The sequence below is a fragment of the Streptomyces sp. L-9-10 genome (genome assembly GCF_004151105.1).
Classification (GTDB): Bacteria; Actinomycetota; Actinomycetes; order Streptomycetales; family Streptomycetaceae; genus Streptomyces.
The window spans coordinates 115,343-173,013 of record NZ_PHRF01000026.1; the positions used below are offsets into that span (position 1 = coordinate 115,343).

General features: G+C 69.4%; 43 protein-coding genes, 3 tRNA genes and 5 pseudogenes (2 of these 51 running past the window's edge). 30 read left to right on the forward strand and 21 right to left on the reverse strand.

What is annotated here, in order from left to right:
- A protein-coding gene (locus tag CU044_RS05780; RefSeq protein WP_129767354.1) for an ATP-binding protein crosses the window boundary here: on the forward strand, positions 1-9 show its 3' portion. 447 nt of this gene lie to the left of the window's left edge; only the last 9 of its 456 coding nucleotides appear in the window; the start codon falls outside the window, past its left edge; it ends in the stop codon at positions 7-9.
- A 139-nt stretch (positions 10-148) separates the two neighbouring features.
- On the opposite strand, the gene CU044_RS05785 is transcribed toward CU044_RS05780, so the two are convergent.
- Both CU044_RS05785 and CU044_RS05790 read right to left on the reverse strand, forming a co-directional pair.
- A complete protein-coding gene (locus tag CU044_RS05785; protein ID WP_129767355.1) occupies positions 149-1,639 on the reverse strand; it encodes an aminopeptidase P family protein in 1,491 nt (496 codons plus the stop codon).
- 146 nt (positions 1,640-1,785) lie between these two features.
- Positions 1,786-3,327, reverse strand: a complete 1,542-nt coding sequence (locus CU044_RS05790; RefSeq protein WP_129767356.1) for a PP2C family protein-serine/threonine phosphatase — start codon at positions 3,325-3,327, stop codon at positions 1,786-1,788.
- Between the two features lie 627 nt (positions 3,328-3,954).
- Here CU044_RS05790 and CU044_RS05795 point away from each other — a divergent pair.
- Entirely contained in the window at positions 3,955-4,638 is a 684-nt protein-coding gene (locus CU044_RS05795) for a bifunctional DNA primase/polymerase (protein WP_129767357.1), read from the forward strand.
- 523 nt (positions 4,639-5,161) lie between these two features.
- Positions 5,162-5,698 carry a hypothetical protein gene (locus CU044_RS40155; protein ID WP_345790119.1) on the forward strand — a complete coding sequence of 179 codons (537 nt, stop codon included), beginning with the start codon at positions 5,162-5,164 and terminating at the stop codon, positions 5,696-5,698.
- A 204-nt stretch (positions 5,699-5,902) separates the two neighbouring features.
- Here CU044_RS40155 and CU044_RS05805 read toward each other — a convergent pair whose 3' ends face one another.
- The 3 genes from CU044_RS05805 to CU044_RS05815 all read right to left on the reverse strand — a co-directional run bounded on the left by CU044_RS05805 (position 5,903) and on the right by CU044_RS05815 (position 8,816).
- The gene (locus CU044_RS05805) at positions 5,903-6,868 is read right to left on the reverse strand and encodes a DUF5926 family protein (RefSeq protein ID WP_129767358.1); all 966 of its coding nucleotides are present in this window, start codon (positions 6,866-6,868) and stop codon (positions 5,903-5,905) included.
- Between the two features lie 242 nt (positions 6,869-7,110).
- The gene (locus CU044_RS05810) at positions 7,111-7,746 is read right to left on the reverse strand and encodes an ATP-binding protein (protein WP_345790120.1); all 636 of its coding nucleotides are present in this window, start codon (positions 7,744-7,746) and stop codon (positions 7,111-7,113) included.
- 161 nt (positions 7,747-7,907) lie between these two features.
- A complete protein-coding gene (locus CU044_RS05815) occupies positions 7,908-8,816 on the reverse strand; it encodes a glycerophosphodiester phosphodiesterase (protein WP_129767360.1) in 909 nt (302 codons plus the stop codon).
- A 216-nt stretch (positions 8,817-9,032) separates the two neighbouring features.
- On the opposite strand from CU044_RS05815, the gene CU044_RS05820 reads away from it, so the two are divergent.
- Positions 9,033-10,580 (forward strand): trypsin-like peptidase domain-containing protein, encoded by a 1,548-nt coding sequence (locus CU044_RS05820; protein WP_129767361.1) that lies wholly within the window; start codon positions 9,033-9,035, stop codon positions 10,578-10,580.
- Positions 10,581-10,663: 83 nt separating this feature from the next.
- Here the strand turns inward: CU044_RS05820 and CU044_RS05825 are convergent, their stop codons facing one another.
- Complete coding sequence (locus CU044_RS05825) at positions 10,664-12,025, reverse strand: cation:dicarboxylase symporter family transporter (protein WP_240045391.1); 1,362 nt, start codon at positions 12,023-12,025, stop codon at positions 10,664-10,666.
- A 479-nt stretch (positions 12,026-12,504) separates the two neighbouring features.
- Here CU044_RS05825 and CU044_RS05830 point away from each other — a divergent pair.
- A pseudogene (locus CU044_RS05830) lies at positions 12,505-12,789 on the forward strand (ATP-binding cassette domain-containing protein); the annotation flags it as partial.
- 111 nt (positions 12,790-12,900) lie between these two features.
- Positions 12,901-13,087, forward strand: a pseudogene (locus CU044_RS39350) (glycosyltransferase family 2 protein); the annotation flags it as partial.
- A 50-nt stretch (positions 13,088-13,137) separates the two neighbouring features.
- On the opposite strand, the gene CU044_RS05840 reads toward CU044_RS39350, so the two are convergent.
- Positions 13,138-13,731 (reverse strand): GNAT family protein, encoded by a 594-nt coding sequence (locus CU044_RS05840; protein ID WP_129767363.1) that lies wholly within the window; start codon positions 13,729-13,731, stop codon positions 13,138-13,140.
- A gap of 295 nt (positions 13,732-14,026) precedes the next feature.
- Here CU044_RS05840 and CU044_RS05845 point away from each other — a divergent pair, with 295 nt between their 5' ends.
- Complete coding sequence (locus CU044_RS05845) at positions 14,027-14,734, forward strand: hypothetical protein (protein ID WP_129767364.1); 708 nt, start codon at positions 14,027-14,029, stop codon at positions 14,732-14,734.
- A 141-nt stretch (positions 14,735-14,875) separates the two neighbouring features.
- Here CU044_RS05845 and CU044_RS05850 read toward each other — a convergent pair whose 3' ends face one another.
- Both CU044_RS05850 and CU044_RS05855 read right to left on the reverse strand, forming a co-directional pair.
- The gene (locus CU044_RS05850) at positions 14,876-15,337 is read right to left on the reverse strand and encodes a hypothetical protein (protein ID WP_240045371.1); all 462 of its coding nucleotides are present in this window, start codon (positions 15,335-15,337) and stop codon (positions 14,876-14,878) included.
- A gap of 273 nt (positions 15,338-15,610) precedes the next feature.
- Positions 15,611-15,916, reverse strand: a pseudogene (locus tag CU044_RS05855) (GNAT family N-acetyltransferase); the annotation flags it as partial.
- 139 nt (positions 15,917-16,055) lie between these two features.
- Here CU044_RS05855 and CU044_RS38390 point away from each other — a divergent pair.
- Positions 16,056-16,208: a hypothetical protein gene (locus CU044_RS38390; RefSeq protein ID WP_165371793.1), complete on the forward strand. Its 153-nt coding sequence runs from the start codon at positions 16,056-16,058 to the stop codon at positions 16,206-16,208.
- Between the two features lie 860 nt (positions 16,209-17,068).
- On the opposite strand, the gene CU044_RS05860 is transcribed toward CU044_RS38390, so the two are convergent.
- Both CU044_RS05860 and CU044_RS05865 read right to left on the reverse strand, forming a co-directional pair.
- Positions 17,069-18,592 (reverse strand): FAD-binding oxidoreductase, encoded by a 1,524-nt coding sequence (locus CU044_RS05860; protein WP_129767365.1) that lies wholly within the window; start codon positions 18,590-18,592, stop codon positions 17,069-17,071.
- A gap of 1,052 nt (positions 18,593-19,644) precedes the next feature.
- Entirely contained in the window at positions 19,645-20,196 is a 552-nt protein-coding gene (locus tag CU044_RS05865) for a hypothetical protein (RefSeq protein WP_275670176.1), read from the reverse strand.
- A 36-nt stretch (positions 20,197-20,232) separates the two neighbouring features.
- Between CU044_RS05865 and CU044_RS38395 the strand changes: the two genes are divergently transcribed.
- The 6 genes from CU044_RS38395 to CU044_RS05890 all read left to right on the forward strand — a co-directional run bounded on the left by CU044_RS38395 (position 20,233) and on the right by CU044_RS05890 (position 23,856).
- A complete protein-coding gene (locus CU044_RS38395; RefSeq protein WP_165371788.1) occupies positions 20,233-20,613 on the forward strand; it encodes a hypothetical protein in 381 nt (126 codons plus the stop codon).
- A gap of 135 nt (positions 20,614-20,748) precedes the next feature.
- Positions 20,749-20,835: transfer RNA gene (locus CU044_RS05870), tRNA-Ser, on the forward strand.
- 208 nt (positions 20,836-21,043) lie between these two features.
- On the forward strand, positions 21,044-21,346 hold the full coding sequence (locus CU044_RS05875; protein WP_129767366.1) for a metalloregulator ArsR/SmtB family transcription factor: 303 nt from the start codon (positions 21,044-21,046) through the stop codon (positions 21,344-21,346).
- A complete protein-coding gene (locus CU044_RS05880; RefSeq protein WP_165371794.1) occupies positions 21,343-21,735 on the forward strand; it encodes a VOC family protein in 393 nt (130 codons plus the stop codon). The genes CU044_RS05875 and CU044_RS05880 overlap by 4 nt, the downstream gene beginning before the upstream one ends.
- A 247-nt stretch (positions 21,736-21,982) precedes the next feature.
- On the forward strand, positions 21,983-22,435 hold the full coding sequence (locus tag CU044_RS05885; RefSeq protein ID WP_345790121.1) for a histone deacetylase: 453 nt from the start codon (positions 21,983-21,985) through the stop codon (positions 22,433-22,435).
- 305 nt (positions 22,436-22,740) lie between these two features.
- On the forward strand, positions 22,741-23,856 hold the full coding sequence (locus CU044_RS05890) for an asparaginase (RefSeq protein WP_240045372.1): 1,116 nt from the start codon (positions 22,741-22,743) through the stop codon (positions 23,854-23,856).
- Positions 23,857-24,006: 150 nt separating this feature from the next.
- Here the strand turns inward: CU044_RS05890 and CU044_RS05895 are convergent, their stop codons facing one another.
- On the reverse strand, positions 24,007-25,044 hold the full coding sequence (locus CU044_RS05895; RefSeq protein WP_129767369.1) for a bifunctional DNA primase/polymerase: 1,038 nt from the start codon (positions 25,042-25,044) through the stop codon (positions 24,007-24,009).
- A 328-nt stretch (positions 25,045-25,372) separates the two neighbouring features.
- Between CU044_RS05895 and CU044_RS05900 the strand changes: the two genes are divergently transcribed.
- The 3 genes from CU044_RS05900 to CU044_RS05910 all read left to right on the forward strand — a co-directional run bounded on the left by CU044_RS05900 (position 25,373) and on the right by CU044_RS05910 (position 28,644).
- Positions 25,373-25,687 (forward strand): hypothetical protein, encoded by a 315-nt coding sequence (locus CU044_RS05900; protein WP_129767370.1) that lies wholly within the window; start codon positions 25,373-25,375, stop codon positions 25,685-25,687.
- A 455-nt stretch (positions 25,688-26,142) separates the two neighbouring features.
- Positions 26,143-26,766: a SigE family RNA polymerase sigma factor gene (locus CU044_RS05905; RefSeq protein ID WP_129767371.1), complete on the forward strand. Its 624-nt coding sequence runs from the start codon at positions 26,143-26,145 to the stop codon at positions 26,764-26,766.
- Positions 26,767-26,997: 231 nt separating this feature from the next.
- On the forward strand, positions 26,998-28,644 hold the full coding sequence (locus tag CU044_RS05910; protein WP_129767372.1) for a long-chain fatty acid--CoA ligase: 1,647 nt from the start codon (positions 26,998-27,000) through the stop codon (positions 28,642-28,644).
- Between the two features lie 191 nt (positions 28,645-28,835).
- Here the strand turns inward: CU044_RS05910 and CU044_RS05915 are convergent, their stop codons facing one another.
- Together CU044_RS05915 and CU044_RS05920 are read right to left on the reverse strand one after the other, a co-directional pair.
- Positions 28,836-33,365, reverse strand: a complete 4,530-nt coding sequence (locus CU044_RS05915; RefSeq protein ID WP_129767373.1) for a PAS domain-containing protein — start codon at positions 33,363-33,365, stop codon at positions 28,836-28,838.
- A gap of 403 nt (positions 33,366-33,768) precedes the next feature.
- A complete protein-coding gene (locus CU044_RS05920) occupies positions 33,769-34,296 on the reverse strand; it encodes an SSI family serine proteinase inhibitor (protein ID WP_129767374.1) in 528 nt (175 codons plus the stop codon).
- 193 nt (positions 34,297-34,489) lie between these two features.
- On the opposite strand from CU044_RS05920, the gene CU044_RS05925 reads away from it, so the two are divergent.
- Together CU044_RS05925 and CU044_RS05930 are read left to right on the forward strand one after the other, a co-directional pair.
- A tRNA-Ser gene (locus tag CU044_RS05925) sits at positions 34,490-34,580 on the forward strand.
- A gap of 244 nt (positions 34,581-34,824) precedes the next feature.
- Positions 34,825-34,897 (forward strand) — tRNA-Arg (locus tag CU044_RS05930).
- A gap of 90 nt (positions 34,898-34,987) precedes the next feature.
- On the opposite strand, the gene CU044_RS39355 is transcribed toward CU044_RS05930, so the two are convergent.
- From CU044_RS39355 to CU044_RS05940, 4 genes and pseudogenes are all read right to left on the reverse strand, one after another.
- Positions 34,988-35,161 (reverse strand): hypothetical protein, encoded by a 174-nt coding sequence (locus CU044_RS39355; protein ID WP_240045373.1) that lies wholly within the window; start codon positions 35,159-35,161, stop codon positions 34,988-34,990.
- Positions 35,162-35,320 (reverse strand): annotated as a pseudogene (locus tag CU044_RS39360) (tyrosine-type recombinase/integrase); the annotation flags it as partial.
- A gap of 424 nt (positions 35,321-35,744) precedes the next feature.
- Positions 35,745-36,699: pseudogene (locus CU044_RS05935) on the reverse strand (helix-turn-helix transcriptional regulator); the annotation flags it as partial.
- 150 nt (positions 36,700-36,849) lie between these two features.
- The gene (locus CU044_RS05940) at positions 36,850-37,788 is read right to left on the reverse strand and encodes a DUF3800 domain-containing protein (RefSeq protein ID WP_129767375.1); all 939 of its coding nucleotides are present in this window, start codon (positions 37,786-37,788) and stop codon (positions 36,850-36,852) included.
- Positions 37,789-38,125: 337 nt separating this feature from the next.
- On the opposite strand from CU044_RS05940, the gene CU044_RS05945 reads away from it, so the two are divergent.
- From CU044_RS05945 to CU044_RS05955, 3 genes are all read left to right on the forward strand, one after another.
- On the forward strand, positions 38,126-39,646 hold the full coding sequence (locus CU044_RS05945; protein WP_129767376.1) for a class I SAM-dependent DNA methyltransferase: 1,521 nt from the start codon (positions 38,126-38,128) through the stop codon (positions 39,644-39,646).
- Positions 39,643-40,854 carry a restriction endonuclease subunit S gene (locus CU044_RS05950; protein ID WP_129767377.1) on the forward strand — a complete coding sequence of 404 codons (1,212 nt, stop codon included), beginning with the start codon at positions 39,643-39,645 and terminating at the stop codon, positions 40,852-40,854. The genes CU044_RS05945 and CU044_RS05950 overlap by 4 nt, the downstream gene beginning before the upstream one ends.
- A 202-nt stretch (positions 40,855-41,056) precedes the next feature.
- A complete protein-coding gene (locus CU044_RS05955; protein ID WP_129767378.1) occupies positions 41,057-44,653 on the forward strand; it encodes a DEAD/DEAH box helicase family protein in 3,597 nt (1,198 codons plus the stop codon).
- Between the two features lie 323 nt (positions 44,654-44,976).
- Here the strand turns inward: CU044_RS05955 and CU044_RS05960 are convergent, their stop codons facing one another.
- The gene (locus CU044_RS05960; protein ID WP_165371804.1) at positions 44,977-45,372 is read right to left on the reverse strand and encodes a hypothetical protein; all 396 of its coding nucleotides are present in this window, start codon (positions 45,370-45,372) and stop codon (positions 44,977-44,979) included.
- Positions 45,373-45,447: 75 nt separating this feature from the next.
- On the opposite strand from CU044_RS05960, the gene CU044_RS05965 reads away from it, so the two are divergent.
- The 8 genes from CU044_RS05965 to CU044_RS06000 all read left to right on the forward strand — a co-directional run bounded on the left by CU044_RS05965 (position 45,448) and on the right by CU044_RS06000 (position 56,630).
- Positions 45,448-46,347, forward strand: a complete 900-nt coding sequence (locus CU044_RS05965) for a DUF2797 domain-containing protein (RefSeq protein ID WP_129767379.1) — start codon at positions 45,448-45,450, stop codon at positions 46,345-46,347.
- A 56-nt stretch (positions 46,348-46,403) separates the two neighbouring features.
- Positions 46,404-47,321 carry an amidohydrolase family protein gene (locus CU044_RS05970; RefSeq protein ID WP_193563892.1) on the forward strand — a complete coding sequence of 306 codons (918 nt, stop codon included), beginning with the start codon at positions 46,404-46,406 and terminating at the stop codon, positions 47,319-47,321.
- Between the two features lie 183 nt (positions 47,322-47,504).
- Positions 47,505-48,260 carry a response regulator transcription factor gene (locus tag CU044_RS05975; RefSeq protein ID WP_165371795.1) on the forward strand — a complete coding sequence of 252 codons (756 nt, stop codon included), beginning with the start codon at positions 47,505-47,507 and terminating at the stop codon, positions 48,258-48,260.
- Positions 48,261-48,277: 17 nt separating this feature from the next.
- Positions 48,278-50,128, forward strand: a complete 1,851-nt coding sequence (locus CU044_RS05980) for a HAMP domain-containing sensor histidine kinase (RefSeq protein ID WP_240045374.1) — start codon at positions 48,278-48,280, stop codon at positions 50,126-50,128.
- Positions 50,129-50,153: 25 nt separating this feature from the next.
- Positions 50,154-51,557, forward strand: a complete 1,404-nt coding sequence (locus CU044_RS05985; RefSeq protein ID WP_129767383.1) for a bifunctional glycosyltransferase family 2/GtrA family protein — start codon at positions 50,154-50,156, stop codon at positions 51,555-51,557.
- A gap of 5 nt (positions 51,558-51,562) precedes the next feature.
- The gene (locus tag CU044_RS05990; RefSeq protein ID WP_240045392.1) at positions 51,563-53,794 is read left to right on the forward strand and encodes a glycosyltransferase family 39 protein; all 2,232 of its coding nucleotides are present in this window, start codon (positions 51,563-51,565) and stop codon (positions 53,792-53,794) included.
- Positions 53,795-53,948: 154 nt separating this feature from the next.
- Positions 53,949-55,613 (forward strand): MFS transporter, encoded by a 1,665-nt coding sequence (locus CU044_RS05995; protein ID WP_129767384.1) that lies wholly within the window; start codon positions 53,949-53,951, stop codon positions 55,611-55,613.
- Between the two features lie 165 nt (positions 55,614-55,778).
- Positions 55,779-56,630, forward strand: a complete 852-nt coding sequence (locus CU044_RS06000) for a TetR/AcrR family transcriptional regulator (protein WP_129767385.1) — start codon at positions 55,779-55,781, stop codon at positions 56,628-56,630.
- Between the two features lie 78 nt (positions 56,631-56,708).
- Here CU044_RS06000 and CU044_RS06005 read toward each other — a convergent pair whose 3' ends face one another.
- Complete coding sequence (locus CU044_RS06005; RefSeq protein WP_129767386.1) at positions 56,709-57,173, reverse strand: PPOX class F420-dependent oxidoreductase; 465 nt, start codon at positions 57,171-57,173, stop codon at positions 56,709-56,711.
- Between the two features lie 93 nt (positions 57,174-57,266).
- On the reverse strand, positions 57,267-57,671 hold the final stretch of the coding sequence (locus CU044_RS06010; protein WP_129767479.1) for a YceI family protein. 495 nt of this gene lie beyond the right edge of the window; only the last 405 of its 900 coding nucleotides appear in the window; the start codon falls outside the window, past its right edge; its stop codon occupies positions 57,267-57,269.

The following is a 57,671-nucleotide window of genomic DNA, read 5'->3' on the forward strand; positions in this document are numbered from 1 at the left end:
GCCATGTGAGCTCCGAGCGGAACGCCCTCCACCAGGGACCGGGATCTGAGGCCGGCCACTGAGCCCGCGTTGTGCCCGGTACCTGGCTGGTGCCCGGTATCTGATTGGCGCCGGTACCTGGTTGGTACCCGGGCGCAGAGGACCGGGGTCAGGCCTGCTTGAGCGCCGCCATCCATGCCTCGACCTCGTCGGCCCGGCGCGGCAGCGCGGCCGACAGGTTCCGGTTCCCGTCCTCCGTGACGAGGATGTCGTCCTCGATCCTGACACCGATGCCGCGGTACTCCTCGGGCACGGTCAGATCGTCGGCCTGGAAGTAGAGACCCGGCTCCACGGTGAGGCACATCCCCGGCTCCAGCGTCCCGTCCGCGTACGCCTCGCGGCGCGCTGCCGCGCAGTCGTGGACGTCCAGACCGAGCATGTGACCGGTGCCGTGCAGCGTCCAGCGACGCTGGAGGCCCAGCTCCAGGACCTTCTCGACCGGCCCATCGAGCAGCCCCCACTCGACGAGCCTCTCGGCGAGGACCCGCTGCGAGGCGTCGTGGAAGTCGCGGTACTTCGCGCCCGGCCGCACCGCCGCGATGCCGGCCTCCTGGGATTCGTACACCGCGTCGTAGATCTTCCGCTGGATCTCGCTGTAGCGGCCGTTGATCGGCAGGGTGCGCGTGACATCCGCGGTGTACAGGGTGTGGGTCTCCACACCCGCGTCGAGCAGCAGCAGATCGCCGGAGCGTACGTCACCGTCGTTGCGCACCCAGTGCAGGGTGGTGGCGTGCGGTCCCGCCGCGCAGATCGAGCCGTAGCCGATGTCGTTGCCCTCGACACGGGCGCGCAGGAAGAACGTGCCCTCGATGTAGCGCTCGCTGGTCGCCTCGGCCTTGTCGAGGATCTTCACGACGTCCTCGAAGCCGCGGACGGTGGAGTCCACGGCCTTCTGCAGCTCGCCGATCTCGAACGCGTCCTTCACGGCGCGTGCCTCGGAGAGGTGGACGCGCAGCTCCTCGTCGCGCTCGGCGGTGACCTTGTCGGTCAGCGCGGCCTCGACGCCGGCGTCGTGCCCCCGGACGTTGCGGACGGGGCCCGTGGCGTCCTTGAGAGCGGCGGGCAGTTCCCGTACGTCCTTGGCGGGGATGCCGAGCAGCTGTTCGGCCTCGGTGAGGGAGTGCCGGCGGCCGACCCACAGCTCGCCCTGGCCGTCGAGCCAGAACTCGCCGTTCTCGCGGTTGGAGCGCGGCAGCAGATAGACGGTCGCGTCGTGCCCGCCCTGGCCGGACGGACCGGTCTTCGGCTCCAGTACGAGGACGCCGTCCTGGGTCTGGTCGCCGGTGAGGTACGTGTACTCGGTGGAGGCGCGGAAGGCGTACTCGGTGTCGTTGGAGCGGGTCTTGAGGTTGCCCGCGGGGATCACCAGGCGCTCGCCGGGGAAGCGCGCGGAGAGCGCGGCGCGGCGGGCGGCGGTCTCGGACGCCTGCGCGATCGGCTCCAGGCCGTGCAGCTCGGTGTCGGCCCAGCCTGACTTCATGTTCTCTGCGAGCTCATCGGACACGCCCGGGTACAGACCGTTCTTCCTCGGCTTGATGGGTGCTTCTTCTGTTTCAGGGGTCTCCGGCTCCGGGGTCTCCGGGGTGAGCTCCTCAGCCACGTCTTCTCCTCATACGACTCGTACGACTACCGATACGACGACCGATACCGACTACGGATCCGGACCATCTGCTGATCTGGGCCATCTTTTCCATCGTATGTGCGAGGGGAGGAAGGCTCCGGCTCTCTAGGGGAAATCCGTCATGATCACTCAAAGCGGGCGGCGAGCAGTACGAAGTCCTCGTGCGGTTCCGGGGGGCCGGCCGGCCCCGGTCCTGTGGGCGGCAGGGCCCGCAGTACGTGGTCGGCGACCGCTCCCGGATCGTCCCTGGCGGTCGCGGGGACGCTCGCGGCCGCCGCGTGCAGCCGGGCGAAGGCCCGGTCCATGGGCTCGCCCGTACGGCGCAGCAGGCCGTCCGTATAGAGCAGCACCGTTTCTCCGGGTGCGGTCACCAGCTCCACGCTCGGCGCCTGCCAGCAGGACAGCATTCCGAGCGGCGCGGACAACGACGTCTCGACGAACTCGGTGCGCCGGTCCCCGACGACCAGCGGGGGCGCGTGGCCGGCTCCGGCCAGTAGGAGCGTGCGCCGGGCGGGTTCGGCGTATGCGAAGAGCGCGGTGGCCGTACACGCGGGCTCGGTCAGCCGCAGCAGCAGCTCCAGATCGGAGAGGACGGCGATGGGGTCCTCGCCCTCCATCACCGCGTACGCCCGCAGGGCGGCGCGCAGTCGTCCCGTCGCGGCCGGCGCGCCGGGCCCGGAGCCGCTGACCGAGCCGACGGCGAGGCTGAGAGCGCCCTCGGGGAGCGGCAGCGCGTCGTACCAGTCGCCGCCGCCACCCGGCGTGGTGCGGTGGCGCGCGGCGAGTTGTACGCCGGGCATCCGGGGCAGCCGGCCGGGCAGCAGCTCGCGGGTGAGGGTGGTCATATGGGCGCGGGCCCGTTCCAGCTCCAGCAGACGGGAGAGGTGTTCGCCGGCGTAACGGACGTAGAGACCGATCAGATGGCGCTGCCGTTCGGTCGGCTCGGTGGGTTCGTCGTACAACCAGACGGCGGCACCGAGCTTCGCGGGCAGAGGGGGCTGAGCAGGCGGAGGGGACTGAGGGAGCTGAGGGAGCTGAGGGACCTGAGGGGCTTCTGCGGGAGGGCCCTTCGCGCCACCGACCAGGAGCGGTACGGCGTAACTGGCGCCGAGGCCGAGCCGCGCCGCCACCTCGCGCTGGCGCGGATCCGTTTCTGCTGGCGTTCCCGTTGCCGTTCCCGCTTCTGCTCTTGCACCCGCGTCCGTGTCGGCGAGCAGATCGGGGACAACCACCGGTTCGGCCGGTCCGCCGATGCCGATGCCGTCGCCGTCGCCGTCGCCGTCGCCGTCGAGGAGCCTGCCGTACGAGGTGGCGCGGCGCGGCACGGTCTCCAGGTGGCCGAGATCGGCGTGGCTGAGTCCGAGCCCCAGGGTGGTGACGGGACCGAGACCGTCGGCCGGTTCGAACAGGACGAGACCCCGTCGCGCGCCGGCCAGGGCGGCGCCGGCGCGCAGCAGTTCGTGCAGCGCGCTGTCCAGGAAACGGGTCCTGGCCAGGCGTTCGGTGAGTTCATGGAGGGTGGTGAGATCGGAGACCCAGCCCGCCAACTGGTCCTGGATCAGCACGCCCGGAGCGGCCGGCAGGGCGTCGAGGGGCGGAGCAGTCTGCGCGGGGGCAGGGACCGTGGAGTTGATTCCAGCCACTTTCGGCATGTGCGGAGCGCTCATAGCAGCCGACTTCCGAGACGGTTCATTTCACTCAATAGCATTGCAAACCCCCATGTCATTCTGCGCAGCTATCAATAGATCCACATCTACACGTACAGCTGATGTGATGTCCAGCATTGTCCTAGAGGAACGACGGGTGTCTGTGAGACGCTGAACTTGGCTAAAAAATGACCCTGGTGATGTGGTTTTGCGGTCGACTGAGGGCGCTCAACTGGGAGTCCTTCAGGGCTGAGTTCGAGTACGACCCGGGTGGAGCGTCATTTCGAACGTGATGGGTACGTAAACGGTGACGGACAGGGGCAGTTGGGACCGCCTCGGAACCTGCCGACGGGCTTCGGCGTCTTAACCGCCGTAACTCACACCCATCCCCCGGAGTGGCGGGAAGAGTACAGCGGTACGGCAGCGGGACAGTAAGCGCCATGCGCACGCCACCCCTCGCCACGCGTTTAATGAAGACAGTCCGAGTTCGGTTCAGGGACGGTGCGACGCACCACGGCCGAGAAGGTCTGTCCATCGCCTCGGGCAAGGGGCGGCCACGCGTCGAAATGTACGCACGGTGAAGTGATGCACACACATGGTGTCAGTGTCATGTGGACCTCGGCGTTCAACGGAAAGGAACGAGCGCTCATGCGCGAGATCCTCGGAAGGCGACGCAGGCTCCGGTTCCGGCGCAAGGGGAGGGCTGCTCAGCTTGACGCGGCGCTCACCTACGCCACTGCGTGGAGATGGCCCGTACTGCCGGGCGCCGGACTCACGTCGGCCGGCGGACGCGGGACACGCGGCCACGCATGCGCCTGCCCCGACCTCGAATGCGTCGTGCCCGGCGCGCACCCCTTCGACCCCGGGCTGCTCGCCGCGACCACCGACGAGCGAATGGTGCGCTGGTGGTGGGGCAACCGCCCCACGGCCCCGATCGTGCTGGCCACGGGCGACAGCGCGCCGTGCGCGGTGAGCCTCCCCGCGGTCGCCGGTGCGCGTGCGCTGGTGGAGCTGGACCGGATGGGCATGCGGCTGGGGCCGGTTGTCGCGACCCCGACCCGCTGGTCGCTGCTCGTGGCCCCGTACAGCCTCGAACAGCTCGGTGAGCTGCTCTACAGCAAGGACTGGGTGCCCAGTTCGCTGCGGTTCCACGGCGAGGGCGGCTATCTGGTGCTGCCGCCGTCCGAGGCGGCCGGCGGACAGGTGCGCTGGGAGCGGGCGCCTCTGGAGGGCTCCGCGGCGCCCTGGCTGCCGGATGTGGAGGCGGTCGTGGACGCGCTCGTCGAGGCGAGCACGAGTGCGCCGGACGGCGGCAGCCGGCTCGCGTACTGACGGCAGCCCGTGTACCGCCTCGGCGTTGTTGAGGGCTCTTCGCGCCCCGGTCCGGACTGACCCGGACCGGGGCGCGTTCACGCTCTGTCACTCGTCCGGGTGCGAGTGCGGCCGAGTTGCCGGGGAATTGGGCGCGCGGGGTCCGTGGGCGCCTCATTCCGTCGATATCTTCGGCCCACCGTCAGCAATTCCCCGGCAGTGACAGGTGGGCCCCACCATGAATCTCCGCATGATCGGGCTCGCGGCCGTCGTGGTGTTCACCGCACTGCTGCCGCTCGCCGCCTCCGCCGGCCCGGCGGACGGCCCTCCGTCCGACGCGGGAGCGAGGAGCGGTACGACTGCGATGGGCGGCAGAGGGGGCGGCAGAGAGAGCGGTACGGCGAGCGGCGCGGCGCGAGCCATGGCGAGAGGCGCGTCCGGGGTCCTTGCGGATGCGAAGACGGCACTTTCGTCTGTGTCCGGAATTAAAGGGTCCGCCATGGCTGTGAGCGCTGAGGGCGCTGGGCCTGCCGGTGGGGGTGGTATGGACCCCGGGGGACGCACTACCGAGCGATGCGGGCCCGAAGTCACCTCTCCCGAGGGAATCGAGGCGCAGACCTGCGTCCTGACCGCGGGGCGCGACAGGACGGGCGAGCCCGGCAGCCCCGGCAGGTCTGCCAGCCCTGCCAGCCCTGCCAACCCTGGCGGGTCTGGTGGAACCGTCGGTCTCGACACGTGGGCGCGTACGTACTACCGCAACGAGACGGGCGGTGAACTGCTCGCCGTACTGAGCCTGATGGGCCCGTACGGGCGGACCGTGCAGATCCACTGCCCGATCGGTGCCGACGACGAACCGGCGATCTGCGAGACACCGCGCGAGCCGTCCCGGGGCGAACACACCGCCTACATGGCGGTGGCGGAGTTCTCCGCTCCCGCGAACAGTGGGAACAGAGGGAACGGCGGGTACAGCGGGCACAACAGGGAGACCGAGGGATACAGCGCGAAGAGTGCGGAGAGCGTGGAGACCGCGCCGCTGCTGCTGAGGTCGGGAAGCAACTCACCTGCTCCGGCGGCTCGTTGACACGCCGGGGGCGTCCGAGAACGCGGACGCCCGGTCGCTGGCGACGGGGGATGCACCAGCGACCGGGCTTCTAGAACCGTAACAAGAGATCGGCGGTTAGCAAATTCGATCCGGTGTATTCGGACAATGAATTACCTGCCGGTAGAGGAAGTTGTGACAGGTGTCACCGACTTCCGTGGAACGCGTCACAGTCCGTCGGGACTGTCAGCTCAGCGTCACCTGGCGGTTGGTGAGCCCGCCACGCGCCCGGCGTTCGTCGCCGGTCAGCGGCTCGTCGACGGCGAGCGCCGCGGTGAGCCGCTCGGCGAACTCCGCCGCGGGCTTCTCGCACTCCTCCGCGCCCATCGCGCTCGGCAGGTCCCACACCGGCACCGTGAGTCCGTGTGCCCGGAAGGAGCCGACGAGCCGGGTGCCCTCACCAAGGCTTGATGTGCCCGCGGCGTGCAGCCGGGCGAGCGCGTCGAGCAGCTTCTCCTCGGGGTACGGCATGACCCAGCGGAGGTGGTTCTTCTCCGGCGTCTCGCACCAGTACGCGGCGTCCGTACCCGAGAGCAGCGCGGTGGGGATCGCGGCGGCGTTGGCGCGCTCCAGGGAGGCGGTCACCTCCGCCGAGGCGTTCTGCGCGTCCGGCACCCAGAACTCGAACCCGGAGTGGACGACCGGTGTGAAGGCGGCGTCGGGGTCGAGCAGGTCCTGGAGGCGCGGACCGTCGGCGGGCACCCGCTCGGCGGCCACCGGGTTGCCGGGCTCCGCGGTCAGCGCGCGCCGGAGCGTGTCGGCCAGATCGCGGCTCAGATCACCGGACGAGGTGTCGTTCTGGAGGGCGAGCAGTACGGAGCCGTCGTCGCGGCGCAGGGCCGGCCAGGCCATCGGCAGGACTGTCGCGAGGGTCACGGACGGAACTCCCTCGGGCAGTCCGCCCTTCAGGGTCAGCTCGGCGGTCGCGGCGGGCACCAGCTCGCGCAGCGCGACCCAGTCGCACTCACCGGCGAGACCCTCGAAGGGACGCTGGACCAGCTCGGTCACGGCGTGCGCGGCGGCTCGGCCGTGACAGGCCTTGTAGCGACGGCCCGACCCGCACGGGCAGGGCTCACGGGCCCCCACCACCGGAATGGGTCCGTCCTTGAGCTGAGCCTTCGCGGCCTTCGTCTGGGGGCGCTTCTTGGCCATGGTGTGGCTTTCTCCCGGTAGCGGCGATGCGGTGTCGGCGCGAGCCTAGCCGTACGGGGATTGGCGGGGGTGCGATGCGGCCGCGCGAACGGGCGAGGCGGCGGGTCGGCGGGGCGATGCGTTGACGAGGCGGAGGGGCGGTCGGTCCCTGTCCTCCAGGACGTCCGCGTCCTCCGGGACGTCCGCCAGATCCTGACCCGGTCCGTTCAGCCTGCCCGGTCCGTTCAGCCTGCCCGGTCCGTTCAGCCTGCCCAGTCCGTTCGGTCCAGTCCGTTCGGTCCGTCCAGTCCGTCCAGGCCGCTCAGTCCGTCGAGGCCCTCCAGCGCGTCCAACCCGTTCAACCCGTCGAGTCGTCCGTCCAGTTCCTCCAGGCCGTCACGGCTCTCCCGCCCCTGGTGGGGTGATGTGACGCGCGTAGCGAAATTGTCGTGACGATGCCCTTCCGTTTTCGTGACGATGACCCACACCGTGACTTCTCCGGAAGCGCTGTCCCGTACCCCCCACTCCTCGGCGAGGGCCGTGATGATGTTGAGCCCGCGCCCGCCGCGTGCCGTGACCGAGGGTGTGGCGGGGATGGGCCGCGTGGGACCACCGCCGTCCGTCACCTCGACGGTCAGCCGGCCCGCCTTGTCCACGCGCCAGGCGGCACGGACATCGCCGTCCCCGATCTCCGTACGCCCCAGCGGTCTGCCGTGCCGACAGGCATTGCTGAGCAGTTCGGAAAGGATCAGTACGGCGTCGTCCACCACCGAGTCCGACATCCCGCTGCGCCTCAACTGTTCGCGCATCCGGTGTCGCGCTTCGCCTACGCCCGCAGGGCCATGGGGTACGGCCATGCACGACGACGTGGGCACTTTCTGTGCCACCACAAACGCCACCCCCGAGACCTCCTTTGCCCCACGCCACCGTGTGGATGCCCCAATGGCCTGGACCGGAAACCGGCCAGGGGAAGGCCATTGACGCACTCATGACGTTCGAACACAGAACGAACGCGCCGGTGCACTCTTCGTCACTGTCCGTGAGTCGGAGTCAGGAAATGTCAGGTGAGGCGGCCCAGCTGGGAGAGAACCTGTTTGGGGCGATTGGTGATGATCGCCTCCACTCCGAGGCGAACGCAGAGATCGACATCTTCCGGCTCATTCACCGTCCAGACATGGACACGGTGGCCCGCCCTGTGCAGTCGGGCGATGTATCCCGGGTGGTTACGGACGATCCGCATCCCGGGACCCGCGATCCTCGCCCCCGCGGGAAGCCGTCCGTCGCGCAGCCGGGGTGACACGAACTGCATCAGGTAGACGGTCGGCAGCTGGGGCGCGGCGGAGGCGATCCGGTGCAGGGAGCGCGCCGAGAAGCTCATGATCCGAACGGCCGACTCGCCGGGAACGGGTCCGCCCGGCACGGACCGGCCCCGGAAGGGCTCGCCGGGAGGCGTGCCGCCCGGGGCGCGGCCGCCCCGCGTGGGGCCGCCCGGGGTCCGGCCGCCGCGCGCGGAGTCGTCCACCAGCCCGAACCGCCTCAGTAGTTGCAGCAGCCGTTCCTCCACCTGCCCGGCCCACCGGGTGGGGTGCTTGGTCTCGATGGCCAGCTGGATGGGGCGGCCGGCGTCCGCGACCAGTTCGAGCAGGCGCTCCAGCGTCAGTACGGAGGTGAACTCCGGGTCCCGCCAGTCCGGGCTCTCCTCGCTGTCCTTCCAGGAGCCGAAGTCGAGGGTCGCGAGATCGGCGAGTTCCAGGGCGGAGACGGCGCCGCGGCCGTTGGAGGTGCGGTTCACCCGGCGGTCGTGGACGCAGACGAGATGGCCGTCCGCGGTGAGCCGTACATCGCACTCAAGCGCGTCGGCGCCGTCCTCGATGGCTTTCGTGTACGCGGCCAGGGTGTGCTCGGGGGCGTCCTCCGAGGCTCCGCGGTGGGCGACGACCTGGATGCTGTGCTGGCGTGCTTGAGTCACCGCGTCATGGTGTCATCGTGAGGGGGTACGTGAGTGAACGGTTGGTGTCTCACGGCCGGTCGGTCCAGGTGCGTTCTTTTTGTCCGGTGTAAAGGATGACGGACAGATGCACAGGTCCTGCTTACAGTGGCCTGACGTGCTGTGGGAAAAGCTGACCGCGGACACTTGCACAGCGGACTCTTGCCGAAGACGACGTGGAACCGAGGAGAAAGAGCTGTGAGCACTGAGAACGAGGGCAACGCGGTCCCCGCCGCCCCGTCCGTACCTCCCGTGCCGGATGCCGCTCCCGAGGGCACGCCCGCGTCCGCTCCGCGAGGGGCAGCGCCTGAGCCGACGGCGCACGAGCCGGCTCCGCGTGAGCCGGCCCCGCGTGAGCCGGTGGCACCGACGGCCGACCAGGCGGGCCGTTTCCCCGAGTCCGCCCCCCAGTACCCGTCGCCACAGCCACAGCCACAGTCGCAGCACGGTCCCGCGCCGGAGCATGCCGCCGCCGCGCCGCCGCGCGCGGCGGACGCGGGCTGGCCCCCGCCGCCGCCCGAGTTCCCCTCGTACGGCTCGTACGGCGGAGCGGGCGACGAAGGAGTGGGCAACGGCGGTCCGGCCTGGGGCGCGCCGGTGCAGGGACACGAGCCGAGGCCGCCGCGCAAGCGCCCGAGCGGGCTGATCACCGCCGTGCTCGCGGCCGCGCTGATCGCGGGCGGCGTGGGCGGCGGGGTCGGTTACTGGGCCGCCGAGAGCAACGACGACGGCTCGATCGGTTCGACGACCGTCTCCGCGGCCGACGCCCCGAAGGAGGTCAAGCGCGACGCCGGTACGGTCGCCTCGGTGGCCGCCAAGTCGCTGCCGAGCGTCGTCACCATCGAGGCGCAGGGCGGCAACGGCGAAGGCGGTACGGGCACCGGCTTCGTCTACGACAGGGAAGGCCACATCCTCACCAACAACCACGTGGTGGCCTCCGCGGCGAACGGAGGTGACCTCACGGCGACCTTCTCCAACGGCAAGAAGTACAACGCCGAGGTCGTCGGCCGGGCCGAGGGCTACGACGTGGCCGTGGTGAAGCTGAAGGAGGCGCCTCCCGGGCTGACCCCGCTCCCGCTCGCCAACTCGGAGCAGGTGGCCGTCGGGGACTCGACGATCGCGATCGGCGCGCCGTTCGGTCTCTCCAACACGGTCACCACGGGCATCATCAGCGCCAAGAACCGCCCGGTCGCGTCGGGTGACGGCTCCGGCTCCAGCAACTCGTACATGAGTGCCCTCCAGACCGACGCCTCCATCAACCCGGGCAACTCCGGTGGCCCGCTGCTGGATTCGCGGGGCGCGGTCATCGGCATCAACTCGGCCATCCAGTCGGCGGGCAGCGGCGGCATGGGGCAGTCCCAGGCGGGCTCCATCGGGCTGGGCTTCGCCATCCCGATCAACCAGGCGAAGAACGTGGCCGATCAGCTCATCAAGACGGGCAAGCCGGTCTACCCCGTGATCGGCGCCACGGTCACGATGGCCGAGGGCGGCGAAGGTGCCACGATCTCGGCCCAGGGCGAGGGCGGCAGCCCGGCCGTCGTCCCGAACGGCCCGGCCGCCAAGGCGGGTCTGAAGGCCGGGGACGTCATCACCAAGTTCAACGGCACCCCGATCGACAGCGGCCCCACCCTCATCGGCCAGATCTGGACCCACCGGCCCGGCGACAAGGTCACCCTGACCTACAAGCGGGACGGCAAGGAGTCCACGGCCCAGGTGACCTTGGGCGAGCGCCAGGGCGAGAGCTGACGGGCGGGCCCGTACGCGTCACCGGGCCCGTACCTTGACATCGGGCCCGTATCCGGAGGCCGGCGGTAGGGCGTGGAGCACGCTCAGCCGCCGGCCGTCGTGTTGGCGGGGGCCTGATCAGGGGTACTGCCGGCGGACTCGTCGGTCACCGGCGTCACCGTCGCGGACTCGTCCTCGTCCTCGTCCGTCACCGACTCACCCGACGGGACCGTCAGAACGCGGCGGGCGAGGGGCAGGTCGAGGGCACCGTCCCAGCGCGAGACGACGAACACCGCCACGCAGTTGCCGAGCAGGTTGACCACGACCCGCATCGAGTCCATGATCCGGTCCGCGCCGAGCAGCAGCGCGACCGCGCCCGCCGGGATGACGCCCAGCGACGAGGCGGTGGCGGACAGGGCGAGGAAGGCCGAGCCCGGCACGCCCGCCATCCCCTTGCTGGTGAGCATCAGCACCAGTACGACCGTCACCTGCTGGCCCAGGCTCAGGTCCACGCCGACCGCCTGCGCGATGAACAGCGTGCCGACCGATAGATAGATGGACGCGCCGTCGAGGTTGAAGGAGTAGCCGGTGGGCAGCACGAGCCCCACCGCGTCGTCCCGGCAGCCGGCCTTGCGCAGCTTGTCCATCATGCGCGGCATCACGCTCTCGCTGGAGGCGGTGCCGAGCGCGAGCAGCAGCTCGGCGCGGGTGTAGCGGACGAAGTGCCAGAGGCTGATCCCGGTGAGCAGCCGCAGCGCGACCGCGAGCAGCCCGAGGAACAGCAGCCCGACCAGGTAGCAGACCGCGATCAGCTTCCCGTACGTGGTGATGACCGTCAGCCCGTACTGCCCGATCAGGCCGGCCGAGGCGGCGAACACGGCCAGGGGCGCCAGCCGCATGATGTATCCCACGAGCGTGAAGACGACGGTCTCCACCTGGGCGACGGCGGGCAGGATGGCGGGCACCTTGGGCCCGAGATGGAGCAGAGCGGCGCCGGTCAGACAGGCCAGGACCAGCACTTGCAGGATCGAATTCTCGGCGAACGCGCCGACGAAGCTGGTGGGCAGGGACTCCAGAACGAAGTCGGAGGTGGACGCCAGCTCGCCCCCGCCGGTCTTGGCGTCGACGGCGTCGGGGTCCAGGGTGGCGGGATCGACGTTCATCCCGGCCCCCGGCGACACCAGATTGGCCGCGACGAGCCCGAGGACGAGCGCGAGCGTACTGGCGACCTCGAACCAGACCAGCGCCTTGACCCCGATCCGCCCGAACGCCCGCAGGTCCCCCGCCTTGGCGATACCGGTGACAACGACACAGAAGACCAGCGGCGCGATCATCGTCTTGATCAGGCGGATGAAGCCGTCACTGACCCACTGCACGGCAGCGCCGGCCTCCGGCCACACCTTCCCGACCAGCACTCCGAGCAACAGAGCGACGGCGACCTGAGTGAACAGTGAGGTACGCAGCAACGAGCCTGCGCGTCGTATCAGCACGAACATCTCCCATGAGCGCTTCTGGCATGCGGAATGAACCTTCCGCGAAGATCACTCTCAAGGAGGCGGGATTCGACGGCATGAGGACGGCGTTACGAACGCCGGTCACCCCGTTACGTGAAACGGCGAACCAGGCCAAAACGGTATGAGCGCGACGATAATCGATTCGGTGTCCCTCAAGACGGGAAGCCGGGGTGGGCGCGCGGCCGGCCCGGTTCCGGCGGCGGCTCCCGGTGCGCGGTCCCGCCGTACCGGCGGCGGGAAGACGGCCGGCCCCGCCGCCCGACTTCCCGCCGCCCGACTTGAGGATGAGCGCTCACTGGTACCGCGGTACCAGTGCCACCGCGAAGTATCGCCTGTGGTCCCAGGGATCGGGCCCGTCTCACTCGTAGCGTCGAACGTGCAGGTCGCGGAGGGTTCGCGGCCCGCGTTCGAGGAACGAGAGGACCGAAGCCATGATCGAGGCGAGTGAGCTGACCAAGCGGTACGGGGACAAGACGGTGGTCGGCCGTCTGTCCTTCACCGTGAAACCCGGCGAGGTGACGGGTTTCCTGGGGCCGAACGGTGCGGGAAAGTCGACGACCATGCGGATGATCGTCGGCCTGGACGCCCCGACCGCGGGCTCGGTCACCGTCAACGGGCGCGCCTACGCCCGGCATGCCGCGCCGTTGCGTGAGATCGGCACCCTGCTGGACGCCAAGTCCGTCCATCCCGGGCGGAGCACGTTCGAAGCACTTGAGCCGGTGCACGAGACCGGGGACGGACCAACGGCTCCCGCGACCGACCGGGCCCGGGCCCCGGCCGAGTCGTCTGCGCCTCTGATCCGGCGGAGTCCGGGTGAACTCGGCTACGCGCTGGACTCGGTCAGCCGCGGCTGGTTCTCTCCGGAGGTGGGGCTCCTGTACCGCAAGTGGCCTGGCCAGGCGACGGGCCAGGCCGCACACCGACCCGGCGGAGCGGGATGCCCGGATGGCGGTGGTGGCGGCGCGTGCGCGGGCGCTCTCGTACCTGCGGTGGAACTATCCGGCCGCGGGCTGAGCCGGCCAACCGGAGCCTGCGGCAACGACGCTGGTCAGAGGCGACGTTGGTCAGAGGTCCCAGGATCTGGGGCGCGTCAGCGCCTCCCACTCGGTGCGGAGCAGAGACAGGACCGCGAGGTCGTAGCGGCGCCCCCGATGCAGGCATGCCGAGCGGCGCACCCCCTCCTGGATGAACCCGGCGTTTGTCAGGGTGGTGAGCGCGGCTGTGTTGTCCGTGTGGGTGACTGCCTGGAGGCGGTGCATCGGCAGTTCACCGAAAGCCAGATCGACCAGAGCGTTCAAGGCGTCCATGCCGTAGCCCTGCCCACGGTTCTGCGGGCCCAGCATCAGATAGACCTCCGCCGTACCTTCGACCATGTCCTGGTCGAAGAGGGCGATGTGGCCGACCGGCGTGCTATCAGGGAGGAGAACGATGAAGTCGTCGCGGCCCTGGTCCTCCACGTGGCGCTCGATACGTTCACGGAGGCCGGACAGCGGCTGGGGCCAGATGCCGATCTCATGAGCGGCCACCGGGTCGGACCGCCACCTGTGCACCAGCTCGGCGTCATCGGCATCGAGAGGCGAGAGACCGACTTTCCTCCCCCGCCAACACGGCTCCCGGTCCGCCTCAGCGGCCGGCTCTTCCCTCGCATCCTCAGTCACAGGCGGATGCTACGGATCGCTGGAGGCCGCGGCCACACGATTTAGTTGGTGGGCACCACGCCTCGGCCGGCACCGAACCGTATTGGCCTGTCGTCGTCCTGCGTCCGGTTGCGACCCGTGGGTTGCTGGATCTGTGCGGGGGTGGCCAACAGGGGCGGGATAACGGGAGTTCGACCCTCAGCGGCGCCAAAAATTTAATATCGTCTGAGCCTCTGCGGGGGAGGGCATTGTGGCGGGCGCATCCGATGATCATTCCACTGCCAAGTTGTTGGCACTGCTCGGGGGAATCGCATCCGTGCTGTCGATTCTGGCCTGGCTGGGCGTGAGCAACGCGGCGGAGCTTAAGGATCTGTTGGCCGACTCGCCCCCATCCAGTTCCAGCCCGGCCTCGTACACGCCTTCGCCGACCGTCTACACCCCCGGTAACCGTGACACCAGTGAGGGGAGCACGGACGAGTCCACCCCCGAGCCGTCGACACCCACTCCGGATCCCACCGAAGAGGCGTTCAAAGCCATCTCGGCCGGCGACTGCCTGGCGCTCTACGACACGGGCCGCGGGGGCACCACCAGCATCGACTGGAGCGTCGATGTTCCGCCGGACCCCATGTCCTGCGCCGACGAGCAGGCGCTGGTCCGGGTGACCGCCACCGACACGGCCTGCCCCACCAGTTACGGGAAGTCGTACTGGAGCTACCGGTCCGCCACCACCGGCGACACCACGAAGCTCTGCCTCACCCGCATCTACCACTCCACCTACTGCATGCTCGGCCAGCAGTCCGGCGACTCGATCTCCCTCGCCATGATGACGGCCGTGGCCTGCCGACGCGAGCCGGTGCCCACCCCGTACAACCAGATCATGCACATCACAGGCGTCTACCGCGCCCCGGCGGGCGCCAACGCGAACAACTGCCGCCGGGCAGCGGGCGACCAGACGCGCTACTGGGCCTGGCTGGTGGACGACGGCGCCACGCTGCTGTGCACCACGATCTACCAGGGCGGCTGACCGGCAAGCTCGGTTCCCCCCCCAACTCCGCCCAAGTACGCCCGCGAGAAATCCAGTTCAGCCCCGGCCGCTCAAAGAGGCGGAGGTGATGACGTTCGCCGAGTAGGTGGGGTTGCGGGTGTTGAAGGTGCCGCCGACCGGCTAGCCATGCCTCGCGGTGCTGTAGACGTACAGGGCGATCACACCGGCGACACAGGCGAGGATCACCCATGAACCGAAACTGGTGTGTTTCCCACGGTCCTTGGGTCGCGCGGCCTTCCCGGACCGCTTCGACCGCTTGGGCGCTGTCCGTCCCGGCGCGACCGGCGCGACATCGGCCGCCGCCTCGGCGAGCAGGCGACGGCAGGTCGCGGCGAGCACGCCTGTACCGGCTGAGAGGGGCACCACGGCCTCCGAACGCGCCGGAGCGGTGGTGCCGCCGTCCAGGATGCGCCCCGCGCGCACAAGGACCTCGTCCCGGCCGGCCGTCGGGGCGAGGCTGATCCACCGCCGTACATGCTCGCCCCGGATGACCACACCACCGGACCGCTCCCGATACACGGTGTGCTCCCGCCACAACACCCCCGCCAACTCCCCGGCGACGTCTCTCAGTTGTACGCTCACGACCCCTCCCCCTTCGCCCCCCGGCGAATCGAACAAGCATCGCACTCTAGCGGTAGGTACAGAGCGGGGGTCCAGCGGTCTCCCCTCAGCGGTCGTGTCCGCGCTTGGGCACGGATCAAGGGTCTATTGCGGAAGTCGATCAAGGTCCAGTGATGATCAGGCGTTGTGGGGCGTGGAGATCTGACGAGTGGCCACTGGGCTTGGCCGTCACCGCTGCCACACACTCCTCATCTGGCTGCGCTCGTGTTCGAGGAGGCAAGACACCGAGAGCCCCTAGGCGTCCCGGTATTGGTCCCGGACCTCGGGGCGTTGCTGGAAGCCGGCCGACTTGTAGGTGGCGACGGCGCCGGGATTGGAGCTCGGGGTGCAGACGATCGCGCTCGACGAGCCCAGTTCCTGGAGTGCGGCAGCCGCGGCGACGGTGATCGCCCTGCCGTAGCCGTGACGGCGATGTTCCCGGTGCACGCCCATCGGTTCGAGCAACCCGGGCCTGCCCGGACCGGCTGACCACACCGTCACCGCCGCCGCCGCGTTGTCGCGGTCGTCGTACGCGACCAGACACCGGGCGTCGGTGTACGGCAGTCAGCCCGCCGACTCCCGGCTTGCCCAGCACAATCGCCATACCTCCGATCACACACCACCGCACCGACAGTTCGCACGCGGTTTCCGGCCGGCTGGTGTGGCAGGCGACCGGGAAGACCGAAGGCACCCTGGAGGAGTGGCGGGAGCGGAACCGCGCGCCTTCCGGGAGATCAACGAGTTCCATGAAGCGGCTCGGGTTGATCTCGGAATGCAGGGCAAGGCCATGGGCGAGAACCATCCGAAGCGGAACCTCTTGCTGCCGGCTGCGCGCCGCGACAGCAGCGGCTGACTCGTAGCGCCCTTGGAGCCGGCGAGTGAGCAAGCAAGTCGTCCGGCCCGAAGGGGTGTACAGGGGCATGAGAGCCTGCTTGGCGGGGCGTGATCCCTCGCTGGACGTGGTCGGTGGAAGCGTGCCATGGCCATCCTCTGGCCAGGGCCGCACATCGAGATCGCGCAGCCGGGAGGCTGTAGCCGCTCCGTCGCTGGTGGGCGGGGCGTGGGTGGGTTGCCCGAGCGGCCTAAGGGAACGGTCTTGAAACCCGAAGCGGTTCCGAACAACCACCGATTGACGGCTGGGTGGAGTTTCACCAGCTCCACATAAGCGCAGATGAGTCGGGGCCACCGGACAGGTCCGGTGCTCCGCCTCTGTACGCGCTGTCTCAACCTGTGCCGCTGCTATACCGCCGTGGATCAGCACGCACGGACCACCCACGGACCAAACTTACGGCCCAAGGGTCTTCCGTCAGGGACCGCTGCTGAGTAACAACCTTCCCCACGCTTCTTTCAAACTGGCGAGCAGCCAAGAAAACAACCTCCCAGCCTGCGTGGAGGAGTACGCCCAGCCCCAAGAACAGCGTGAGTAACAAATTTCTCTACGGTTTCAAGGCCCGCGCACGGCGCGGGCGGGCGGCCGGCTCCACGGTTTTACGCAGCCACTTTGGCGCGAGCCTCGAAGACCATGGCCCCAACGTCGTGCCTTACCGGGCAGGTCCACAGACTGCCCGACGCGCCGGAAGCTTACGGGGCCATGATCACTCGCGCCAAAGCAACTCCAGCCCAAAGCCGCTCCGCCGACTGGTCCTTTAGCGCAAGGCGCGCAGCCCTCAGGCTAAAATACCCCTGGGCGGGGTCCCGACGGCGAACTGTCGATCAGAGTGACGCGGGCGGGATGCTCTGCTCGTACTGGAAGACGTTGCAGGGGTCGTACTTCGCCTTGATCTTGCGCAGCCGCTCGAAGTTGTGTCTCCCCCAGTAGGCGGTCTCCCACTCCTGCATTCCGACGTTCGGCACGTTGACGTAGGCGCCGTCCACGTAGGGCCGCATCGCCTGGCTGAACTCGGCGGTCCAGGCCTGGCATGTCGAGGTGAGCGGGTCGCAGACGCCTGGTGTCGTTGAAGGAGTCCCCCAGGCTGCGCCGATCTCGCCGTAGAAAATCGCGTCGCGGTGCACGAACGCCGTGCCGCCGCGGGGCTCCCTCTTGATCGCCCCGCCGAAGGCATCGACGAAGTAGTTGCTGTCCTCCGTGGGAGCGTTTCGCATGAAGTCGCCGATGACGTCGATCGCCTTCTTCGGGAACAGCTGCTTGGCGAACTCCGAGAAGAACTTCACGTTGGCGGGCTCTTGCGCGCGCGGGACCTGGGATCCCGCATAGATGTCGCCCCAGTTACCGACCTGCACCTTCACATCGGGCGTACCGACCGACAGGATCGGGGCCAGCATCTCTTTGGCCTCTGCCGCCGACCCCTCCGCGAGCCACCCGGACAGCAGGATCTGGGACTTGTGGATCTCGACTTCGGATCCGAGACGGTTGTCGGCGAACGGTACCGTACGCTGCCATGCATCGAAGATTCCGTGCAGGTCCCCCAGGCCGTCCCAGGTCGCCTGCACATAGGCGATACGCTTGAGCGAGTGCACCTTGTAGGTGAGTTGCGTGACGATCCCGAAGTTGCCGTTTCCCGCCCCGCGGAGCGCCCACAGCAGGTCCGAGTGGTCATTCAAGTCGGCACGGATCACCTCGGCGCAGTCGTGACCCGACGGGACGACGACCTCGGTCCCGATCAGGCTGTCGCAAGCCATGCCGAGCCAGCGGTTGAGGGGCCCGAGGCCGCCGCCGACCGTCGCACCGACCAAGCCGACGCTGCCCTCACTTCCGGTTGTGACGGCAAGGTTCTGCTTGGCGAGCGTCGTCACCGCTTCCAACTGGGTCAGCCCGGCGCCGACCGTCGCGATACGGGCGTCGGTGTCGATCTGGACCGACTTCAGCTGGCTGACGTCGATCACGATGCCGTTGTCGACGTTCGACCAGCCCTCAAGGGCGTGGCGGCCGCTCCGTACACGCAGCGCGACGTTGTGCTGCCGCGCCCACGTGAGGGCGTTCACCACGTCCTGGGTTTCCTGTGCGAAGACGATGACCAGCGGATAGTGAGAGAAGAGCTGGTCGTACCCGATTCGGTCATCCGTGTACGAGGCGTCACCGGGGCGGACGATGTGGCCGGTCAGCTTCGCCGGCGGGCATCCCGGCCTTCCACTCGGGTCGCTCGCGGCCATAAGGCCCGGGGTGCTCGCGGCCGCGATATCCGGCGCGCCTGCGGCCGTAAGGCCCGGGACGACGACCGCCCCGACGCCGGCGGCCGCCGACGCCCTGAGCAGGTAGCGGCGAGAAAAATCGCTCAAGGTCCAGATCCTCTCGATCGGGCTACCCCGGTACGCGGCTAAGGGAGCCCTTATCTGCCCGCTGCCGGGCAGTCCTTTGTGGTTGACCTCCGCACGCTAAGGGGGTGGCCGTGCGGTGTTTCCCGCCACGCCAATTGAGGACGATGACGACAGCCTGAAGGAGTAACCCAGCGGATCTCGTCATAACCGGTTTGTAAGATCGCCGTTTGTTGTGCGCCGACTGTCGCTGTGACAGTGGTCCTGACGGCGTACCGCGGCAGACCCGCACGCCCGTCGGCGGAATGGCGACCAGCTGCTAAGGCCTGGTTGAACCGGTGTGCCCGCACCTTCTCAGCGCTCGGTCGGGTTGGGCGGGTGAGTGTCTAACCGCGTGACAACGCCGACGCACGGCGGCGGACAACCGCGGACGTCTGAGGACCGTCACGACAGGTGAGAGGCACACGGACCCAAGGTCAAACGCTCGCCCAAGTTGCTTCGGGAAGAAGAGGTCACAGGTCAATGCCGATCGTTCCTGCGGGTGCCACATCCGAACCGCAGAATGCGCCCGGGAGTTGTTCCTGGTAGGCAGCTCCTCAGAGCTCATGCCTGACTCGGTTTGCGGCAGGCTGAGGCCCCGGTCTCAGTCAGCATCGCCCCTTCGGGCCGATACCGGCGGTGCCGCGCCTGGTTGAGGCCCGCGCCGTGGCAGCCCTGTCTGTCGGTACACCCCCGTACCCGCGCTGTGGCGAGTCCGTTTGGCACTTCGCGCCGCGCGGGGGCGAGTCGGGGGCTCCTCCGGACCCCGCCCCCGCCTATGTGGTGTCTGGGTGCCGGCCGTCGTTGCTGTACAGCAGCGGAGTACCGCAACCACAGCAACCCTCAGCGCCCAGTGGTGGCCGTCAGGTGGTCAGCAGGAGCCTGTATCAACGTCGTTGACCGATCTCTGTAGAGCTACGGATCAGAAGGTTGCGCGTGCGCGTTGCGCGCTGACGTTGGAAGTCAGTGCCATACACCGCTGTGCGGAGCCCGCAATTCCATGCTGAGGTGGTGGGGGCACCGGATCAGGCTCCGGATTAACCGGCGGCCTCGTTCAATACTGCGTCGATCAGGCTATTGGAGCCGCTCTGGCCTCTGAGGATCTTGGCGTAGAAGCGGTACAGGACGGCGAGGCTGTGGCCGGCGCGGCGGGTTACCTCTACCGGGTCGACACCTGCCTTGAGCCAGAGGGAGATGCCCGCGTGGCGGAGGGAGTAGGGGACTTCGTCGAGTGGGGTATTCGCCTCTTCCGTCGACAGAGCCTTGGTCCGGGCTTTCGCCCATACCTCGCAGTACTCGGTGGAGCGGACGCGGCCACCGCCTACTGCGCGGAGGAGCCGGCCGTCGGGGGCAGTGCCCTGGGTGTTGAGGTGCGTTCGTAGGAGGCCGACGAGGATCGGTGGGATGGGGGCGGAGCGGGTGGCTCGGCGCGCGCGGCGTTTCAGGCCGCGTTGTTCGTACGAGGTGCCGTCGTCGGTCCAGCCGGCACCGACCTCGGGGCGGCTCTCCTCAAGGATGAGTTCGCCCCATGACTCTTCGGGGAGGACGCAGTCCGTGCGCTTGAGAGCGGCGATCTCGGAGGGGCGCATGCCCGCGTAGTAGATGCAGCCGGAGAATGCCTCAAGATGTTCGCCGCGACTGCCCTGGGCCCGTACTGCCTCGATCAGCTCCTTGGCCTGCTGATCGCGGAGATGGCCGCGGCCGAGCGTGACCGGGGGCGGTCGTTCGAGCAGGTGATGTTGCTCGGCGGGGATGAAGTCGTTGAGGCAGCACACGAGCTGCATGCCGCCGTCCGAGCGCTCGACTGGCAGGCGACCGGGAAAACCACGGGCACCTTGGAGGAGTGGCGCGAGCGGAATCGTGTGGCCTTCAGGGAGATCAACCAATTCCATGAGGCGGCTCGCGTGGACCTCGGGGTGCAGGGAAAGGTCACCGGGGAGAACCATCCGGAGCGGGACCTCTTGCTTCCCGCCGCCCGCCGTGGCGGCGGCGAGGCTTCGGGATGATGGTCGCGGTCGGCTCGGCGGGTGCCCGCCGGCGGACCGTTTCGGGGGCTCGCGGACCAGGGACGGACCAACGGCCCCTATGACCGGCTCGGCCCGGTAGGCTGTAGCCGCTCCGTCGCTGGTGGGCGGGGCCGAGGTGGGTTGCCCGAGCGGCCTAAGGGAACGGTCTTGAAAACCGTCGTGGCAGCGATGTCACCGTGGGTTCAAATCCCACACCCACCGCAGCAAGTCGGCGTAGAAGCTGGTCAGAAGGGGCGCTCCTCGGAGAGGGGCGCCCCCTTCGTGTCTGCTCTGTCTCGCCCTGTGCGTCCCCCAGCCGTCCCCGGATCCGGGCAATCCTTAGACGTCCCAGAAGAGGCAATAGCTGGGGGTGGAGTCTTTTGCGTGCCTCGTCTTGATAGGCAAGTGATTACTTGCCTATCCTGTGGTTGTGGCCGACGACCTGTTCAAAGCCCTGGCCGATCCCACCCGCCGCACCATCCTCGACGAGCTCGCGGAGAAGTCCGGGCAGACACTGTTCGAGATCTGCTCGCGCCTGAGCATGAAGCATCAGCTCGGCATCTCGCGCCAGGCGGTCTCCCAGCACCTCGCCGTGCTGGAGGCCGCGGGGATCGTCGAGACCAGGCGGGAGGGGCGTTACAAGTTCCACGACCTGAACGCGGCCCCGCTGCGGCACATCATCGAGCGATGGCCCATTCCCGAGACATCCGCACCAGAGGAGAGCACCCCATGAAGATCCATCTGACCAGCGTCTTCGTCGACGACCAGGCTGACGCCCTGCGCTTCTACACCGAGATCCTCGGGTTCGTGAAGAAGCACGACGTCCCGCTGGGCGAGGAGCACCGGTGGCTGACCGTCGTCTCGGCCGACGAGCCCGGCGGCACCGAACTCCTCCTGGAGCCCGCCGGTCATCCGGCCGTCAAGCCCTACCGCGACACGCTCGTCAACGACGGGATCCCGCTCGCCCAGTTCGCCGTCGACGACGTGAAGGCGGAGTACGAGCGTCTGCGCGGCCTCGGCGTCCGCTTCACCCAGGAGCCCCTGGAGATGGGCGCCGTCACCACCGCTGTCTTCGACGACACCTGCGGCAACCTGATCCAGATCGTGGCGCAGCCGAAGTAGGCCGGTCGGCCGCGCGAGAGGCTCAGGTGCAGTGATGATGATCAGCCCCCGCGCCATTCAGCGGCGGGAGAGCGGCGGCGCTCCGCCGAGTCGCGTCTGGTACACGTCGTACGGTTCCAATACGTGCCTTGAGCGGCTCTCGTGCTACATCGCCGGCGGACGGCCGCCGGGTGCCGCCCGGACGTATCCCGGGTGCAGGGACAAGCGACCGCCGAGCGCCTCCGTGCCCGTGGAGCTCCGCGGTGTCATGTACTTCGCCACCGAGTCGCCCGTCTGGGGAGGCGGGAGGGCCTTCTGTGATCCCGGCGCCGGGGGACGGGTGCTGGCGAGGGCGCACCTTGTCTCGGTCGGGCAGTTCTCGGACATCGCCGCGCAGGAGATGTACCGGGAGCCGGGGGCCGATCTCGACCTGACGGAAGCGCTGGGCGAGGGGCGGTCGGTGCTCGGGGACGGGCGGTACGAAACGCTCGTTTGCCCGGGGGCGATGGACGGGGTCCCGGTGCTCACCTTCACCGCTCCGTGGAACGTGGACGAGCCGGAGTGGAACAAGCCTTCGGCGTCCTACGTCAGGCTCCTGGGCGCCGGCCTGCTGGCCGCGGGCGCCTGGGACGGGGACACCATCGCCCGCTATCTCGCGGCGTGCCCCGGCGCGGCCGGCCGATGGACCGCGCGCGAAATCGCCGCCCTGATCGCCAACTGATCGCCGCGTCTGAGTGAAGGGGGCCAGGCGCGGTCCTGTCAGCGGACCCGTCCGTGGTCCCGTCCGTGGTCCCGTCCGTAGTCCTGTCCGTGGTCTCGTTCGCGGCTGCTGAGCGGCCTCCTGGCGTCGGCATCGGGAAACGCCGAATTAACTGGGCGGGCCGTGGCGCGAAACGCGATTCGGCCACCTTTTCTCCCGGACCCTGCTTGATCCATCCGATCGGGCGTTCCCGGCATCCCCGGCGATCCCGGCAGCCCAGCCAGTCTTGTCGATCCCGGAGAAGGGTGTGCGGTATGCGAGGAATCGTGCGTCGAACCGTCCTGCTGACGGCTGTGATGGCCCTGACGGCGGGTACGGCCGCAGCCGCCGAGCAGAGCAAGGCGCCGGTCAAGCGGCCCAAGGTCGCGGTCATCGGCACCGGCGGGACGATCGCCGGGGTGAGTGGGAGCCGGGTGGACTTCCAGGACTACCAGGCGGGCAAAATCCCCATATCCGACTTGGTGGGTGACCTCAAGCCCGAGGTGGACCGGGTCGCGGACGTCTCCACCGTGCAGTTCGGCAACCAGGGTTCCAGCGGCTACTCCATAGCCGACTACCGCGAGCTGACCCGGACGGTCGACAAAGCGCTGCGCTCGAACGACGCGGCGGTCGTCACCACCGGTACGGACACGATGGAAGAGTTCGCGTACTGGCTCGATCTGACCGTACGCAGCGACAAGCCGGTGATTCTCACCGGAGCGATGCGCCCGTGGACCGTCATCGGCACCGATGGTCCGGCGAACCTGTACAACGCCATCCAGCTCGCCGCAGGCCGCAAGACGACCTGCTTCGGCAGCGTCATCATGCTCAACGACGAGATCCAGGCCGCTCGTGAGGTCCGCAAGACGGACGCGCTGCGCATGGATACGTTCAACAGCGGTGCCGGCGGCGCCCTGGGCGTGGTCGACCAGGACCGCGTCCGGATCAACCGCGCGCCCGCGCGGGTGGACAAGTGCGGCAAGGCGAGCTGGAAGACGCCGTTCGACCTCGACAAGATCGCGGGCAAGGGGAAGAGCCTGCCGAAGGTGGAGATCGCCTACAGCTATCAGGACGCGGGCGGCGAGGCCATCAAGGCGTTCGCGGACTCCGGCGTGGCCGGCGTCGTGACCGCGGGTACGGGCGCGGGCGGTATCTCCCCGGCCATGAGCAAGGCACGTACCGAAGCGGCCAAGAAGGGCGTGGTGTTCGCCTCCACGACTCGTACGGGCAACGGGGCCGTCTACGATGACGCGGCGGACGGCCCGCTGATCGGCGCGGCGGACCTCACTGCGCAGAAGGCCCGCATCCTGCTCCTGCTCTCCCTCGCGGCCACCGATGACGTGGACAAGATGCGCGGCTGGTTCACCACGCTGGGTACGGCCGAGTTCAGGAGCCGCGGCTAGATCCAGGACCAGACTCAGGACCAGATCCGGGTCCAGGTCGGTCCAGGTCCAGGTCCAGGTCCAGGTCCAGGTCCAGGTCCTGTCCGGTCGGCCGCGACCCCCAGGAGGGCGTCCTCGCATCGCGCGAGGGCGCCCTCCGGTGTCGTCGGGTCAGGGGCCCGCGGTGAGGCGGGCGGCCGAGGCGATGGTCGCGCGGGCTTCCTGTTCGGTCAGGCCGGTGTGCAGGGCGGCGTCGACGAGGGGTTCCGTCAGGGTCTCGCCGAAGCCGTGTTCGTACGCGCGGCAGGCGGCCCAGAACAGCCGGGTGTTGCGCTGGCCCGCGTGCGCCGCGCGTACGAACTGCACGAGGCCGTGGCCGCGCGCGGGCTGTTCCTGGGCTGCGCCGGAGAGGTGCCGGTGGTGCTGAGCGCGCGCAGGGGGCGCAGGGGGTGTGAGCAGACGGAGAAGGGCGCGGGGGCAGGGCGCGGGCGCCAGGTCGGCCGTACCGGAGGCCGGCCGGTAGGCGCCGCGCGCCGTGACCGAGCCGGGTCCCACGAGATAGCCGCCCGCACCGCGTACGTCGATGCCGGGGGCGAGCCGGCCTGCGGAGTTCGGTACGACGACGTCCGGCGGGCCCGTCAGCCAGATGTGGCGGCCGCCGCTGGGGGTGAGGATCACCACGGTCTCCGGGAGCGTGAACAGATGCTGGAGAGCCAGTTGCTGAAGCGCGGCCACCGATTCGGGGGGTGAGCCGAGGGGCGAGTCCGGCGTCGGTCCCGAGGCGGCTTCCCAGGCCGGTCCTGAGCCCGGTCCTGAGCCCGGTCGCGAGGCCGCTTCCCAGGTCGGTCCCGCTGTCGAGCCCGGTCCCGGTGTCGGTCCTGAACGCGGTCCCGGGGCGACGTCCAGATCTATGCCGATCAGGTGGTGCGGCGGCCGGCCACAGGCGATGCCGTAGCCGGTCGCCCAGGGCGCGGCGGCGAACAGGGAGCGTACGCCGGTGGGATCGGTGGTGGCGTCGTGCACCCCGTGGCCCGGACGCCCGCACTCGCCCCGGCAGAGAACCGGCTCGGGCTCGCCCCTGTGCGGTGAGCGCAGCGCGGGGAGCTTGGTGGGGGACAGCGGGAAGACGGGGAGCCCACGTTCGGCGGCGGACAGCGCGTGCGTGAGGGCCAGGGTGGCGGTGGCGGCGTGCCGGGCGGTGATGGCCATGGGTCTATGTTCGTACAGGTGTTCGAAGAAGGGAAGGGGGAGTGGTTCGAGGGAGAAGGGCGAGGGGGTGCAGAAACGCTTCTTCCTTTGTGGTGGACGGACTCGTGACGCGGATCGCGGCAGCCGGACGAGGGCAGGCCGGGGCTTTGGGGGCGCATTAGGGGTTTATCGACATGTCCTCACGCTTGCGAGGGAATCAGGCTCTCCGGGCTGGTTCGCGGGGGATTCGGTGGGCAATTCTGAGGTCGCGACGTCGTCACCGCGACCGAGACAGTCGGCCAACTGCCTCGGAAACAAGCTGTACTTCATGGTTCCTGGAGGAAATGTCATGGCAAACTTCCGTACCGCCCGTGCCTTCGCCGCTGTTGCCGCGCTGCCCCTCGCCGCCGCGCTCTTCACCGGGGTCGCTCAGGCCGACAACGGCGCGTTCTCCGGCGCCGGGTCGAACGCGACCGTGGCCACGATCAGCGGCAGTGGGGTGGGCGGAAACAACCTCGGCAACTCGACGACGACGCAGCAGGTGGCGACCGGCGCCGGGGCGTCCAATCAGAACAACACCGCGAATGTGATCGGTTCGGGCTTCACGACGATCGACCAGTCCAACGAGAACGTCGCGGTGACCTTCAACAACCTCTGGTGGTGAAGTACGGCCCGACGGGGGGCGTGACTGAGGGGTGAGGTACGTTCTGCGCGGCGGTGCTCCGGTACCGCCGCGCAGGGCGTTTTCCGCGTTCGCCGGCGTCTGGCTCACCAGCAGTCCCGTCGACCGGCCCATCAGCGGCGCCATCCACGACCCCACCAGCGACGCCATCAGCGGTGCCACCTGCGGTCTCGCCGGTATCCGACCCGCGTCCCGCCCCCGCGCTCGCCCCGCGTTCCGTCGGCACCGACGGCCGTGCGGCGCCGGTCGCCCTCGCGCGCCCGGTCGTTCCCGTACGGTGGCGGACCCGTACTTCCCGGGGATGACCCTGGTGATCTCCTCGTCCCCTCCTCCACCTACAGGAGGTGGACCCGGCACCATCACTACACCCTGAGGCGGAGACCGCTTCGGGACCTGGGGCCGATCCCCTGAGGTGGGCTCGCTCCTAGCGTGGAGCCATGACCACGCCTGTCTGCACAAGCGCCTCTCAAGCCGCCAAGCCGGCCGCGCACTCGTCGTATCCGAGTCACCCGCCGGCCACCGGACACAGCGCGCACACCGGCCCCGCGGGCTTCTCGCCCTACCCGCCCTTCGTGTCGTTCTCCTCGTACGTACGGGCGCGGGGGCCCGTACTGCTGCGTACGGCGCGCTCGCTCACGTCCAATCCGTGTGACGCCGAGGACCTGCTGCAGACGGCACTCACCAAGACGTATGTCGCCTGGGAGCGGATCGAGGACCATCGGGCGCTGGACGGTTACGTCCGCCGCGCCCTGCTGAACACCCGGACCTCACAGTGGCGCAAGCGCAAGGTCGACGAGTTCGCCTGCGAGGAACTGCCCGAGCCCGCCGGGCAGCCGGAGCCCGATCCGGCCGAGCGGCAGGTGCTGCACGACGCGATGTGGCGTGCGGTGATGCGGCTTCCCGACCGCCAGCGGGCCATGGTGGTCCTGCGCTACTACGAGGATCTCAGCGAGGCCCAGACCGCCGAGGTGCTCGGTGTCTCGATCGGCACGGTCAAGAGCGCGGTGTCCCGTGCGCTCGGAAAGCTCCGTGAGGACCCGGAGCTCTCGCCCGTCCACTGATGGCCGGGCTGCGCCGGGCTGGACTGGACCGGGCTGGACCGGGCTGGATTCCGGTTGGGCCGGGCTTGAGGCCCCTCGTGATATCGGAGACTCTCCCGATCTTCCGGGCCGGTAGCAGGTTCTGACGTCCGACCGTGGTTTCTACTCTCGGGTAGTGACATACCGAGCGGTATGTGAGCAGAATCTTCCCACTTGTCGCGACGAAGCGACAACGCCCACCGGGAGGATGCTGTGCGAAGCACAATGCAGGATGTACCGCTCACCATCAGCCGGATTCTGGAGCACGGCCGGACCATCCACGGACGGTCGACCGTCACCACCTGGACCGGCGAAGCGGAACCCCAGCGCCGTACCTTCGCCGAGATCGGCGACCGCGCCGCACAGCTCGCCAACGCCCTGCGCGATGACCTCGGCGTGACCGAGGGAAGTGTTCTGGGAACGTTGATGTGGAACAACGCCGAGCATGTCGAGGCGTATCTCGCGATCCCCTCCATGGGCGCGGTCCTCCACACCCTCAACCTCCGGCTCCCTCCCGAGCAGTTGATCTGGATCGTCCAGCACGCGGCCGACCGCGTCATCCTCGTGAACGGGTCGCTGCTGCCGCTGCTCGCCCCGCTCCTCCCGCATCTGCCGGCCGTCGAGCACGTCATCGTCTCCGGTCCCGGCGACCGCGCCCTGCTCGGCGGAGCGACCGCGCGCGTGCACGACTACGACGAGCTGATCGCCGGCCACCCCACCACGTTCGACTGGCCCGAGCTGGACGAGCGGTCCGCCGCGGCCATGTGCTACACCTCCGGCACCACCGGCGATCCCAAGGGCGTCGTCTACTCCCACCGCTCCATCTATCTGCATTCCATGCAGGTCAACATGTCCGAGTCGATGGGGCTGACGGACAAGGACACCACGCTGGTCGTCGTCCCGCAGTTCCATGTGAACGCGTGGGGCCTGCCGCACGCCACCTTCATGACCGGCGTCGGCATGCTGATGCCCGACCGCTTCCTCCAACCCGCCCCGCTCGCCGAGATGATCGAGCGCGAGAAGCCCACGCACGCCGCCGCGGTCCCCACCATCTGGCAGGGGCTGCTGGCCGAGGTCACCGCCCGCCCGCGCGATCTGACCTCGATGGCCCGCGTCACGATCGGCGGCGCGGCCTGTCCGCCCTCGCTGATGGAGGCGTACGACAAACTCGGGGTACGGCTCTGCCACGCCTGGGGCATGACGGAGACCTCGCCGCTGGGCACGATGTCCAACCCGCCCGCCTGGCTCACCGTCGAGGAGGAGTGGCCGTACCGCATCACCCAGGGCCGCTTCCCGGCCGGTGTCGAGGCCCGGCTGGCAGGGCCCCGTGGTGACCTCCTGCCCTGGGACGGCGAGTCGGCCGGCGAGCTGGAGGTACGGGGACCCTGGATCGCCGGGGCGTACTACGGGGGCGCGAACGGTGAACAGATCAGGCCCGCGGACAAGTTCAGCGAGGACGGCTGGCTCAAGACCGGAGACGTGGGGACCATCAGCCCGGACGGCTATCTCACGCTCACCGACCGCGCCAAGGACGTCATCAAGTCCGGGGGCGAGTGGATCTCCAGCGTCGAACTGGAGAACGCGCTGATGGCCCATCCGGAGGTGGCGGAGGCGGCGGTCGTGGCCGTACCGGACGACAAGTGGGGCGAGCGGCCGCTCGCGACGGTCGTTCTCAAGGACGGGGCGACGCCCGACTACGCGTCGCTGAAGGAGTTCCTCGCGGGGAAGATCGCGAAGTGGCAGCTCCCGGAGCGGTGGACGGTGGTGTCCGCCGTGCCGAAGACGAGCGTCGGGAAGTTCGACAAGAAGGTGATCCGCAAGCAGTACGCGGACGGGGAGCTGGACATCACCGTCGTCTAGAGCGCCTGGAGCCGTCCAGAGCGCCTGGAGCCGTCCCGTCCAGAGCGTCTGGAGCGCGTTAGGACGAGCAGGAGGCAGGAGGTCCGGGAGCTGTGGTCGGCGCTGGGGTGGGGCTGCTGATGGGGCGGTGCCCCACCCCGCTGCCCTACCCCGCTGCCCCAGCCCAGCGCCGCGCCCGGACACCTGCCTGTCTAGTTCGTCCCGATCTTCGCGAGCAGGTCCACGATCCGGGACTGCACCTCGTCGCTGGTGGAGCGCTCGGCCAGGAACAGCACCGTCTCCCCGGAAGCGAGCCGCGGCAGCTCCGTCCGGTCGATTCCCGCCGAGGTGTAGATCACCAGCGGTGTCCGGTTCAACTGGCCGTTCGCCCGCAGCCAGTCGATGATCCCGGCGCGCCGGCGGCGTACCTGCATCAGGTCCATGACCACCAGGTTCGGCCGCATCTGGGTGGCGAGGTTGACCGCTTCGTTGTCGGTGGCCGCCCGCCCGACCTGCATGCCGCGCCGCTCCAGCGTCTCCGTGAGGGCGAGCGCGATCTCCTCGTTCTCCTCGATCAACAGGACGCGCGAGGGGTGCTGTTCGCTGTCGCGCGGGGCCAGGGCCTTGAGGAGTACGGCCGGATCGGCGCCGTACGCCGCTTCGCGGGTGGCCTGTCCGAGACCCGCCGTCACCAGGACGGGGACCTCGGCGGCGACCGCGGCCTGGCGCAGCGACTGGAGCGCGGTACGGGTGATCGGTCCGGTCAGCGGATCGACGAACAGCGCCGCCGGGAACGCGGCGATCTGCGCGTCGACCTCCTCGCGGGAGTGCACGACCACCGGGCGGTAGCCGCGGTCGCTCAGCGCCTGCTGGGTGGAGACGTCCGGCGCGGGCCAGACGAGCAGCCGACGCGGGTTGTCGAGCGGCTCCGGGGGGAGCTCGTCGTCGACGGGCCGCGGCTGGGGGCGGTTGGCCACCTCGACCGCGCCGCCCGGACCGTCCAGCGGCTCGGGGCCCTCGGCGCCCTCGTCGGGCGCCCCTATCGCGTACGAACGTCCCTCGGGGTGGGCGTGGGGCAGACGCGAGCCGCCCTGTGACGCGCTGACGCCGGGGTGCGCGCCTGAGCCGGACCCCGTGCCGGAGCCGGAGCCCGCGCCGGAACCGGCTGCGGTGCCGTGACCGGCTCCCGCGCCGGGACCGGTCAGGTCGGGGCGTTCGGTGCCGTCGGGAGGGGTGCCCAGCTTGCGGCGGCGGCCGGAGCCGAGGGACTGCGGCTGGTTCGGGGGCTGGCCCGGCGCCTGGCCCGGGAGGTGGCCCGGGACCTGGCCGGGGGGCTGGTTCTGCTGGTGGGGCGGCTGCTGCGTGAAGGGGACCCCCTGGCCGAGGGTACGGACGCTGAAGGCCCGCCCCTGCGTGGAGTCCGGCGAGACCGGAGCCTCTTCGGGCAGGGGCTGCGCGGGCGGGAGCGGCTGATGGGCGCCGCTCCGGGGATTCGGTACGGCGACGACGTCGGCGGACGAGGACGGGTGCTGCGTGGAAGAGTCCTCGGGCGCGGCCTCGGGTGCCGGGGAGGTACGGGTGGCCGGCGGGACGGGCACGCTGCCGGTGGCGTTGCTCGTGGCGGGGTCGTCGGGCCAGCCCGGGGGCGCGGCCATCGTGCCGAAGCCCGAAGTCGTGGGCATTCCCCGGCCGTTGGACGCCGGGCCGGTACCGGACGCCGGGCCCGCACCGGTACCGGACGCCGGGCCCGCGCCACGGCCGTACTCGTGGTCCGGGTTTCCCCAGGTGTTCGGGTTCGGGCTCGGGGTCGGGGCGTCCCCGGTCTCGGCGAAGGCCCCCCTGCGCGCGGACGGCAGCGGGTGCGGCTGCGGCGGGGTGTGGTCGTCGTCCGGATTCGTCCGTACGGCGTCATGGCGGCCCGGCACCGGGCCGCGCGGCGCGGGCGGGGCGGCGGGAGCGACAGGACCGTGACCGGGGCCGGGCGCGGGCGTGCGGTCGGCCTCGGCGGGCGGGAGCGCGAACGGACTGCGCGCGCCCTCCGGCTCGGCGGGCACGGGGATGTGCCGCTCCTGCGCGGGAGCGAGCGCACGGCGGGCACGGCGCCCGGCCGGCGGTGTCGGCTGAGCGGGAGCGGAAGGCATCTGCCGGGGCGCCTGGGCCCGGGGCGGGGCCGGAGCGGCGCCCGGTCCCGGTGACGCGGCGCCCCCAGGAGCGGTCGGCGGTACGGGCGCGGATACGGGTCCGGCGGGCGCCATCGGAGCGGCGGGCGTCATGGGCCCGGCCGGCAGCGCAGGCAGCGCGCGCTGCCCCTGTCCACCCTGGCCGCCCTGTCCACCTTGTCCGCCCGGGCCTCCGTGCCGGGCCCGGCGCCCCGTTCCGGCGGCGGCCTCCGCGGGCACACCCTGGGGCGGGACGGCCTGGCCGAGCGCCGCCCGTCCGGTCGGATGCGCACCCTCGGCGGCCGTCACGACCGACCCCTCGGAAGCCGGGGCGGCCGGCAGCGCGACAGCGGATCCCGGGTTCGGCCCCGTGGCACCAGGCCCGCCGGCACCAGGCCCGCCGGCCGCCGCTACATCGTCAGCGGGGCTCGGACGGCCGCGCCGACGGCCCGTGCCGCTGCCCCCACCGGAGTCCTGCGCGGGGATCAGGTCCTGCCGGACTCCCGGATTCCCCGGATTCCCCTGGGTCCCTTGATTCCCCTGGTTCTGGTTCCCGTGAACTCCCGGGCCACCGAGACCGGCGCCCTCCGTCCCGGATCCGGCCGCCCCGGATCCGGCCGCCCCGGCTTCCGCCTCCGGCTCGGCCGCACGCGCCCGGCGCCGTCCCGTGGGTTCCCCGGCGTTCTCGGTCGCGGACGCCAGGAACGCGTCGGTGGACGCCCGCCGCGCGCGTCGCCTGCCGCCGCCGCCCGAAGCCGAAGAGCCCGTCCCCGCCCCCGCCGTGCCCGACCCTGCTCCCGTACCGGCTTCCTGCGCGGGCAGGGCCGGCTGCGCGGACCCCGGCATCCCGGCGGGCGGCTTGACCGTTCCCGCGCCCTCGCCGAGCGGCAGTTCCAGCACATACGCGCTGCCGCCCATGCCCGGCATCTCGTGCGTCTGGAGCACCCCGCCGTGCGCCCGTACGATCCCGCGCACGATCGGCTCGTGCACCGGATCACCCCCGGCGAACGGCCCGCGCACCTCGATCCGTACGACATCGCCGCGCTGCGCCGCGGCCACCACGATCGTCGAGTCGACGTATCCGCCGCCCGGTACCAGCCTGGCCCGGCCCGTCGAGTCGACCCCGGCCACATCGGCGATCAGATGCGCGAGGGCCGTCGCCAGCCGCCCGGGGTCCACCTCGGCCTCGATCGGCGGGGCGTGCACCGCGAACTGCGCGCGGCCCGGCCCGATCAGCTCGACCGCGCCCTCCACACCGGCCGCCACGACCCCGTCGAGCAGGGTGTTCGTCTTGACCAGCTGTTCCATACCGGCGTCGAGCCGCTGGTACCCGAGGACGTTGTCGACGAGCGTCGTCATCCGCGAGTAGCCGGCGGCCAGATGGTGCAGGATCTGGTTGGCCTCGGGCCAGAGCTGCCCGGCCGGGTCGGCGGCGAGCGTGGTCAGTTCGCCGCGCAGCTCGACCAGCGGCCCGCGCAGCGATTCGCCGAGCACGGCGGTCAGCTGGGAGTGCCGGCCGGATGTCTCGCCGTACCGCTCCGTCAGCTCCTCGATCTCGGCCGCGTACCGGTCGCTGCGGTCCGCGAGCTCCGCCGCGTGCCGTTCGGTCGCCTCGTCCAGCTCGGCGCGCAGCCGCTCGGTGGTCTCCGCCAGCTCGGCGCGCAGGCGTTCTGTCGTGTCCGTGAGCTCGGTGGTGAGGCGCTCCGTCGTCTCCGTCAGCTCCGCGGCGTGCCGTTCCTCCGCGGTGGCCAGCTCGGCGGCGTGCTGCTCGGTGAGTTCGTCGTACGGACGCCGGTCGGTGAAGGTCATCACGGCGCCGACGAGCTGATCGCCGTCCCGCACGGGCGCGGTCGTCAGATCGACCGGCACCTTCTTGCCGCTCTTCGCCCACAGCACCTGCCCGCGCACCCGGTGCTTGCGGCCCGACCTGAGCGTGTCCGCGAGCGGAGAGTCCTCGTACGGGAAGGGCTCGCCGTCCGCCCGCGAGTGCAGGATCAGCGGGTGCAGCTGGTGGCCGCCCAGATCGCTGGCGCGGAAGCCGAGGATCTGCGCGGCGGCGGGGTTGACGAGGACGACACGGCCGTCGGTGTCCGTGCCGACGACGCCCTCCGACGCGGCCCGCAGGATCATCTCGGTCTGCCGCTGCGAGCGCGCCAGCTCGGCTTCGGTGTCCATCGTGCCGGAGAGATCACGGACGACCAGCATCAGCAGCTCGTCGCCGGTGTAGCTGTGCGAGTCGTTGTACGCGTCCCGGCCGTCCTCCAGGCTCGCGCTCGTGACCTCGGCCGGGAACTCGCCGCCGTCCGTGCGCCGCGCGATCATCCGCGTCGGCTTCGTACGGCCGCGCGCGTCCGCCGCTTCCGGGCGGCGCATCGAACCGGGGATCAGCTTGGAGTCGAACTCGGGCAGCAGATCGAGCAGCCCACGACCCACCAGCGCTGTGCCGGGGGTCTCGAACATCTCCAGCGCGATGGTGTTGGCGTTGACGACCGTGCCGTTGGCGTTGACGAGCACCAAGCCGTCGGGGAGTGCGTCGAGTATCGCCGCGAGGCGAGCAGCGCCTCGGGATGGCCTGCTGCTCACGACGACGCTTCCTCCCTGAACCACTGCACCTTGCGGACCGCGGCACCCATCTTGCCCCTCGGGTTCCGGCATGTCACGGAAGGGAGTCTAAAGGCTGGGGAGGCGGCCGCGACGGCGGATGAGCGGGAGCTCTCGCAGGGGTTCTGTGCGAATGGCCTGTGCCACTGGCCTTTCACGCGACGTCCCGCACCTCGCAATTGCCTCACCGTAGAACGTATTGCCCGGTCGGACGCCTGCCGGACCGGGCGCCTACCTGACCGGACGCCTGCCCCGACTGGTCCGGGGCAGGCGCGTGAACGAGTGGACGAGCCGACAAGCGGCAGGGCCGGTGCCGCGTACGCCTCCATGCGCCTGCGTACGCTTCCGTGCGCCCGTGTACGGACCGAGAGCGGCTTACGACGGCTTACGCCCGGGTGCTCGGCAGCACCGGCTCCAGCGTCTGCCAGCGGGCGATCTCGCACCCGTTCTTCCGGTTGAACGTGGCGTCGACGGCGCGCCCCTGCCAGGTGCCGGTGATGCGCGCCGTGGCGTCACCGCCGTACAGCATCGTGCACTGCGTGTCCTTCGCCACCGGTGCGAACGGGTCCCGCTGCTCGCTCGCCAACTGCGCCAGCCGGTCACACGCGGCCCGAGCCTGCTGATGCGTCCCGCCGGCCGGCCGGCACTTCAGGCGGTACGTGCCGTCGGCACCCCGGAGCCCTGAGTCCGCGACGGTGACGGTGAACTCGTCCCGGGCGTCTTCGGCCGACGGCAGCGGCAGCGGCAGCGGTACGGGCGCGAGCCGCGTGAGCCCGGAGCCGGCGGACTCGGTGAAGGTGCCGGTGTCGGCGCGGGCCGAGGCGTCCGCGGAGGCGGCGGGCGCGACGGCACCCAGCATGGCGGCGGACGCGGCGACGGAAGCGGCGGCGGTGAGGGCGAGGCGACGCAGCATGGAAGCTCCTGACGGGTGACGGATCCGGGGCCAACGCCCCGCCCTCTCTAACGCGCGTCAAGCCCCGGCGTTGCGGACGCGGAAGCGCTTTGCCCTGTGGGCCACCCGCCTAGTACCGTGAGAAGCGATTGGTGACACCCCACCTGGCTGTGTCATCATCTGCACGCACCATCCGCGCTCGCGCGGGTGTGCTGGAGGCGTCGCCTAGTCCGGTCTATGGCGCCGCACTGCTAATGCGGTTTGGGTTTTAAAGCCCATCGAGGGTTCAAATCCCTCCGCCTCCGCGCGTGAATCACCGAAGCCCCGGCCCCACGGCCGGGGCTTCGGCCGTTCCGGCGCCGATGGCCCGTACGAGTGACCGCCCCCACGAGTGATCGTCCGCACGGTCGCCGACGCGCGGTCCCGAAGTCGAATCTGAGGCGTTTTCGCAGGTCAGCCGTGGTCTGGCGAATGGATTTCACCTGGCGCCACAGGTCATGTAATGTTGTTCCCGCAACGCCGACCGGGAAGAAAAGCCCGGAACGCCAAGCACTCGTAGCTTAACGGATAGAGCATCTGACTACGGATCAGAAGGTTGCAGGTTCGAATCCTGCCGAGTGCACACAGGTGAGAGGCCCCATCGAGGAATCGATGGGGCCTCTGTCGTATGCCGTGACGGCAGTAGTTGACGGCAACCGTTACGGCGCGGTGATCAGATGGCCACCGGAGTGCCGGCGGGGCCGTCGTCATCGTCCTGTCCGTTGCCGTCACCCCGAAGTGCGTCGCCCACGCGATCGAAGGCGGAGCGCTGCGAGTCGAGCCGGACGAACGTGTAAATGTCCATGGTGACTCGGATCGAGCTGTGTCCGAGGACTTCCATGATCATGCGGGCATCGGCTCCCTGCTCATGGAGGAGCGACGCGCACGTATGACGCGGGTCATGGAAGCGGACCTTACGGACCCCGGCGCGGCCACAGAGCGCTTCGAAGGAGCGGTTCAGGTTGCGCGGCTCGATAGGCGTTCCGTTCTTCGTGGTGAAGACCAGGCCGTGCCCCGCACCCTTCTATTTGTCTCCGGCCGCCTTCTTCCGCGAGCTGCTGGGCACGCTGAGCGCGGAGCGCCGTCACGCACTCGGCAGGCAGAGCTACCCGCCGGGCGGAACGCTGAGTTTTGGGAGCGACGAACAGCAGCTCCCCGCCGACGCGCTGAAGTGCCTACCGGACAGTGAGGACGCCCTCGTACAGATCCAAGTCGGACCAGCGCAGCCCCAGCAGCTCGCCGCGCCGCAGACCGATGCGAACGGCTAGTTCGTACGCGGCCCACAGCTGGTTGTCCCGAGCAGCCGTCAGGAGTTGCCGCCCCTCCGTCGACGACAGCGGTTCAATCTCTCGCCTGCTTCCCATGCTCAGCTCTACATTCCGGGCCACGTTCCGCGGCAGTTCGTCCTCGCGTAGGGCGTGCTGGAGCGCCGCACGTGCGACGTCGAGCAGCAGCCACGTCCGCCATGACGGTGGTGTGTCCTTGCTCAGACGCATGCCTTTGGCCAGGGCAAGAGCATCTTCGGGGTGCCCGTACTGAACGGCCAGGCGGACGCGCTCGATAAGGACCGACGACGGACTGAAGACGCTGACCATGCGGTTGTCGTCCCCCGCGGAGAGTTTGGAGACGCGTGCGCTTCTTTCTCCGCCGTCTCCATCATCGATGCCGCACGGTCGTAGTCGCGGCTCCGTGCCGCTGAGGTGGCGGCGCTCATGATGAGGGCGCCCCATACTTTCAGCCCGTCCGCGGTATCGGCGTGGCCGGCCGCCTTCATATCGTCAGCAGCACGGTTGGCGACGTACAGCGCGTCGTCCAGGCGCCCTTGGCGTTGGTAGGCCCACGTGGTGGAGTTGACGATCATCGGGAGGAGCAGCGGGTCGGAGGACTGCCCCGCCGCCTCTATCGCCCGTTCCAGGCTCGTCAGGGCGAGGTCGGTTGTGCTGGAGTACCTTGCCCAAGGCCGCGAACCCAGCCTTGCGGTCGTCGTCGGTGCCGGAGACCGACGCGGAACGCGCCTCCGCAATCAGGTCGGGAAGCGACTTCATCACGACATCGAATTCCGCCGCGTGGTACTGCGACCACCCCTCAGCGATCTGCTCACGCAGGCGCTCCAGGGAGAAGTCCGGGCGAACCGGCCCCACAGCGGGGGCATGATTGCGCGGCTCACCGCCACGAGACGTGGGCCGTTGGCCTCACCGGACTTGGCGACCGCGGGAGGGTCCCCCAGGAGAGTGGTCAGCTCCGCACCAAGCCCCTTCGCGCGGGCATGCAGCGTGGGGAGGCGGGCCGAGTGCTTCCGCCCTGTTCGAGCTGACGGACCACGTCCACAGAGACACCGGAACGCGCCGCAAGGTCTTCCTGAGTGAGATCGGCCAGTCGGCGCAGGCGCCGAAGTGTCTTCCCAAGGTTCTGTTCGCTCGCTACAACACTGCCACGCTACGCCGCGAAGGTGCGAGAGATTCCCTTCCGGGGAGAGACCGGCGGAGCCCGTACTGGAGGTACTGAGCCTCTTAAGGGAAGGCTGACGTCGTCCCGTTACGGGAGAAACGGCAAACCACCGTCCGGCTCCGCCTCGCGCCGCTCGGGTGCCGGAGCCCCCGGCTGTCCTGGGACGGAAGTAGTCGGCACGGTGACCGACTTCTTAGGTCCGAACATCAGGCTGGACGGTTGCTGTGTCCGCCGGTCGGACACAACGATCCCGCCGCGCCATTTCCCCATGGGGTCTTGGTACCGGAACTGCAGCTTCTTCAGTCGCTGCCCGAACTGCTCCCGCAATGGCCGGTAAGCGTCGTCACAATGCACGTTCCACGTCACGTCGCTCAGATAGGCATGGCACGCGATGGGGAACAGCAGGGAGGACACCACGAGGTCGGCGACTTGGAGGAGCGTGTGGGTGTCGCTGTGGCCGAAGACCGGCGACTCGATGACCCCGCGGAGGCTGTCACCGCCCGTGCGGTACTTGCGGGTGGTTACGCAGTGCACATTGGGAGCGTTCTTGACCTTCGTGCGGCTGTCGAGGACCATCATGCCGCGCGAGTGCTCATGGGCGAGCTGAGCCTGGAAGGTCTCGTTCAGCGCGGCAACGGAGGCCGGGTACACCCCGGACTCGTCAAACGCCAGCCCTTCCTCTTTGATCCACACGCGGGCGAGGATGCGGGCTTCGTGGGATTCCAGCATGTCGAGCAGCGAAGCCACTAGCCCTATGGCAGCACGTTGCCAGCTGTGGTTGCCAGCACGGAGGTTCTTGCGGACGTCCGAGCCCTTGATCTCGTGCTGGATTACCTCGGAGAGCTGGTCCGCGTTCCGCAACTGCGGCCGATAGTGCTTCTTGGTGTCGAGGAAGGCCCAGGTGAGGGACTTGATCTGGGCTCGGGGCACGGTGAAGCCACCGACGACGAGGACTGGAGGGGCATCCGGCTTCATGGGGTCGAGTGTCTGCCCGTTGCCCGCCTCGTCGATGTAGCACAGATGCACCGAATCTCCCAAAACACATCTGTGGCCGCCCCCGAAGGGGCGGCCACAGGGTCTGCGCAGCCATATGCGCGATATTTTGCTTGCTGAGCCCGATCCTGCCGAGACCGACTACGTTTGGTCAAGCCGAGAGCACGGTCAGGTGGTACGGGTTTCGGCCAACCTTGACGGGCGGAGTAGAGGAGCGCCGCTCAGGTGGCCGGCGTGACGGCGAAGCTGCGGGATGGTGGGCCGGGCAAGACAGTGTGCGCGGAGGCCGATGCCTGAGAGGCAAGGTGGTGGAGTCTCGGGCTTGTCAAGTCTGGATGTCGTGGGGGTCGGGGGCCGTAGGATCCTCTGTGTGATTACGGGCGAGCTGAAGAGCAAGGTGGGGCGCGTCTGGGACGCGTTCTGGTCGGGTGGCATCTCCAATCCGCTGGAGGTGATGGAGCAGATCACGTACCTGCTCTTTATTAAGCGGCTGGACGAGATCCAGACCCGCAAGGACCGCAAGGCGACCGCAACGGGCAAGGCCGACCCGGACCCCTTCTTTTCAGACGACCAGCAGGATCTGCGCTGGCAGAACTTCAAGGTCAAGGATCCCGAGATCATGTACGGGCTCGTCGCCGACGGCGTCTTCCCGTACCTGCGCCGCATGGGTGGGGACGAATCGACGTACTCCCACCACATGAAGGGCGCCCGGTTCACGATTCCGGGGCCCAACTTGCTCGCGAAGGTCGTCGACCTGCTCGACGACATCTCCATGGACAGCAGCGACACCAAGGGTGACATCTACGAGTACCTGCTCGCGAAAATCGCCACGGCTGGCCAGAACGGTCAGTTCCGCACGCCGCGCCACATCATCGACCTGATGGTCGAGATGACCCAGCCAGGGCCGCGCGACGAGATCTGTGACCCGGCGTGCGGCACAGCTGGCTTCCTGGTGCAGGCGGCGTCGTACGTGCAGCGGGTGCATCGTGACGCGCTGCTAGGGGTGGAGCAGCGTAAGCACTTCAACGAGTCGATGTTCCACGGCTTCGACTTCGACAACACGATGCTCCGCATCGGCTCGATGAACATGCTGTTGCATGGTATCGAGAACCCGGACATCCGTTATCGCGACTCGCTCGCGGAGAGCGCGGCCGACGAGGCCGAGCGCTACTCCTTGATCCTCGCGAACCCGCCTTTCGCGGGGAACCTGGACTTCGAGTCTACGGCGGTCGACCTCCAGCGCATCGTCAAGACGAAGAAGACGGAACTGCTGTTTCTGGCCCTATTCTTGCGGCTCCTGAAGCCCGGTGGTCGGGCGGCCGTCATCGTCCCCGATGGGGTGTTGTTCGGTTCGACCAAGGCGCACAAGGAGCTGCGCCGCATCCTGGTGGAGGAACAGCAGCTCCAGGCGGTGGTCAAGCTTCCGAGCGGGGTCTTCAAGCCATACGCCGGTGTGTCGACCGCGATCCTGTTCTTCACGAAGACGGACTCGGGCGGCACGAACCACGTCTGGTTCTACGACGTGCAGGTGGACGGCCTGAGCCTGGACGACAAGCGCAACCCGCTGCTTCCGGAGGAGCGCTTGGGCGTACGCCCACAGGGCGAACCGCTGACGCCGGACGAACTCCTGAAGAACAACCTCCCGGACGTCCTTGCGCGCTGGCAGGAACGAGACGGCACCGAGAGGGACCGGGCCAGGACCGAGCAAAGCTTCTGTGTATCCAAGGCGGACATCGCAGCGCAGGGCTACGACCTCTCACTAAACCGATACAAAAAGATCGTCCACGAGGAGGTCAAGACGCGCGCGCCGTTGGACATCCTGGCTGACTTGGAGCGCCTGAATGAGGAGATTGTCAAGGGCACGGAAGAGCTGAAGGGAATGCTGGCGTGAGCGAGCTGCGCAGGCGATTGCTCGAAGATCTTGTTCGTGAGGTCAAGCCAGGATTTGCGTGCGGAGAGGTTGATCCGAACGGGATCTTCCAGGTCCGAATGAACAATGTCACCAAGTCAGGTGACATTGACCTGGGTAAGCAGCGTCGGGTGCCCCGGAATCATCCGGGTGTCGATAAAAATAAGCTTCTCCCTGGCGATGTTCTGTTCAATGCCACCAATAGTCCTGACTTGGTTGGGAAGACGCTATTCTGGTCTGGCCTTGACGAAGAAGCGGTGTACAGTAACCATTTTCAGAGAATTCGCACCGACGGAGAAAAGCTCGATCCTGCATACCTTAGTCGTTGGCTGTCACGCCAGTTTGAGTCAGGAGTCTTTCGTGGCCTGTGTAAGCAATGGGTAAATCAAGCCACGGTAAGTAAGGAGAGCCTGCTGGCTCTTAGAGTTCCACTTCCTCCCCTTCCGGAGCAGAGGCGCATTGCTGCCGTCCTCGACCAGGTAGAAACTCTCCGTGCCAAGCGTCGCGAGGCCATTGTCCTTCTTGACGACCTCGCCCAGTCCATCTTCCTCGACATGTTCGGTGATCCTGCTTCATGTAATGCCTTGTGGGATCGAAAAACGATCAGCGAGCTCGGTGGGGTGGTTACGGGAAACACGCCCTCGCGAGCCAGGCCTGAGAACTACGGTGAGGGTATCGAGTGGATCAAAACCGATAACATCAGGCCGCCTGAATTGAACCCGAGCCAGGCGGCCGAGCACCTGACCGTAGCGGGGGAGAAAGTCGGCCGCGTCGTCCCCGCCGAATCGATTTTGGTGACATGCATCGCGGGCAGTCCGGCCAGTATCGGGAATGCAGTGCTGGCGGGGCGGCGAGTTGCCATCAACCAGCAGATCAATGCCTTCATCCCGCAAGGTCCGTTGCCGCGGTTTATGCTGGAGCAGATCCGTGTGGGTAAGGCGCTGATTCAGCAGAAATCGACAGGGGCTATGACAGGCTTGGTCAACAAGACGCAGTTCTCATCCATTTCCCTTATGGTGCCGCCCGTGAGTAGGCAACAGGAATTTGTCTGCCGAGTGGAATGCGTGGATAGCCAGCGCGCCAGGAACGTCCGGCACCTCGCCGCCCTCGACGAGCTCTTCTCCTCTCTCCAGCACCGTGCCTTCTCCGGCACTCTCTGGGATCATGAAGCTTCCGGCGAAGCTGCGTAGACCGCTCTCGCCGTACCCGGTGCGTAGCGCCGACCGCACCACCAGCACAACACGCCGTCCGCGTGGCCGGGCAGGGGAGCCCGGCCCGCGGGTGGTTCTGCCGTAGGAGACGGACGGAAACGTCGGCCTCGTGCGGGCCGGGATGCCGAGCCCCGGGCCCGTACGACAGGGCCGCCACAGGGGAGAGGGACACCGCACCGCCATGGGTAGCGAGCAGAATGGTCAGAGCGGCCAGAACAGTGAGAGCCAGGGCCAGGGCGGCTACGACAAACACGCCCGCGACCGCGCCGCCGTCGGCAACATCGGCCATACCGCGAACGGCAACTTCGGCTTCCTCCACGCAGAATGGCCCGCCCTTTACGACGAGGCGATCCGCGCCGAGCGGCTGATCCACCACGACCCCCGTGCCGCCTGCTTCTACGCTCGCCGCGCCATCGAGATCACAGCGCGCTGGATGTACGACAAGGACAGCAGTCTCAGCGAGCCCTACAAGAAGGACCTCGCTGCGATGCTCCACGAGCCGAGCTTTCGACAGCTCGTCGGGCCGACGGTCAACGCCAAGATGGACCTCATCCGCCGGCACGGCAACAACGCCGTGCACAAGGCCGCCCCGGTCCCGAGGAGCGTTGCCGAGGCCAGCGTCAAGGAGCTGTTCCACTCCCTCTACTGGTTCGCCCGGACCTACACCCGCCAGGCCGCCGCGCTGCCGCCCGCCGGGCTGGAGTTCGACACCAGCGCAGTACCGCGCCCCCTCTCCCCGCAGGCCCGGGCGCTGAAGCAGGCCGAGCTCAAGGCCAAGGAGGCGGAGGACGAGGCACGCTTCAAGGAGCAGGCCGAGCAGCTCGCGGCCGAGCGGGCCCAGAACGCGGACCTCGCCCGGCAGCTCGAAGAGCTCAAGGCCCAAATCGCCGCCGCGAAGGCCGCCAACCAGGCTGTGCGGGACACCCACGACTACGACGAGCAGGCGACCCGGGACGCCTTCATCGACCTGCTCCTCAAGGAAGCGGGCTGGGACCTCCTCACCCGGGGCAAGGACACCGAGTACCCGATAACGACCGGGATGCCCACCAAGACAGGCAAGGGGTATGTCGACTACGTGCTCTGGGGCGACGACGGCAAGCCCCTCGCCGTCGTCGAGGCCAAGCGGACCCAGCGGGACGCCCGCGACGGGCAGCAGCAGGCGAAGCTGTACGCCGACGCGCTCGAGAAGCAGTTCAACCGCCGCCCGGTGATCTTCTACACCAACGGCTACGAGACCTACCTCTGGGACGACGGCCTCGGCTACCCGCCCCGCCAGGTGCAGGGCTTCTTCACTAAGGACGAACTGCACTGGCACATCCGCCAGCGCGCCGGACGCCTCTCCCTCACGTCCACACCGGTGAACGAGAAGATCGCCGGCCGTCCCTACCAGCTCCGCGCGATTAAGCGGGTGGGCGAGACCTTTGAGCGGGACCGGGGCCGCCAGGCGCTCCTCGTCATGGCGACCGGCACCGGCAAGACCCGCACCACCGTGGCCCTCGTGGACCAGTTGATGAAGGCGGGCTGGGCGCAGAGGGTGCTGTTTCTCGCCGACCGGCAGGCGCTGGTCACCCAGGCGATGAAGGCGTTCAAGGAGAACCTGCCGAACACTCCTGCGGCCAGCCTCCTCGACGACAAGGCCGCCTCGGCCCGTGTCTACCTCTCCACGTACCAGACGATGATGAAGCAGATCGACGTCATCGACGATGTGGGCCGCCGCCGCTTCGGGCCGGGTCACTTCGACCTGATCGTCATCGACGAGGCGCACCGCTCCGTGTACGCGAAGTACGGCGAGCTGTTCCGCTACTTCGACTCGCTGCTGCTCGGCCTGACCGCCACGCCCAAGGACGAGATCGACCACAACACGTACAAGCTCTTCGCCATGGAGGACGGGGTCCCGACCGACTCCTACGACCTCCAGGAAGCCGCCGCGGAGGGCTACCTCGTCCTCCCTATGGCGGTGAAGGTTCCGCTGAAGTTCATGGAGCAGGGCATCCGCTACGCCGACCTCTCGGAGGAGGAGAAGGCGGAGTGGGACGCCAAGGAGTGGACCGAGGACGGTGACATCCCGGACGCGGTGGGGCGCCACGACATGAACAAGTTCCTCTTCAATGAGGACACCGTGGACAAAATGCTGGAGACGCTGATGACGCGCGGCCACCGTGTCGAGGGCGGTGACCGGCTCGGTAAGACGATCATTTTCGCGAAGAACAACGACCACGCCCGATACATCGAGGAGCGCTACAACGCGAACTACCCGCAGGGCGCCGGCCACACGGCACGCGTGATCACGTACAAGGAGACGTACGCCCAGTCCCTCATCGACGACTTCTCCAACCCGAAGAACCCGCCGAACGCCCCCGACATCGCCATCTCTGTCGACATGCTCGACACCGGCATCGACGTGCCCGAAGTGGTGAACCTGGTCTTCGCCAAGCCGGTCTTCTCCAAGACCAAGTTCTGGCAGATGATCGGCCGCGGCACCCGCTTGCGCCCCGCCCTCTACGGTCCCGATCCCGAGAACCCTAACCACAGCAAGCAGAACTTCTACGTCTTCGACTTCTGCGGCAACATCGACTTCTTCAACAGCCAGCTCGACCGGTCGGAGGGGCGTAGGGCGGTCACCCTCACCGAAAAGCTACTCCAGCGCCAGCTTGACCTGGTCCGGGTTCTGGACAAGCGGCAACAGCCCGATCCGGCCCGAGACGCCGGCCCCGACGCGATCGGCACCGAGGCGGAGATCCGCTGGTCGCTGGCCCACCGGCTGCACTACACCGTCACGGGCATGAACCTGGACAACTTCCTGGTCCGTCCGCACCGCCGGGAGATCGAGGTCTTCAGTGACTTCGGCAGCTGGCACCGGGTGGACGACGAGGCAGACACCGCGATCCGTGACTACCTGCTCGGACTGCCTAGCGAGTTCCGCCCGGACGACGAGGAGATGGGCGAGGAGGCCAAGCGGTTCGACCTGATGGCGTACGGTCTCCAGCTCGCCGCGCTGGAAGGCGGCAAGGAGTTCGCCAAGCTGCGCGCGAAGATCCAGGACATCGCTTCCAACCTGCTCACCAAGACCAACATTCCGGCGGTCTGCGAACAGGCCGAGCTTCTGGAAGCAGTAGCGGGCGACGAGTGGTGGGACGGCGTCACGCTCCCGCTGCTGGAGGACATGCGGCGCCGTATGCGCCGGCTCGCCCGTCTCACCGACCCCAAGATCAAGCGGAACGTCGTCTACACCGACTTCATCGACGAACTCGGTGACATCACCGAGGCCGAGATCCAGGGGATGCCTCAGGGCACGGACGAACAGCGCTTCAAGCAGAAGGCCCGGGCCTACCTCCTGCGCCATGAGGACCAGCCGGTGGTGCGTAAACTGCGTCTCAATGAGCAGATCACCGAACTCGATCTTGCGGACTTGGAGGAGATCTTCCTCATAGAGGCCATCGCCTCCCCGGAGGACCTCGATGAAGTGCGGTCCTCCGGCGGCCTCGGCCTGTTCGTGCGCGGGCTGTGCGGACTCGATCGGCAGGCCGCACAGAAGGCGTTCGAGGTCTTCTGCGCGGGTAAGCAGCTCAGCTCTCGCCAGCTCGACTTCCTGACGTTGATTATCGATACGGTAGCAAAGCGCGGAATCCTGGGGCTGGGCGACCTCTACGAGGACTCGTTTGCCGATCTTGCCCCGGGGGGCCCCGATGACCTGTTCACCGGTGAGGAACTCGAAGTCCTCGGTGTCATCTTCAAGGAACTCGAGCGGACAGCCAGGCCCACTACCTTGGCGGCCTAGGCTCGGCGTCGCGGGGATCCCGTACGCTGCGAGCCGATGCCACTGCTCAGAGCTGACGGCAACCTTGACGGCAACGACGGCACACAGAGGCTATTGATCACGACGATCAGCGATCAGCCGGCAGGAAAGCGGAGCCTTCGCCCAACGGCCTGCCCGATCCTACGGATCAGAAGGTTGCAGGTTCGAATCCTGCCGAGTGCACACAGGTGAGAGGCCCCCGGAGAAATCCGGGGGCCTTCTGCGTTGCACGGACGGGGCGTGGGCAGGGGAGTCGTATGGGTGGCCCGCCATGCGGGAGTTGGTGGGGGTCGGCGGGCGGTGTCTCAGGCGGGGCGAGCCGCGTGGGGGACCGCGACTACCTGGTATTCGTCCTCGTAGACGACCTTGCCGGGGTCCGTCGAGCGGATCATGTGGCACTCCACGCCGTGGGCCGTGAGGATCTCCAGGTAGCCGTCCACGCGTCCGATCAGTTCCGCGGCCGGGGCCGAGGTCTTGAACCAGGCGACCGCGCCCGGGTGGAGTTCCGGGTCGTAGACGTGCGGGTCGACGGTGGAGGGGTCGGGGTAGTTGACGTCGTACCAGTCGTTGCCGGCCCGCCAGAAGTTCCACTGCTCGTCGGTCAGGACGCCCTGCCGGGCCAGGCCGTTGGCCAGCGCGAAAACGCCGGGGAAGCGGCCGCGTGGGCCGCGGACCGTGCCCTGGAACCGTACGTACGTCATCTCCACCGACAGCCCCCTGCCCCCCGCGCCTCGTCCCGCCCATGTCGTCCGTCCGTGCCTGTCATCCTGTGCGCTATGAGGTGGAAGTGCCAGGGCCTTCGCTGGAGCGAGGGGGTGCCCGCGCTCGGGTGGCGGCGGGGCGGGGAGGGCGACCGGCGGGAGAGCGTGCTGGGCTACGGGCGTGACCTGGGGTTTTGTGCCGTCGGGGCGCGTATGTGCGTCGGGGCGCGGGGGAATGTGTGTCCCCTCGGGGCGGTGATCGCCGGGCGCGGTACGGGTGGGCAGTGCGCCGAGTGCGCCCGCCTGGACCGGGCGCACTCCGTGGCCGCCGACACCATCGCCGATGATCCGCGGACATACCGCGTCTATCTCGCGTGGTTCGGGCCCGGGATGGTGAAGGTCGGGATCACCGCGGAGGAGCGTGGACCCGCGCGCCTTCTGGAGCAGGGGGCGGTCGCGTTCAGCTGGCTCGGGCGCGGGCCGCTGATGGCCGCGCGGCGGACCGAGGAACTGCTGCGCAGGGCGCTGGGGGTGCCGGACCGTATCCCGTACGCGCGGAAGCGGGACGTACGGGCCGCGCTGCCGGTCCTGGCGGAGCGGGTGGCCGAGATCGAGCGGCTGTACGTACGGGCGGTGGCGCTGGAAGGGTGGCCGCAGTCGCTGGAGCGGATGGCGTTCGCGGCCGTCGACCATGCCGGGGCTTTCGGCCTGGACGGGCTGGCGCCGGCCACCGGCGTGGTGGTGGAGCTGGTGGACGGCGGGTGCGTCGCGGGGCGGCTGGTCGCGGCAGCCGGGCCCGATCTGCATCTCGCCACGGCGGACGGCGGGGTGATCGTCCTGGACACCCGGCTGATGAGCGGATGGGAGCTGACCGCGGCGGCGGGCGGCGGCACGGGTGAGGGCGCGGGCGGCGGCGCGGTCACCGTGCCCGTCAGGGATGTGCACAGCGGCGGTGTGCAGGACGGGCTCTTCTGAAAGCAGGATGGGCTCTTCTGAAAGGAAAGTCGGCCGGTATGGAAGGTATGGGCGGTATGGCCGATATAGGCGGTCACGAGGACGAGATCGAGGCCGTACGGCGGTTCCGGGAGCGGACAGGACTCCCGGGCCTCGTCGATGTCCATACGCACTTCATGCCGGAGCGGGTCCTCAGGAAGGTCTGGGCCTACTTCGACTCCGCCGGTCCGCTCATCGGGCGGGAGTGGCCCATCTCGTACCGGCGGGAGGAGGCCGAACGCGTCGCCCTGCTGCGCGCGTTCGGCGTGCGGGCGTACACCTCGATGCTCTATCCGCACAAGCCGGGGATGGCGGAGTGGCTGAACGGCTGGGCCGCCGGGTTCGCGGCGCGTACGCCGGACTGTCTGCGGACGGCCACGCTCTTCCCGGAGGACGGCGTCGAGGCGTACGTACGTGAGGCCGTCGAGGGCGGCGCGGAAGCCGGCGGCGCCCGGATCTTCAAGTCGCACCTCCAGGTGGGCGCGTACGACCCGAACGACGAGCGGCTCGACCGGGTCTGGGGGCTGCTCGCCGAGGCCGCCGTCCCGGTGGTGATGCACTGCGGCTCCGGCCCCGCGCCCGGCAAGTACACCGGGCCCGAGCCGGTGGGGCGGCTGCTGGCGCGCCATCCCCGGCTGCGGCTGATCGTCGCCCATCTCGGGATGCCGGAGTACGTGGACTTCCTGGATCTCGCCGCGCGGTACGCGGAGGTCAGACTGGACACCACCATGGCGTTCACGGACTTCAGCGAGGACTTCGCGCCGTTCCCCGGAGAGGCGAGGGCGCGGCTGGCGGATCTGGGGGACCGGATCCTGCTGGGGACGGACTTCCCGAACATCCCCTATCCGTACGTCCATCAGCTGGAGGCGCTGGAGCGGCTCGGGCTGGGGGACGAGTGGCTGCGCGCCGTCTGTTACGGGAACGGGGCCCGGCTCTTCGGGATCGTCGACGCCTAGGGTCGCCAGGACGGTCAGTGACGGCAGAGCCGTCAGTGACGCCAGGGCCGTCAGGTTCGACAGGGCCGGAAACCGGGGGACCCGGACGGCGGTCCGGCCCAGGCCCTCGCCCGCAGCCGTTTCTCAGGGATTTCACAGGAAGCGGAAAGACCAATCTCAGAGGCCGTCCCCAGGGTGAACAGCATGACCATCACCTCGCCCCGGGGGCGCACCGAAATGCTCAGGCCGGACGGGAGCCCCGTCCGCGTGCTTGTCGTCGACGACGAGACCTCGCTCACCGAGCTGCTGTCCATGGCCCTGCGGTACGAGGGCTGGGAGGTGCGCAGCGCCGGTGACGGCGGGGGCGCCATGCGTTCGGCGCGGGAGTTCCGGCCCGACGCGGTCGTACTGGACGTGATGCTGCCCGACATGGACGGGCTGGCGGTCCTGGGGCGGCTGCGCCGCGAACTGCCGCAGGTGCCCGTGCTCTTCCTCACCGCGAAGGACTCCGTGGAGGACCGGATCGCCGGGCTGACCGCGGGTGGTGACGACTATGTCACCAAGCCGTTCAGCCTGGAGGAGGTCGTGGCGCGGCTGCGCGGGCTGATCCGGCGGTCCGGCGCGGCGGCCGTGCGCAGCGAGTCGCTGCTGGTCGTCGGGGATCTGACGCTCGACGAGGACAGCCATGACGTCACCCGCGACGGGCAGTCCATCCATCTGACCGCGACCGAGTTCGAGCTGCTGCGCTATCTGATGCGTAATCCGCGCCGGGTGCTGAGCAAGGCGCAGATCCTGGACCGGGTGTGGTCGTACGACTTCGGCGGCCAGGCCAATGTCGTCGAGCTGTACATCTCCTATCTGCGGCGGAAGATCGACGCGGGGCGCGCGCCGATGATCCACACCCGGCGCGGCGCCGGGTATCTGATCAAGCCCGGTGAGCCCGGTGACGCCCCGCGATGAAAGGTCGCCTGCGGGGGGTGACGAAGCGGCGCTGGTCCTTGCGGAACCGGCTCGTCGTGTCGGCGGTCACGCTGATCGCGATCGTCGGAACGGCGATCGGGGCGGTCACGACGATCGCGTACCGCTCGTATCTGTACGACCAGTTGGACACGCAGGTGCAGGCCATCGCCAAGCGGGCCTCGGGACCGCCGCCGGGAAAGGCGGCGAACAACGCCGAGAACAGGCTGGGGGACGGCGCGAGGAGCGGCGCGGGCAGCGGGGCGGGGAACGGTACGGGCAGCGGGGCGGGGAACGGTACGGGCAGCGGGGCGGGGAACGGTACGGGCGAGGGCGACCGGCTGCCCGACATCGCCCCCGAGAGCAGGGACCCGATGAAGATCGTCACGGGCGGCGGCGCGCCCGTGGGTACGGTCGCTGTCGAGCTGTTGGCCGACGGCTCCGTCGGCCGGGGGCTGATGAGCGCCCTTCAGGAGAACGAGAACACCTGGCCGCCGATCACGGAGACGCCGCTCAGCGAAGCGCAGAAGGCGGCCATCGCGGCCGTACCGCGGGACGACGCGGCCCATACCGTCACGCTGCCCGAGGGCGCCGACTACCGGGTGCGGTACGTCGACGGCGTCAACGGGACCTACCTCGTCGGTATACCGGCCGCCGAAGTGCAGGAGAGTCTCAACACCCTGGTGCTCGTGGAAATCTGTGTCACCGTCGCCGCGCTGATCGCCGCCGGTATCGCGGGCAGTGCGCTCGTCGGCGTCGCACTGCGACCGCTCAGGCGCGTGGCCACGACCGCCACCCGGGTCTCCGAACTGCCGTTGCACAGCGGTGAGGTGGCCCCGCTCGTACGGGTCCCCGACGCCGAGGCGGATCCACGCACCGAGGTCGGGCAGGTCGGTGCGGCGCTCAACCGGATGCTGGGGCATGTCGGTTCCGCGCTCGCGGCCCGGCAGGAGAGCGAGACGCGGGTACGGCAGTTCGTCGCAGACGCCGGCCATGAGCTCCGGACACCGCTCGCCTCCATCCGGGGGTACGCCGAGCTGACCCGGCGCGGGCGCGAGGAGACCGGCCCCGACACCCGGCGCGCGCTCGGGCGTATCGAGGCCGAGGCGGAACGGATGACCGGCCTGGTCGAGGACCTGCTGCTGCTGGCGCGGCTCGACGCCGGACGCCCGCTCTCGTACGAGAGCACTGATCTCTCCCCTCTGGTCGTGGACGCGGTGAGCGATGCTCATGCCGCAGGGCAGGACCATCACTGGCGCCTTGAACTGCCCGAGCCGGACGAGCCCTGCGCCACGGTGTACGGCGACGCCTCCCGTCTCCATCAAGTGCTCGTCAATCTCCTCGCCAACGCCCGTACGCACACCCCGCCCGGCACCACCGTCACCGCACGCGTCCGCAGAAGCGACGGCGGGTGCTGGGGCGACGAGCCGTGGGACGGACCGTGGGACGTCTGGTCGGTCGGCCGATCCTCCGTCGTCCTCGAAGTGCAGGACGACGGCCCCGGCATCCCGCCCGAGCTGCTGCCGCATGTCTTCGAACGCTTCGCGCGCGGTGACGCGTCACGCTCCCGCGCGGCCGGCTCCACCGGTCTCGGCCTGGCGATCGTCCAAGCGGTCGTCACCGCGCACGGCGGGACCGTCGCCGTACAGAGCGTCCCCGGCCGGACCGTGTTCTCCGTACGCCTGCCCGGCGGCCCGCCCACGCAGGGGCAATCCGCCGTCTCGCAGGGGCAATCCGCCCTCTCGCACGGGCAGACCGTCCTTTCGCGCGGGCAGACCCACCCCTCACATGCACCGCATCAGCCCCAGCGGCGTCCGTGGGGACCCGTCCGCGACTCACAGACGGGGCACAGCTTCACCACACAGCCGTGACAGCGCGCCTCGCGAATGTCGAGTCATGCGAACCGACACTTCATGGGGCACACTCCCGGCCCGGGAGCATCTCCCGGTCGAGGTGACCGATGCCCCCGTACTTGACGTGACGATCCCCGTCTACAACGAGGAGCAGGACCTCGAACCATGTGTGCGGCGCCTGCACGAACACCTGGCCCGCACCTTCCCGTACAGCTTTCGCATCACGATCGCCGACAACGCCAGTACCGACCGGACTCCGCAGGTCGCGGCCCGACTCGACACCGAGATCCCGGAGGTACGGGCGTACCGCCTGGAGCAGAAGGGCCGGGGCAGGGCGCTCCGTACCGTGTGGTCCCACTCCGACGCACCCGTCCTCGCCTATATGGACGTGGATCTGTCCACGGATCTCAACGCACTCCTCCCGCTCGTGGCGCCGCTGATCTCGGGCCACTCCGATCTGGCGATCGGGTCGCGGCTGTCCCGTTCGTCACGGGTCGTACGCGGCCCCAAGCGCGAGTTCATCTCGCGGGCCTACAACCTCATCCTCAAGTCCTCTCTCTCCGCGCGCTTCAGCGACGCGCAGTGTGGGTTCAAGGCCATACGGCGTGACGTCGCCCAGCGGCTGCTGCCGATGGTCGAGGACACCGGGTGGTTCTTCGACACAGAGATGCTCGTGCTCGCCGAACGCGCCGGACTGCGGATCCATGAAGTCCCGGTGGACTGGATCGACGACCCCGACAGCACGGTGCATATCGTCAAGACCGCGACCGAGGATCTCAAGGGCGTCTGGCGGGTGGGGCGGGCACTGGCGGTGGGCGCGCTGCCTCTGGACCGGCTGGCCAGGCCATTCGGGGATGACCCGAGAGACCGCCGGATCGGTGGGGTGCCCGGCGGACTCGCCCGGCAACTGGTCGGCTTCTGCTTCGTGGGCGCCCTGTCCACGCTCTTTTATCTTCTGCTCTATTCCGTCTTCCGTGCAACGGCGAGTCCACAACTCGCCAACGCGATCGCCCTGCTGGTCTCCGCGATCGCCAACACCGCCGCCAACCGGAGGCTCACCTTCGGAGTACGCGGCCGGGAGCGCGCCGTACGACACCAGGCCCAGGGCCTGGTCGTCTTCGCCATCGGACTCGCCCTGACCAGCGGTTCACTGGCGGCCCTGGACGCGGCCACGGGTACCCCCTCCCACTCCACCGAGCTGGCCGTGCTGATCGCCGCCAACCTCGCCGCGACGGTGCTGCGCTTCCTCCTCCTGCGCGCCTGGGTCTTCCCCGAGCGCCGTACGGACGATCTCCCGGCCCGTGACACGGCTACGGCCTCCGACTCCCTCTCCGCCACCGCCTGCGCGCCCCTCCCCGCTTCGGCCTCCGCCCCTGCCCCTGCCACGGCCTCCGCGCCCGTCTCCGCTGCTTCCGACACCGCCGACCTCGACTCAAGGACCGCATGATGACCATGACCCTTCAGCCCGACGGGCCTTCGGCGACGGCGCGCCACCAGCGCCATCGCGCCGCCGGCCGCGCCCTCCGCTTCTGGCGGGGCAGGGCCGAAGACGCCAGTTGGGTACGCCCGGCCCTGCTCGCCGTCCTGCTGGTCGCCGGACTGCTCCAGTTGTGGCATCTGAGCGATTCCGGTTACGCCAACTCCTTCTATTCCGCGGCCGTTCAGGCGGGCAGCGAGAGCTGGAAGGCGTTCTTCTTCGGCTCCTCCGACGCGGGGAACTCCATCACCGTCGACAAGCCCCCGGCCGCGCTCTGGCCGATGGCCCTGTCCGTACGGCTCTTCGGGCTCGGATCCTGGCAGATCCTGGTGCCCGAGGTACTGATGGGGCTCGGGACGGTAGCGGTGCTGTACGCCGCCGTGCGCCGCCGCTTCAGCGCTGTCGCCGGACTGACGGCGGCCGTGGTGCTGGCGCTGACGCCCGTCGCCGTGATGATGTTCCGCTTCAACAACCCGGACGCGCTGCTCGCGCTGCTGATGACCACCGCCGTCTACTGCGTGCTGCGCGCGCTGGAGGCCGGGCGGACCACATGGCTGGTGTGGGCGGGGATCGCGATCGGCTTCGCGTTCCTGACCAAGACGCTCCAGGGGTTTCTGATCCTGCCGGCGCTGGCGCTGGTGTACGCGGTGTGCGCGCCCACGTCCGTACGGCGCCGGCTCGGCCAGCTCGCGCTGGCCGGTCTCGCGCTCGTCGTCTCCGGCGGCTGGTGGGTCGCGATCGTGGAGCTGTGGCCCGCTTCCTCACGCCCGTACGTCGGCGGCTCCCAGACGAACTCCTTCCTTGAACTGACCTTCGGCTACAACGGCCTCGGCCGGATCAACGGCGAGGAGGCCGGCAGCGTCGGCGGAGGAGGCGGGGGCGGGGGCGGTCGCAGCGGCGCGACCGGTATCGGCCGGATGTTCAGCGAGTCCATCGGCGGCCAGATCTCCTGGCTGCTCCCCGCCGCTCTGCTGCTGCTCGTCGTCGGACTCGTGGTGACCCGGCGGAGCGCGCGTACGGACACGGCCCGCGCGGCGTTTCTGGTGTGGGGCGGCTCGCTGCTGGTGACCCTGGCGGTCTTCAGCTTCATGGCCGGGATCTTCCACGAGTACTACACCGTGGCACTGGCGCCGTACGTCGCGGCCGTCATCGGCATGGGCGTCACCATGCTGTGGGAGGAGCGCGCCGGGATCGTGGCGTCGGCGACGCTGGCGCTCGCGGCGGCGGGGACGGCGGTATGGGCGTACGTACTGCTCGGCCGGACTCCTGACTATGTGCCGTGGCTGCGCTGGGCGGTGCTGATCGGCGGTCTGCTGGCCGCGGTGGGGCTGCTCGTCGCGAGCAGGCTGGGCCGGCCGCTGGCGCTCGCGGCGGCGGGTCTCGCGGTCGCGGCCTCGCTCGCCGGACCGCTCGCGTACACACTGACCACGGTCAGCACCGCGTACCGGGGCTCGATCATCACGGCGGGACCGGCCGTCGCGCGGGGTGGCGGCGGCTTCGGCGGTGGCGGCGGGCCTCGTTTCGCCGGGGGCGCCGGGGGCGCCGGTGAGGCCGGGATGGTGCTTCCCGGTCAGCAGGCAGCGGGCCAGGCACAGGGGCAAGGCCAGGGACAGGCACAGGGCCAGGGCCAGGGCCAGAGGCAGAGGCAGGGTCAGGCGCAGGGCCAGGGGCAGACCCCGGCCGCGGGCGGCCGGCCCCAGTTGCCTCCGAACGGCGCGCTGCCCGAGGGCGGCCAGGGCGGCGGCGGTATGGGCGGCAGGGGCGGCGGCGGAGGAGGCGGCATGGGCGGCCTCCTCAACGGCCAGACCGTCAGCTCCGAGGCCGAGGCCGCGCTCAAGAAGGACGCCTCCGGCTACACCTGGGTCGCCGCGACCATCGGCTCCCAGAACGCGGCCAGCTATCAACTCGCCACCGAGAAGCCCGTCATGGCGATCGGCGGCTTCAACGGCAGCGATCCGTCCCCGACCCTCGACCAGTTCAAGCAGTACGTCGCGGACGGGAAGATCCACTACTTCCTGTCGAGCGGCGAGAGCGAGGGCGAGGGCGGCGGCCCCGGCGGCGGTGGAGCTGAGGGCGGTGGCGGAGGAGGCGGTCGAGGCGGCGGCTTCGGCAGTTCCAACTCCGAGATCTCCAGCTGGGTGGAGTCCACCTTCAAGAAGGTCACCGTGGACGGCGCGACCCTCTACGACCTGACCCAGGAGGCCTGACAGGCCTGACAGGTCTACCGGGCCTGTCGGGCCTCCTGGCCGACGAGGCACTCAGCCGGCCGGCACCCGACTGGCGGAAAAAGAAGCTATACGGCGTAAGGGATTCTTGTACGGTGTACAGCGACTGTTCCTGTACACCGTACAAGGAGTCTCCATGACGGCGACAGCCGCCGAGCACCACATCGCCCCCGCACGGCACCCGCAGCGCTGGCTGATCCTCGGTGTCATCTGTCTGGCCCAGCTCACCGTGCTGCTCGACAACACCGTCCTCGGTGTCGCGATCCCGTCCCTCACCCGTGAACTGCACGCCTCCACCGCCGACATCCAGTGGATGATCAACGCCTACTCCCTGGTCCAGGTCGGCCTGCTGCTCACCGCGGGCAACGCCGCCGACCGGTACGGCCGCAAGAAACTGCTGATCGTGGGCCTCGTGCTGTTCGGGATCGGGTCGCTGGCCGCCGGACTCGCTCAGTCCAGCGGTCAGTTGATCGCCGCGCGCGCCGGAATGGGCGTCGGGGGCGCGCTGCTGATCACCACGACCCTCGCCGTCGTGGTCCAGCTGTTCGACGACACCGAGCGCGTCAAGGCGATCGGAATCTGGGCGACCGTCAACCACCTCGGCTGGGCCGTCGGTCCGCTGATCGGCGGGGCCATGCTCGACCACTTCTGGTGGGGCGCGATCTTCCTGATCAACATCCCGGTCGTGGTACTCGGAGTGATCGCGGTCGTCGCGCTCGTACCGGAATCGAAGAGCAAGGAGGGCGACCGTCCCGATCTGCTCGGCGCGCTGCTCTCCACCATCGGCATGACCGCCGTCGTGTACGCGATCATCTCCGGGCCGGATCACGGCTGGCTCTCCGGTCAGGTGCTGCTCCCGGCCTCCCTCGGCCTGCTCGTCCTCGGCCTGTTCGTCTTCTGGGAGCTGCGCGTCCCGTATCCGATGCTGGACATGAACTTCTTCCGCGACCAGCGCTTCATCGGGGCGGTGGCGGGGGCCATCCTGGTCTCCTTCGGGATGACCGGATCGCTGTTCCTGCTGACCCAGCATCTCCAGTTCGTGCTGGGCTACGGGCCGTTGGACGCCGGTCTGCGTACGGCTCCGCTCGCGGTCAGCGTCGTCGTCCTGAACCTCGCGGGCGTCGGCGCGCTGGCCGTACGGAAGCTGGGCACCCCGGGCACCATCGCGCTCGGCATGGTCCTGGTGTCCGCCGGGCTCGCCGCGATCGCGGTGCTCGGCGCCCATGGGTACAGCGGGATGCTGCTCGGCCTGATCGTGATGGGCGCGGGTGTCGCCCTCTCCATGCCGGCCATGGCGAACGCCATCATGAGCGCGATCCCGCCGGAGAAGGCGGGCGTCGGCGCGGGCATCAACGGCACGCTGGGCGAGTTCGGCAACGGTCTCGGGGTCGCCGTCCTGGGCGCCGTGCTCAGCTCCCGCTTCGCCGCGCTCGTTCCGGCGGCGGTGGGGGGCGCCTCGCTGCCCGCCGCGCTCGCGGCGGCGGACGGGGAGGCGGAGCGGCTGAGCATCTCCGACGCGTTCGCGTCGAGCCTGGAGACGAGCCAGCTGGTCGGGGCCGTGGCCGTGCTGGTGGGCGGTCTGCTGGCCGCGCTGCTGCTGCGCAGGGCCGAGCGCGCGAAGCCCACGCCGGGCTCCTCGGGCTCCCCGGGCTCTCCGGGAGCCTCGGGCTCCCAGGGCTCCCAGGGCTCCTCGGGCTTCCCGGGAGCCTCGGGCTCTTCGCCGGGCTCCCCGTCGGCCGCGTCATCCGGCTCCGGCTCCGCGTCCGGCTCCCCGTCGGACTCCGTGTCGGGGGCGGCATAGCATCGGAAGAGCGGCAGGCGTCCGGACTCCGGCGATCGGATGACCCGGTCGTCGCCGGTGGGGCCTGGCCGGCCGGGAGCCCGAGCCGGGCAGAGGCCAGAGGCCGGGCAGAGAAAGTGGAGTCCGGCCGTAGCCCGGCCGGAGGGAACTCGAGGAGGCTCACCCATGGTGCCGGAAGCCGATCGCGACAAGCGGCCGACCCGTACCAGCGTATGGCTGGAGGGCAAGCCGGCGGGCCGCGGCCGCAGAAGCGAGAACTCGGACCATCCCGCCGGCCTGGACCGCGACCGCATAACAGCGGTCTCGATACGGCTCCTCGACACGGAGGGCCCGGCGAAGTTCTCCATGCGGCGGCTGGCCGCGGAGCTGGGGGTGACCGCCATGTCCCTCTACTGGTACGTCGACACCAAGGACGACCTCCTCGAACTCGCCCTGGACTCCGTCTTCGGCGAGGTCCTGGTCCCCGACATGACGGACGAGGGCGCCGACTGGCGCGACCAGCTGCGCGAACTGGCCACCAGCTACCGGGAGGTGCTGGTCAGGCACCACTGGGTCTCGCCGCTCGTCGGCAGATATCTGAACATCGGCCCGCACTCGATGGCCTTCTCGGCGGCCGTCCAGGCCGTCATGGGAAGGACGGGCCTGGCGCCGCACGGCCAGATGGGCGGGCTGGCGGCGGTCTTCCAGTTCGTCTACGGATTCGGCACGATCGAGGGCCACTTCGTACAGCGCTGCGCCGACGCCGGGCTGAGCCAGGACCAGTACTTCCGGCAGGCGATGGGCGCGATCAACGAACAGCCGAAGTTCCAGGAGTCGTTCGAGACCGCGGACGAACTGATGGAGGCGCGTGGCGGCGATACGGTGGCGGAGATGCGCCAACGCGACTTCACGTTCGCGCTCGAACTCCTCATCGCGGGCATCGAGACGATGCGGCAGCGCGACCGGGCCGCCGCCGGGCCCCGCAGCGAGGCGGCGGACGGACCCGGCGGCGCGAGCGGGGACGGGACCCGGAACTGAGCCCCCGGACGGGACCCGGGACCGAGCCCCGGGACCGAGCCTCCGGACGGGGGCCTACGCGACGGCCGCCCCCGGCTCCTACGAGACGAGTCGGGCCGGGAAGCCGCCGGTGGCAAGTGGACTCCAGCGCTCCGGGGTGATCCGGATGATGGACTTCCCCTGCTTCACCATCGCCTCCCGGTACTCGTCCCAGTCGGGGTGCTCGCCCGCGATGTTCCGGTAGTACTCGACCAGCGGCTCGACCGACTCCGGGGAGTCGATCACCTCGGCCGTACCGTCGACCTGGACCCACGGGCCGTTCCAGTCGTCCGACAGGACGATCACGCTCACCCGCTCGTCCCGCTTGGCGTTCCGCGTCTTGGCGCGCTCGGGGTACGTGGAGACGACGATCCGGCCCGAGTCGTCGACCCCGCAGGCGAGCGGGGAGCCCTGCGGCCGGCCGTCGGAACGGGTGGTCAGCAGGATCGCGCGGTGCCTGGGACGTACGAACTCCAGCAGCCCGGCGAGGTCAACAGCCGTATTCGTTGCGATATTCGGTGCCATGCCGCGCAGCCTACGACCTCGGAGCCCGCCCGCCGCGAACCACGCCCCTCGCCCGAACCACGCCCCTCGCCCGAGCCGCCCCCTGCGCGGCGATCACACGCCCGGCAGGCTCTCGCCCTGCACCGCCTGGATGTCCAGCTCCACCCGCAGCGTCGTCCCGATCGCGGAGATCCCCGCCTGCACCACCTGGTTGTAGTTCATGGCGAAGTCCTCCCGGTGCAGCTCCGTGGTCGCGCGGAAGGCCGCCCGTACCCCGCCCCACGGGTCGGGCCCGGTGCCCAGGTAGCTCAGGTCCAGGTCCACTTCGCGTACGACGCCGTGCAGCGACAGCTGTCCGTGCACCGTCCAGCGGTCCGGGCCCGCCGGGGTCAGCCCCGTACTGCTGTACGTGATCTCCGGGAAGCGCTCCACGTCCAGGAAGTCCGGCGACTTGAGGTGCTTGTCGCGCAGCGCGTTGCCGGTGTCGATGCTCGCCGCGCTGATGACCGCGTCGACGCG

Coding starts and splice junctions, on each gene's coding strand:
- CU044_RS05790 (WP_129767356.1), bottom strand. CDS start 3,327: ATGAGCGCTCCGCACATGCCGAAAGTGGCTGGAATCAACTCCACGGTC.
- CU044_RS05795 (WP_129767357.1), top strand. CDS start 3,955: ATGCGCGAGATCCTCGGAAGGCGACGCAGGCTCCGGTTCCGGCGCAAG.
- CU044_RS40155 (WP_345790119.1), top strand. CDS start 5,162: ATGGACCCCGGGGGACGCACTACCGAGCGATGCGGGCCCGAAGTCACC.
- CU044_RS05805 (WP_129767358.1), bottom strand. CDS start 6,868: ATGGCCAAGAAGCGCCCCCAGACGAAGGCCGCGAAGGCTCAGCTCAAG.
- CU044_RS05865 (WP_275670176.1), bottom strand. CDS start 20,196: ATGCGCCCCTCCGAGATCGCCGCTCTCAAGCGCACGGACTGCGTCCTC.
- CU044_RS38395 (WP_165371788.1), top strand. CDS start 20,233: ATGTTCGCCGCGACTGCCCTGGGCCCGTACTGCCTCGATCAGCTCCTT.
- CU044_RS05880 (WP_165371794.1), top strand. CDS start 21,343: ATGAAGATCCATCTGACCAGCGTCTTCGTCGACGACCAGGCTGACGCC.
- CU044_RS05885 (WP_345790121.1), top strand. CDS start 21,983: ATGTACTTCGCCACCGAGTCGCCCGTCTGGGGAGGCGGGAGGGCCTTC.
- CU044_RS05895 (WP_129767369.1), bottom strand. CDS start 25,044: ATGGCCATCACCGCCCGGCACGCCGCCACCGCCACCCTGGCCCTCACG.
- CU044_RS05900 (WP_129767370.1), top strand. CDS start 25,373: ATGGCAAACTTCCGTACCGCCCGTGCCTTCGCCGCTGTTGCCGCGCTG.
- CU044_RS05905 (WP_129767371.1), top strand. CDS start 26,143: ATGACCACGCCTGTCTGCACAAGCGCCTCTCAAGCCGCCAAGCCGGCC.
- CU044_RS05920 (WP_129767374.1), bottom strand. CDS start 34,296: ATGCTGCGTCGCCTCGCCCTCACCGCCGCCGCTTCCGTCGCCGCGTCC.
- CU044_RS39355 (WP_240045373.1), bottom strand. CDS start 35,161: ATGATCATGGAAGTCCTCGGACACAGCTCGATCCGAGTCACCATGGAC.
- CU044_RS05955 (WP_129767378.1), top strand. CDS start 41,057: ATGGGTAGCGAGCAGAATGGTCAGAGCGGCCAGAACAGTGAGAGCCAG.
- CU044_RS05960 (WP_165371804.1), bottom strand. CDS start 45,372: ATGACGTACGTACGGTTCCAGGGCACGGTCCGCGGCCCACGCGGCCGC.
- CU044_RS05965 (WP_129767379.1), top strand. CDS start 45,448: ATGAGGTGGAAGTGCCAGGGCCTTCGCTGGAGCGAGGGGGTGCCCGCG.
- CU044_RS05970 (WP_193563892.1), top strand. CDS start 46,404: ATGGCCGATATAGGCGGTCACGAGGACGAGATCGAGGCCGTACGGCGG.
- CU044_RS05975 (WP_165371795.1), top strand. CDS start 47,505: ATGACCATCACCTCGCCCCGGGGGCGCACCGAAATGCTCAGGCCGGAC.
- CU044_RS05985 (WP_129767383.1), top strand. CDS start 50,154: ATGCGAACCGACACTTCATGGGGCACACTCCCGGCCCGGGAGCATCTC.
- CU044_RS05990 (WP_240045392.1), top strand. CDS start 51,563: ATGACCCTTCAGCCCGACGGGCCTTCGGCGACGGCGCGCCACCAGCGC.
- CU044_RS05995 (WP_129767384.1), top strand. CDS start 53,949: ATGACGGCGACAGCCGCCGAGCACCACATCGCCCCCGCACGGCACCCG.
- CU044_RS06000 (WP_129767385.1), top strand. CDS start 55,779: ATGGTGCCGGAAGCCGATCGCGACAAGCGGCCGACCCGTACCAGCGTA.
- CU044_RS06005 (WP_129767386.1), bottom strand. CDS start 57,173: ATGGCACCGAATATCGCAACGAATACGGCTGTTGACCTCGCCGGGCTG.